The organism is Candidatus Uabimicrobium amorphum (assembly GCF_009002475.1).
Lineage (GTDB): Bacteria > Planctomycetota > Uabimicrobiia > Uabimicrobiales > Uabimicrobiaceae > Uabimicrobium > Uabimicrobium amorphum.
This window is the reverse complement of the sequence record NZ_AP019860.1, coordinates 5,163,014-5,217,500: the sequence shown is the minus strand read 5'-3', so window position 1 is coordinate 5,217,500 and position 54,487 is coordinate 5,163,014. Positions and strand designations below refer to the sequence as shown.

Annotated in this window: 48 protein-coding genes (2 of these 48 cut by a window edge); 14 read left to right on the top strand and 34 right to left on the bottom strand. The window is 39.1% G+C overall.

Going from position 1 to position 54,487, the window contains the following annotated elements:
* The 3 genes in view from UABAM_RS18905 to UABAM_RS18895 are tightly spaced (each overlapping or abutting the next) and all read right to left on the bottom strand, a layout consistent with a single transcriptional unit that may run on beyond the window.
* Positions 1-731: the 5' portion of an SAM-dependent methyltransferase gene (locus tag UABAM_RS18905; protein WP_173013418.1), read on the bottom strand. It extends 115 nt beyond the left edge of the window; the window shows 731 of its 846 coding nt (coding positions 1-731); the start codon lies at positions 729-731; the stop codon falls past the left edge of the window.
* Positions 721-1,569: a phosphatase PAP2 family protein gene (locus tag UABAM_RS18900; RefSeq protein ID WP_151969567.1), complete on the bottom strand. Its 849-nt coding sequence runs from the start codon at positions 1,567-1,569 to the stop codon at positions 721-723. The genes UABAM_RS18905 and UABAM_RS18900 overlap by 11 nt, the downstream gene beginning before the upstream one ends.
* A complete protein-coding gene (locus UABAM_RS18895; RefSeq protein ID WP_173013417.1) occupies positions 1,566-2,963 on the bottom strand; it encodes a DEAD/DEAH box helicase in 1,398 nt (465 codons plus the stop codon). Before UABAM_RS18895 ends, UABAM_RS18900 begins: the two co-directional genes overlap by 4 nt.
* Before the next feature lie 163 nt (positions 2,964-3,126).
* On the opposite strand from UABAM_RS18895, the gene metF reads away from it, so the two are divergent.
* Positions 3,127-4,086, top strand: coding sequence for a methylenetetrahydrofolate reductase [NAD(P)H] (gene metF / locus UABAM_RS18890; RefSeq protein ID WP_151969565.1), 960 nt, complete (start codon positions 3,127-3,129; stop codon positions 4,084-4,086).
* A 43-nt stretch (positions 4,087-4,129) separates the two neighbouring features.
* Here the strand turns inward: metF and msrB are convergent, their stop codons facing one another.
* The 9 genes from msrB to UABAM_RS18845 form a co-directional block, all read right to left on the bottom strand.
* Positions 4,130-4,720, bottom strand: coding sequence for a peptide-methionine (R)-S-oxide reductase MsrB (gene msrB / locus UABAM_RS18885; RefSeq protein ID WP_173013416.1), 591 nt, complete (start codon positions 4,718-4,720; stop codon positions 4,130-4,132).
* A gap of 129 nt (positions 4,721-4,849) precedes the next feature.
* Entirely contained in the window at positions 4,850-5,968 is a 1,119-nt protein-coding gene (locus tag UABAM_RS18880; protein ID WP_151969564.1) for a serine/threonine protein kinase, read from the bottom strand.
* A gap of 37 nt (positions 5,969-6,005) precedes the next feature.
* Positions 6,006-6,560, bottom strand: coding sequence for an FHA domain-containing protein (locus UABAM_RS18875; RefSeq protein ID WP_151969563.1), 555 nt, complete (start codon positions 6,558-6,560; stop codon positions 6,006-6,008).
* Positions 6,561-6,574: 14 nt separating this feature from the next.
* On the bottom strand, positions 6,575-8,311 hold the full coding sequence (menD, locus tag UABAM_RS18870) for a 2-succinyl-5-enolpyruvyl-6-hydroxy-3-cyclohexene-1-carboxylic-acid synthase (RefSeq protein ID WP_151969562.1): 1,737 nt from the start codon (positions 8,309-8,311) through the stop codon (positions 6,575-6,577).
* A complete protein-coding gene (locus tag UABAM_RS18865) occupies positions 8,311-9,684 on the bottom strand; it encodes an isochorismate synthase (RefSeq protein ID WP_173013415.1) in 1,374 nt (457 codons plus the stop codon). Before UABAM_RS18865 ends, menD begins: the two co-directional genes overlap by 1 nt.
* Positions 9,685-9,695: 11 nt before the next feature.
* Complete coding sequence (gene aroF / locus UABAM_RS18860) at positions 9,696-10,556, bottom strand: 3-deoxy-7-phosphoheptulonate synthase (protein WP_151969560.1); 861 nt, start codon at positions 10,554-10,556, stop codon at positions 9,696-9,698.
* Between the two features lies 1 nt (position 10,557).
* A complete protein-coding gene (locus tag UABAM_RS18855) occupies positions 10,558-11,103 on the bottom strand; it encodes a GbsR/MarR family transcriptional regulator (RefSeq protein WP_151969559.1) in 546 nt (181 codons plus the stop codon).
* Between the two features lie 31 nt (positions 11,104-11,134).
* Positions 11,135-12,163, bottom strand: coding sequence for a polyprenyl synthetase family protein (locus UABAM_RS18850; RefSeq protein ID WP_151969558.1), 1,029 nt, complete (start codon positions 12,161-12,163; stop codon positions 11,135-11,137).
* A gap of 159 nt (positions 12,164-12,322) precedes the next feature.
* Entirely contained in the window at positions 12,323-13,927 is a 1,605-nt protein-coding gene (locus UABAM_RS18845; protein WP_151969557.1) for a glycerol-3-phosphate dehydrogenase/oxidase, read from the bottom strand.
* Between the two features lie 125 nt (positions 13,928-14,052).
* Between UABAM_RS18845 and UABAM_RS18840 the strand changes: the two genes are divergently transcribed.
* The gene (locus UABAM_RS18840; RefSeq protein WP_151969556.1) at positions 14,053-14,355 is read left to right on the top strand and encodes an ATP-dependent Clp protease adaptor ClpS; all 303 of its coding nucleotides are present in this window, start codon (positions 14,053-14,055) and stop codon (positions 14,353-14,355) included.
* A gap of 26 nt (positions 14,356-14,381) precedes the next feature.
* On the opposite strand, the gene UABAM_RS18835 is transcribed toward UABAM_RS18840, so the two are convergent.
* Positions 14,382-14,657, bottom strand: a complete 276-nt coding sequence (locus UABAM_RS18835; protein WP_151969555.1) for a hypothetical protein — start codon at positions 14,655-14,657, stop codon at positions 14,382-14,384.
* A 402-nt stretch (positions 14,658-15,059) separates the two neighbouring features.
* Here UABAM_RS18835 and UABAM_RS18830 point away from each other — a divergent pair, with 402 nt between their 5' ends.
* Positions 15,060-15,704 carry a hypothetical protein gene (locus UABAM_RS18830; RefSeq protein ID WP_151969554.1) on the top strand — a complete coding sequence of 215 codons (645 nt, stop codon included), beginning with the start codon at positions 15,060-15,062 and terminating at the stop codon, positions 15,702-15,704.
* Between the two features lie 103 nt (positions 15,705-15,807).
* Here UABAM_RS18830 and UABAM_RS18825 read toward each other — a convergent pair whose 3' ends face one another.
* The 7 genes from UABAM_RS18825 to UABAM_RS18795 form a co-directional block, all read right to left on the bottom strand.
* Positions 15,808-16,200 carry a DUF2203 family protein gene (locus UABAM_RS18825; protein WP_151969553.1) on the bottom strand — a complete coding sequence of 131 codons (393 nt, stop codon included), beginning with the start codon at positions 16,198-16,200 and terminating at the stop codon, positions 15,808-15,810.
* 28 nt (positions 16,201-16,228) lie between these two features.
* Positions 16,229-17,080, bottom strand: coding sequence for a nucleoside phosphorylase (locus tag UABAM_RS18820; protein ID WP_151969552.1), 852 nt, complete (start codon positions 17,078-17,080; stop codon positions 16,229-16,231).
* 63 nt (positions 17,081-17,143) lie between these two features.
* The gene (deoC, locus tag UABAM_RS18815; RefSeq protein ID WP_229759433.1) at positions 17,144-17,830 is read right to left on the bottom strand and encodes a deoxyribose-phosphate aldolase; all 687 of its coding nucleotides are present in this window, start codon (positions 17,828-17,830) and stop codon (positions 17,144-17,146) included.
* A 205-nt stretch (positions 17,831-18,035) separates the two neighbouring features.
* Complete coding sequence (locus UABAM_RS18810; RefSeq protein WP_151969550.1) at positions 18,036-18,347, bottom strand: EutN/CcmL family microcompartment protein; 312 nt, start codon at positions 18,345-18,347, stop codon at positions 18,036-18,038.
* Positions 18,344-18,628, bottom strand: coding sequence for a EutN/CcmL family microcompartment protein (locus UABAM_RS18805; protein ID WP_229759275.1), 285 nt, complete (start codon positions 18,626-18,628; stop codon positions 18,344-18,346). Before UABAM_RS18805 ends, UABAM_RS18810 begins: the two co-directional genes overlap by 4 nt.
* A 2-nt stretch (positions 18,629-18,630) precedes the next feature.
* Positions 18,631-19,077, bottom strand: a complete 447-nt coding sequence (rpiB, locus tag UABAM_RS34230; protein WP_229759432.1) for a ribose 5-phosphate isomerase B — start codon at positions 19,075-19,077, stop codon at positions 18,631-18,633.
* 270 nt (positions 19,078-19,347) lie between these two features.
* Entirely contained in the window at positions 19,348-19,692 is a 345-nt protein-coding gene (locus tag UABAM_RS18795; RefSeq protein ID WP_151969549.1) for a EutN/CcmL family microcompartment protein, read from the bottom strand.
* A 236-nt stretch (positions 19,693-19,928) separates the two neighbouring features.
* On the opposite strand from UABAM_RS18795, the gene UABAM_RS18790 reads away from it, so the two are divergent.
* The 3 genes from UABAM_RS18790 (at position 19,929) to UABAM_RS18780 (ending at position 23,700) form a co-directional block, all read left to right on the top strand.
* On the top strand, positions 19,929-21,191 hold the full coding sequence (locus UABAM_RS18790) for a M14 family metallopeptidase (protein ID WP_151969548.1): 1,263 nt from the start codon (positions 19,929-19,931) through the stop codon (positions 21,189-21,191).
* 151 nt (positions 21,192-21,342) lie between these two features.
* Positions 21,343-22,305: an ABC transporter permease gene (locus UABAM_RS18785; RefSeq protein WP_151969547.1), complete on the top strand. Its 963-nt coding sequence runs from the start codon at positions 21,343-21,345 to the stop codon at positions 22,303-22,305.
* 30 nt (positions 22,306-22,335) lie between these two features.
* A complete protein-coding gene (locus tag UABAM_RS18780; RefSeq protein WP_151969546.1) occupies positions 22,336-23,700 on the top strand; it encodes a hypothetical protein in 1,365 nt (454 codons plus the stop codon).
* Positions 23,701-23,778: 78 nt separating this feature from the next.
* Here the strand turns inward: UABAM_RS18780 and UABAM_RS18775 are convergent, their stop codons facing one another.
* The 4 genes from UABAM_RS18775 to UABAM_RS18760 all read right to left on the bottom strand — a co-directional run bounded on the left by UABAM_RS18775 (position 23,779) and on the right by UABAM_RS18760 (position 29,360).
* Positions 23,779-25,872, bottom strand: coding sequence for a sodium-translocating pyrophosphatase (locus UABAM_RS18775; RefSeq protein WP_151969545.1), 2,094 nt, complete (start codon positions 25,870-25,872; stop codon positions 23,779-23,781).
* A 204-nt stretch (positions 25,873-26,076) separates the two neighbouring features.
* Positions 26,077-27,009: a CvpA family protein gene (locus UABAM_RS18770; protein WP_151969544.1), complete on the bottom strand. Its 933-nt coding sequence runs from the start codon at positions 27,007-27,009 to the stop codon at positions 26,077-26,079.
* Between the two features lie 13 nt (positions 27,010-27,022).
* Positions 27,023-28,315 (bottom strand): UvrB/UvrC motif-containing protein, encoded by a 1,293-nt coding sequence (locus UABAM_RS18765; RefSeq protein WP_151969543.1) that lies wholly within the window; start codon positions 28,313-28,315, stop codon positions 27,023-27,025.
* 4 nt (positions 28,316-28,319) lie between these two features.
* Positions 28,320-29,360, bottom strand: coding sequence for a branched-chain amino acid aminotransferase (locus UABAM_RS18760; RefSeq protein WP_151969542.1), 1,041 nt, complete (start codon positions 29,358-29,360; stop codon positions 28,320-28,322).
* A gap of 381 nt (positions 29,361-29,741) precedes the next feature.
* Between UABAM_RS18760 and UABAM_RS18755 the strand changes: the two genes are divergently transcribed.
* Together UABAM_RS18755 and UABAM_RS18750 are read left to right on the top strand one after the other, a co-directional pair.
* Positions 29,742-30,473, top strand: coding sequence for a hypothetical protein (locus UABAM_RS18755; protein ID WP_151969541.1), 732 nt, complete (start codon positions 29,742-29,744; stop codon positions 30,471-30,473).
* Complete coding sequence (locus tag UABAM_RS18750; protein ID WP_151969540.1) at positions 30,460-30,816, top strand: PilZ domain-containing protein; 357 nt, start codon at positions 30,460-30,462, stop codon at positions 30,814-30,816. Before UABAM_RS18755 ends, UABAM_RS18750 begins: the two co-directional genes overlap by 14 nt.
* Positions 30,817-30,865: 49 nt before the next feature.
* Here the strand turns inward: UABAM_RS18750 and UABAM_RS18745 are convergent, their stop codons facing one another.
* Entirely contained in the window at positions 30,866-31,675 is an 810-nt protein-coding gene (locus UABAM_RS18745) for a methylated-DNA--[protein]-cysteine S-methyltransferase (protein WP_151969539.1), read from the bottom strand.
* Between the two features lie 130 nt (positions 31,676-31,805).
* Here UABAM_RS18745 and UABAM_RS18740 point away from each other — a divergent pair, with 130 nt between their 5' ends.
* Positions 31,806-35,126: a hypothetical protein gene (locus UABAM_RS18740; RefSeq protein ID WP_151969538.1), complete on the top strand. Its 3,321-nt coding sequence runs from the start codon at positions 31,806-31,808 to the stop codon at positions 35,124-35,126.
* Between the two features lie 30 nt (positions 35,127-35,156).
* Here the strand turns inward: UABAM_RS18740 and UABAM_RS18735 are convergent, their stop codons facing one another.
* Positions 35,157-35,345 carry a hypothetical protein gene (locus tag UABAM_RS18735; protein ID WP_151969537.1) on the bottom strand — a complete coding sequence of 63 codons (189 nt, stop codon included), beginning with the start codon at positions 35,343-35,345 and terminating at the stop codon, positions 35,157-35,159.
* Between the two features lie 135 nt (positions 35,346-35,480).
* On the opposite strand from UABAM_RS18735, the gene UABAM_RS18730 reads away from it, so the two are divergent.
* Entirely contained in the window at positions 35,481-35,738 is a 258-nt protein-coding gene (locus UABAM_RS18730) for a hypothetical protein (RefSeq protein ID WP_151969536.1), read from the top strand.
* Between the two features lie 77 nt (positions 35,739-35,815).
* On the opposite strand, the gene UABAM_RS18725 is transcribed toward UABAM_RS18730, so the two are convergent.
* From UABAM_RS18725 to UABAM_RS18715, 3 genes are read right to left on the bottom strand one after another with little or no spacing between them, the layout of a single operon-like run.
* Entirely contained in the window at positions 35,816-38,035 is a 2,220-nt protein-coding gene (locus tag UABAM_RS18725) for a GumC family protein (RefSeq protein ID WP_173013414.1), read from the bottom strand.
* A 1-nt stretch (position 38,036) separates the two neighbouring features.
* Positions 38,037-42,026: a tetratricopeptide repeat protein gene (locus tag UABAM_RS18720; protein ID WP_151969534.1), complete on the bottom strand. Its 3,990-nt coding sequence runs from the start codon at positions 42,024-42,026 to the stop codon at positions 38,037-38,039.
* A gap of 12 nt (positions 42,027-42,038) precedes the next feature.
* Positions 42,039-42,374 carry a hypothetical protein gene (locus UABAM_RS18715; RefSeq protein WP_151969533.1) on the bottom strand — a complete coding sequence of 112 codons (336 nt, stop codon included), beginning with the start codon at positions 42,372-42,374 and terminating at the stop codon, positions 42,039-42,041.
* A gap of 226 nt (positions 42,375-42,600) precedes the next feature.
* Between UABAM_RS18715 and UABAM_RS18710 the strand changes: the two genes are divergently transcribed.
* Both UABAM_RS18710 and UABAM_RS18705 read left to right on the top strand, forming a co-directional pair.
* Entirely contained in the window at positions 42,601-43,590 is a 990-nt protein-coding gene (locus UABAM_RS18710) for a tRNA dihydrouridine synthase (RefSeq protein WP_151969532.1), read from the top strand.
* 117 nt (positions 43,591-43,707) lie between these two features.
* Positions 43,708-45,069, top strand: a complete 1,362-nt coding sequence (locus UABAM_RS18705; protein WP_151969531.1) for a hypothetical protein — start codon at positions 43,708-43,710, stop codon at positions 45,067-45,069.
* Between the two features lie 98 nt (positions 45,070-45,167).
* Here UABAM_RS18705 and UABAM_RS18700 read toward each other — a convergent pair whose 3' ends face one another.
* Positions 45,168-46,724 carry a leucine-rich repeat domain-containing protein gene (locus UABAM_RS18700; protein WP_173013413.1) on the bottom strand — a complete coding sequence of 519 codons (1,557 nt, stop codon included), beginning with the start codon at positions 46,722-46,724 and terminating at the stop codon, positions 45,168-45,170.
* Positions 46,725-46,919: 195 nt separating this feature from the next.
* On the opposite strand from UABAM_RS18700, the gene UABAM_RS18695 reads away from it, so the two are divergent.
* Positions 46,920-47,996, top strand: coding sequence for an SMP-30/gluconolactonase/LRE family protein (locus tag UABAM_RS18695; RefSeq protein ID WP_151969529.1), 1,077 nt, complete (start codon positions 46,920-46,922; stop codon positions 47,994-47,996).
* Positions 47,997-48,128: 132 nt separating this feature from the next.
* Here UABAM_RS18695 and UABAM_RS18690 read toward each other — a convergent pair whose 3' ends face one another.
* The 4 genes from UABAM_RS18690 to UABAM_RS18675 all read right to left on the bottom strand — a co-directional run bounded on the left by UABAM_RS18690 (position 48,129) and on the right by UABAM_RS18675 (position 54,166).
* The gene (locus UABAM_RS18690) at positions 48,129-49,922 is read right to left on the bottom strand and encodes an AMP-dependent synthetase/ligase (RefSeq protein WP_173013412.1); all 1,794 of its coding nucleotides are present in this window, start codon (positions 49,920-49,922) and stop codon (positions 48,129-48,131) included.
* A gap of 1 nt (position 49,923) precedes the next feature.
* Entirely contained in the window at positions 49,924-52,350 is a 2,427-nt protein-coding gene (gene fabG / locus UABAM_RS33990; RefSeq protein ID WP_173013411.1) for a 3-oxoacyl-ACP reductase FabG, read from the bottom strand.
* A gap of 141 nt (positions 52,351-52,491) precedes the next feature.
* Positions 52,492-53,490, bottom strand: a complete 999-nt coding sequence (gene phaC, locus UABAM_RS18680) for a class III poly(R)-hydroxyalkanoic acid synthase subunit PhaC (protein ID WP_151969526.1) — start codon at positions 53,488-53,490, stop codon at positions 52,492-52,494.
* Positions 53,491-53,677: 187 nt separating this feature from the next.
* Positions 53,678-54,166 carry a poly(R)-hydroxyalkanoic acid synthase subunit PhaE gene (locus tag UABAM_RS18675; protein WP_151969525.1) on the bottom strand — a complete coding sequence of 163 codons (489 nt, stop codon included), beginning with the start codon at positions 54,164-54,166 and terminating at the stop codon, positions 53,678-53,680.
* A 212-nt stretch (positions 54,167-54,378) separates the two neighbouring features.
* On the opposite strand from UABAM_RS18675, the gene UABAM_RS18670 reads away from it, so the two are divergent.
* Positions 54,379-54,487, top strand: the 5' portion of a protein-coding gene (locus UABAM_RS18670; protein ID WP_151969524.1) for a polyhydroxyalkanoate synthesis regulator DNA-binding domain-containing protein. 365 nt of this gene lie beyond the right edge of the window; the window shows 109 of its 474 coding nt (coding positions 1-109); its start codon is at positions 54,379-54,381; its stop codon lies off the right edge, out of view.

The following is a 54,487-nucleotide window of genomic DNA, read 5'->3' as shown; positions in this document are numbered from 1 at the left end:
AAATAATAACCGGGTACATACTTTAACAATGGACTCACACATGCGATCGCGTAATCGCGTACACGGCGCAGCTCTAAAAAAGAGGTCAAGTCCACTTTCTTTTCCATACGAAACCCTTCTGACTGTTTGCATAGATCATCTACTGTCATAATTCCCGGGGCAAACCAACCACGGCGAAAAGTATCCACACAGCGATGACTTTCCGCGGCGGCACTTACCAGAAAGTCATCTATAACGATACATACTCCATCCTCGCTCAGTTTCGAAAATACCTGTTGCATTAATTTTGGTGGGGAGTGGCTATGAACAAACGACTCAATGGCAAATATGACATCGACTTGGGGAATCTCTGAAGGGATGTCGTGGAAATCACCGCATAGGATTTCCACATTGGTCGTGGCAAACCGTTCTTGTAACTTTGTGGCTATTTGTTGTTGTTCACGGCTATTTGTTAAACCATAGAAATGTATTTGTGGTAGTAAATCCGCGAGAAAAAACAAAGAACCGCCAACGCCACACCCTAAATCTAATACACGCATCGTATTTTTTTTATGCGCTGCAATATAATCATATATATATTGATTGTGAAACAAAATTGCTTGCTCGCGGTTTTCAATTCCCGGAAACCACACCGCACGGTGAATGGCAAAATTATGTTTACCATGTCCAAAACGTAAAAACTTCGAGGTATTGTTATCGTAATAGCCCGCCACATCTTCTTTAACACTCATAACTATCCCAACCATATTGTTTTTCGAACCACTTTTTGATGGCGAAAAATACAACAACTCCTGCGATCACATCAATGGCATAGTGATAACGCAAATACATTGTGGAAAATATAATTCCTACGGCACAAGGTAACATAATATAATAACGCAAACGACATATATAATAGTCACAGTTCAACATCACCAATAAAATCATGGTATGTAAACTGGGAAAAACATCATAACCCGGCGAAGCGCTTTCGATGAACAGATGAATTGTTTTGGAAACAGCCCCCCCATTGATCGGCAAATTATACAAACTTGCATATGCATACCTAGGTCCAACAGCCGGTATCATTATATAAAGGATAAAACCACAGAAAAATGCATTGAACAGGTAATTGGCTATCCATTGCATTTTGTCCACGGCTAAAAAGAACAAACAGTACACAAGAAAGACCGTTAGGTATATGTCATACAATATATATAGTACACTGTTTATGTCTGTAAACCATGCTGTCTGCCAAACTTGCATGTACACAGAAAGCGTTTCCCCAAACAAAAACTCATCGCAAAGTAGTAGGAATTCATCTTTCAGCGTGATTCCAAAACCATCGACAATTTTTTTTACCGATTGGTATATATAAAATATGAAGATAAAAGCGATGGCTACGCGCAACTTCGCGCAAATTGGTTTTTCTTTACTGCTGGGCAAAGCGAACGGAAAAGCGCTATAAAAGGCCGTAACCAACAACAACTCGATCGCAAACGTTGAGTCTACTGCCCACAAAGCCCCACATACACTGCACGATAACCCCAGTAAAATAAAAGTAATCTCATAGACAAACAACTTTTTCATATTTCAATTTCCAGTGCATCTCCCAATTCAACCCCCATCGTTTTATACGCGCCCAGCCTACTTTTAAAAGAGCTGCGCAAAACCCCTGGTTCGTCGATGTAATCAAAAATCTTCGGCTGTACTTTGTCTTCGCAGGTGCGTAGAATTCTTCCGAGATACTGGATGACGCGTCCCGAAAACTTCACGGGTGTTGCCAAAAACAACGAGCTCAATTTCTTGCAATCAAAACCTTCTCCCACCAAGCGCCCACTCGCCACTAAAATATCGATTTGCTGTTGCTGCAAGTCGTTCACTATTTTTTTGCGCAACGATGCCTTGGTATCTCCCGTTAAAAGCTCTACCGACATGCCACTTTTGGATAAGAGAAGTTGATATAGTTTCTCACAGTGGCTTTTGCGGTCGGAAAGAACTAGACAAATTCCACGGCGTTGTTTGGCTTCGGCAATCACATCATCTACGATCAGTTCATTGCGTGCGCGGTTACTCACCAATTCCTCAAGGAGCGTCTGGTATTCGCTAGAACCGTCTACATGCGAATAAAATTTTGTTTCGCGCGCGACCAATGACGCCACCATTATCTTATTGTATTTTTGTAATTCTTGTGGGGAGATGCTATAAACGCTATCTCCCATATAAAAATAGATCACCTTAGTGAGTTTATCACGACGGTAAGCCGTTGCGCTAAGTCCCAGCATGTAACGACTATCAAAATGTTTGATTGCTTCGGTAAATGTACGACTTGGCACGCGATGGCATTCGTCGACAACTAAATAACCAATTTTATCCGCAAGTTCATCCACGCACTTATACAACGAATTCACAATGGCAATAGTAAGTGGTTTGCCAAATTCGCGCTTGCCATCCCCCACGAGACCAATGTCTTCTTTTTTCATCCCCAAAAACTCCATGGCACGCTCTTGCCATTGGTATAAAAGTTCTTTGGTGTGACAAATCACAAGAGTTGGTTGTTTACGTGCGGCAATTGTCGCCAGCGCCATCACTGTTTTTCCACTTCCTGTAGGACTATTCAATACGCCGAATCTTCGTGCCACGACACTTTCCACAGCTTTTTCTTGAAAGGGATACAGCTCGCGACAAAACGAAAACTCCACCTCTTCCAACACGCGTGTCTCTTCTTTGACCTTATATTCTACTTGATGCTTACGTAAAATAGCCAGCGTTTGTGCTGCAAAACCACGTGGAAGATAAATCGTGTTTCTCTTTTTCTTAAAAAAACTCAAAGTAGGTGAAATATTATATGTAGAACGATGCTGTCTCTCTGCAAGAACATACTCAGGGTTAGCAAAGGTAAGTCTTTTCTTTAAATAGCTTTCCGCATCTTCGGGCAATTTCCCCTTCATTACCAGTTCGTTTTTTACAACAATATCTATCATAATGCCTTCCATCCTATGTTGACAACAAATGTACATTTTCATATGATAGGATACGAAACAAAACGTGTCCACATTTAAAGTTTGTTTACTTTTGTAGCACGATATAAAAGTGCCACAAAAATCAACCAAGTTCAATCCTCATAATTCAGACTAGATATTGCAAATGAAAATAACAGATCACATAAAAAACGCTAAAAATCTTCCTCTTTTTTCTTTTGAGTTATTACCTCCTGTAAAAGGAGATGGAATAGGAAGTATCTTCAAGCTCATAGATGAGTTAATGCCTTTTAACCCTGCCTTTATTGATGTAACCTATCATAGACAAGACTATACCTATGTAGAATCTTCGGATGGAAAAATAGAAAAACGTCCATATCGTAAACGTCCTGGTACAGTAGGAATTTCCGCAGCGGTAATCAATCGCTATGGTGTTGACGTTGTACCCCATATGGTGTGCGGGGGCTTTAGCAAGCAAGTCACAGAAGACGCCCTTATTGACTTACACTTTTTGGGAATTCACAACATACTTGCTTTACAAGGAGACAAACTGAGCCACGACAAACAGTTCATCGCCGAAAAAGACGGACATCAATATGCGTCTGACTTACTGGGACAAATTAACGATATGAATAATGAAAAATATATCGATCCAGATCTCGTCGTCAAGGATGCGACAAATTTCTGCGTTGGAGTGGCAGGTTACCCTGAAAAGCACTATCAGGCAGCCAACATGGAAACAGATATGTTCTATCTGAAGAAAAAAATCGACATGGGGGCTGAGTTTGTCATAACACAAATGTTTTTCGACAATCAAAAGTATTTTAGCTTTGTAGATAAATGCCGCGAAATGGGTATTAATGTCCCCATCATACCTGGATTAAAACCGATAACTTCTAGGCGACAGTTACAAATATTGCCGAGTACTTTTTTCATCGATATTCCTGTGGAATTGACGCAAAAGATTGAAGAAGCGCGCACAGGAAAAGAAGTACGCGATGCAGGAAGAGAGTGGTGTACGAAACAGTGCCAAGAATTGATTGAATATGGAGTGCCTTCACTACACTTTTATACAATGGGAAAAATAAATCCTGTCAAGCAAATCGCTGCGGATATTTTTAGCTAAAATAACATTTTATCCCAGGCTCAAAAAAGCCTGGGATAAAAGCTTACTTATTTTTTTCTTCCGCATTTTCCGGTGATTGTTTTTGCTCTTTTGATGTTTTTTTATCTACATCTTCTTTTTTGGGTTTCTTTGCTAGTTTCGTGGCACCCTTTCTCAATTCTAGAGAAATAGAGTTAATACAATACCTCATACCTGTTGGTTGTGGACCATCGTCAAAAACGTGCCCCAAATGCGAATCACAAACATTGCAAACAACCTCAACACGTACCATACCATAAGAGCGATCTTCTACTTCGCCAACATTCTCTTCCACAATCGGCTGCCAAAAACTAGGCCACCCAGTACCCGATTTATACTTCGTCTCGGAAGAAAACAGAGGCGCGTCGCACGCTGCACAGTGATAAATTCCCTTTTCTTTCGAATTCCAATATCCCTTATAGCGGCTTTCTGTTCCTTTTTTGCGCATAACATAGTAGCGCTCTTTACTCATCATTTTTTGCCACTCTTGCTCTGTCTTTACCACCTTTTTCACATTAGCGTTGTTCTTCTTTGCCGGTTTATTGTCGTTCACCTGACTATTACTTTGACTACACGCTACTAAAAATATAAGTATTAACGCAAAAAACTTAGGCATTTCTCTTCTCCTAATTTTTATTTATTATCGTTTGTCGCAAGAAGCCATCTTGCTAATATTCATGGCATGAGTTATATGACAACCACTTAGTCGTAAACTTTGCCAAAAACATACAAGAATTAAGATAGTTTACAGAAATTCTTCTAAATCCATTGCTAAATCTGCGGCGCTTGCGTAGCGATCTTCTTTATCTTTGGCGATTGCTTTCATGCATATCAAAGAAATTTTTTGTGGTATTTTTGGATTTAAATGATGAGGTTCGATGGCATCTTCGCTAACGATTTGTCGTAGCAATTCATACGCTGTTTTTCCTTGAAAAGGTATGGTATCTGTTAACAGTGTATATAGAATTACACCTAAGGCATATATATCTACGCGGTGATCTATTTCATCGATTCTCCCCAACGCTTGTTCTGGTGGCATATGAGTGATCGTACCCATGATCATCCCCGTCGCAGTCAGTCGCTGCGAATCCCCCACCATCTTGCTCAGACCAAAATCCATAATTTTTGGTTCACCATCTTGCTGGACCATAATGTTGTCTGGCTTTAGATCTCGATGTATAATGTTTTTTTCGTGAGCATAATCAATGGCATAACAAAGCTTCACAAACATTCGTAGTATCTCACGTCGTTTATATTTGCTGCTCTGTAGCACATTGGTAAAGAGTATTCCGAAAACATACTCCATCGTAAAATAATATTGTTCGTCGATAACGCCCAAGTCATAAATTTCGACTATATTCGGATGAATTAATCTTGCAGTAAGTTTTGCTTCGCGTAAAAACCTTTTTTCGCTTTCCTCCGTGTGCTTGGTAATAAGAGTTTTTAAAGCTACTTTTTTTTGTAGATGGTTATCAAAAACTGCGTATACCTTCCCCATAGCTCCTTTACCTACCATGGATATTTTTCGATATCTATTATTTATTATGGTAGGCAACTCTTGTTTTTCGAAAAAATTTGACTCGTCTTTACGCTTCTCTGTTAGACTGAAATTATGATGGCATTTTTGACATGTTACTTGCCGGCCATAAATTCCCTCTTTTTCAATTACTTTGATTTCTTCTCCGCACTTAGGACAATGAAATGTCAACACTTTTGGTGCTTCACACAAATTGTCATTACTTAAAAGAAATATTTGTTGGCACTTACTACATTTTAAAGACTTGCCTATTGGCTCTATATTTTTTCGAACATTTGATAATCGCGAACAATGGGTACATCGAAAAGTTAACCATTCGATCGTCATGCTTTTCCTATACTTTTGTAGATTATAAAGTATTTCCCTATTCAATCATCAATTGATAGACAATTTCAATTGATGACGTTCGTATCCCAATAAAACTTTCGCTTTTAAGTTTAACAGCTCCCTCTTTGATACAATGTTCAAAATATTCCACTTGTTGCAATTCGTCAAGAACAGGCAAAATATCTCTAATTTTCTTAAACCCTCCCACGCGAAAAAATCCTAAGTTTTCCATATTTTCAGCATCAATTAACTGATCGCCTTTTTCATTTTTTGTCGGCACCTCGCTAACAGGTACACCCGTTTGCATACTCAATAATGCATCTAAGGAGCTTGCGACAATCGACTCCTTAGAACTAAAATCGCAAACATTGGCATTGTAGAGAATATTGCGATTGCGCGATGTCGAAAACAGATATAAATCTTTACTTTGTGGATGAACAGCAATAAAACAATTAAAACGTGATACCTCACTAACCCCTATTACCAGGTCGTTCTCTTTCTTGCGACCGATAAGAAAATAGTTTTTGTCACTACAAACACTATAAGATTTACCGGATGCATCACTTTTTATTTCTTTTAAATATGCTGCCATATTTCATATCCATGCTAAGAAGTAACAATAAGTTGATTCAATTTTTCTTGTATCTGCGTATTATAATGCCGCGATGTTTTAATTTCAATGAAGCATGATTTTTTTTGTTGCAAACAGCTCTGGTACATCTGGCAAAAGTCCTGAGTCGTTTTAGGAAAAAAGTAGTCAATAGAAAACATCTCTGCCGCTTTTTCAAATGTAAGGTTGTGCGGAGTGATAAAGTACTCCTCAAAAACATCTACAAATTCCGCAATGGGCAGTTTTTCAAAAATGCTTCCCCCCTGATTGTTCAAAACAACGAGATAGATAGGAAAGTCACTATTTTTAAGTAACAATAGGGAATTTAAGTCATGAAGAAGAGAAATATCTCCCAACACAACGGTTATTCCTCCCTGTAGTCCCTGTGCCATTCCCACAGCAGTTGCTAAGTTGCCATCGATTCCACTCGCCCCACGATTGCTTGACACAAAAATATTTTCTTTACCTTGCGCATACATATCAAAGTAGCGAATAGCTAAACTATTTCCCACAAAAAGTCCCTGATTACCGCAATGGAGGAGCTCGGTAATAAACATTACCACACTAAGTTCATTTAGCAAAGGAACTGTCTCTAAATATTTTTGTTGTACATTCTCAATAACTTGTTGTTTTTCCTGTAGGCTCTTCTTGAAATTTTCATCAATATTCCATGGAGTGTGCTCATACATTGCACGACAAAACACACTACAGTCACTTTGAATGTGATGTGTCACAATATGTTGCGGATCGAAGCGTCTACTACTCCTTTTAACAACAATATATGTTTGAGGTTGGCAATAATCGATAAATTGCAACAATCGCTTTGAAATAAATTGTTCACCAATGTGAATGATACAATCTGCTTTGTAATCCTTCCATTTAGGTTTATCTAGCAATATACTGTCAAAATGTCGCATAAAATTTTCATGTGTTTTCAACCGTAGATTACTACACATATCGACAAAAACCGGCCAGCCACATTCCATCAGAAATTTTTCAATGGAATGCATATCCTCATTGTTGTTCAACCTTCCCACAACAATAATTCCACGCCGTGCTCTCTCAACCTCACTTACAATATAGGAAAAATCTTGAGGTTGCACAATAGTTGACTCATAAAAAGTATATGGTTTGGTGCTATTTACCCACCGCGGACATATGTCGATATACTGATCACTTAACTCTCCCTTAGAAGGAGCCAGTGGTTCACGAAACATACAATTAATGTGAACGACACCGCGAAAGTTTGTTGCTTGGTAAATTGCTTGGTCTATTGTGGTAAGAACAAATGTCGCAGGAATTTCTTCCGTCGCACATGGTAAATTTGTTTGCCATGTACAGTAGTGTCCATATATATTGGGTTGGGTGATGGTTTGATTTGCTCCTGTGCTAAGCAACTCAGGAGGGCGGTCCGCTGATAAAATAATAAGAGGTATGTGGTCTACCGCAGCTTCAACAACTGCTGGTAAGTAATTTGCTACGGCGGTTCCAGAGGTACAAACTAGAACAGCAGGTTTCCCGGTGGCGCGTGCGTACCCGACAGCATAAAATGCCGCTGCGCGTTCGTCGTAAAATATTTTTTTATGTGCTTTCGTTGCACGGGCAATTGCACAGGTAAGAGGTGAAGAGCGTGAACCGGGGGAAATGCAAAAGTGTGTTATCTTATTGCGCAGGCATTCTTCTACGATCAGGCTCGACCAAAACGCATTGATATTTTGATGTTGTAAATTCATTACTCAGTTACTTTACGAAAAATGCAATCAAAATTTTTCATCTTATCTTCTATTTCATTCCATTCTTTTTTTACACAAGAGCTTTTGACAATCCCCGCTCCGGCAAAAAGATATAGAGTATTTTTCTGTACGACACAAGAGCGTATTGCCACAGCAAATTCAGCACAGTCTTTCTCCAGCCATCCAATAGGTCCTGCAAACCACCCGCGGTCGAAACTTTCTAATTTTTCGATTTCATCCATATTTTTTTGCTTTGGTAAGCCACAAACAGCCGCGGTAGGGTGTAATAACTGCAAGATATCTCCATCAATCGTTTTTTCGTTAAGTACACCTTCAAACGACGTGTATAAATGCTGTAAGTTTTTCAATCGCATTAAAACGGGTGATGATGGACAACTGTAATTTTTACAAATCTTGTCAAAAACTTGCTTTATGTTTTCAACGACAAGCTGATGTTCACGAATGTCTTTTGTACTCGACAGCAAGTCGTCACCCAATTCTTTATCTTTTATCGCATCTTGCCCACGTCTTCGTGTACCAGCAACGGCTTCGCTAAATATACGGTTATCTTTGCGATAATAAAGTCTTTCGGGAGTTGCACCTACGAAAGCACAGTCTTTATGCCATTGCAAATAAAAATTATATGTATTCGCTTGGGTATTGGTTAGATGCTGCAGTAGACAAAATCCATCTACATATTTCGGAAATTTTAAAGTACTACGTCTCGATAGGACAATTTTTTGAATTTCTTTTGTCGAGAACTGCCTTTGGATTTCGGCAAACTGTTCCTGCCATTCTTCGAAATTTGGAACGTTGACACGTTCGCGATAGAAGTCTTCGAAACGCGGCGTAGGAGGCAGTGAAAAATCGAGACTGTTCAACTCTTCCACAATTGACTCGTACAAACGCGCATGGTTCATTTCCTCTTTTACAATGATGTTCACTGCAAAGAAAGTTTTCGCGTTTTTCTTGCATATTTCGAATTGCGGAATAAAAAATGCAATTTCACCAAACTTTTCCCACGGAGTTCCCACCACAGAATTTACATTAAAGCGCATGCCACCGTAGAAACGCATATTTGCGGGTAACGAATTGACATTTGCAAAATGACAATCAGATAAACGTTTTGCTTTTAAAAAATCTGCAACTCCCACTCCTGCGGCAATAAGTGTTCTGTCGCGATTCTGCCAGTACACTTTTTCATTGTAATTTTGAATTCGTAACCAAGAAATAATATCGATATCTTCTATTTCTATTTCTAAACGACGGTCTTCAATGTTTTTCTGATTAAAAAAACATTGTAACTGATGTAACATCGTTTTTTTGATATAAGATATGTCACTGAATTCATTGAGATTTTCTGCAGCTCTCACGTCTAACATTCCTAAATGGTACGATTAACGGCATGTGCGATACTATTAATTTGCTCCACCAATAAACGAAATTCTTGTGGTTGAATACTTTGGTCTCCATCTGACAAAGCATCATCGGGAGAAAAGTGAACTTCAACCAATAGCCCGTCGGCCCCCGCAGCGACTGCTCCGCGCGACACAGCTAAAACATATTTTGCATTTCCTGTTCCATGGCTGGGGTCGGCAATAATCGGCAGATGAGTCTTTTCGCGTAATACGGGAATGGCATTTATGTCAAAGGTATTACGCGTCGCATTTTCAAAGGTTCGTATGCCACGCTCACATAAAATTACATTTGGGTTACCTTGAGACAAAACATATTCTGCCGCTAGCAAAAACTCATGAATAGTGCTACTCATACCTCTTTTTAACAACACGGGTAATTTACTTTTCCCCACCGCTTTTAACAATACGAAGTTTTGCATATTGCGCGAACCAATTTGCAAAATATCTACATATTGCTCAAAAACAGGGACTAATTGTGGGTCCATGATTTCGGTGACAATAGCAAGCCCTGTTTTTTCCCGTACTTCACAAAGCCACTCTAAAGCTTTCTCTTCGTGCCCTTGAAAACTATAAGGCGATGTACGTGGTTTAAAGGCGCCACCTCGAAGAGCAGTGGCACCTGCCTCTTTGAGTTCGTAAGCAATATCCATAATTTGCTGTCTGCTCTCGACAGAGCAAGGGCCGGCGAAAAACAGAACCTTATCTCCGCCAACGACAGTGTTGCCAATAGGTATTGTCGTTTGGTGGTTTTCGTCTTTACGGCTAAATAAATAAGGAGACTGTGCCGTGGTTTTCGCGACATTATCTCGTGTTTCATAATTGTTCATTTTAATCTCGTTTAGCTTGCTCTTCTAGTGAATGTTTGAACTCTTCTACTTTTTCCAAAAAGGAAAACATATCAAAATTTTCTGATTTTAGAAACATATTTAATATTTCTCTAAACAAAAAAGATAGGCGGTTAAGATGCTGTAAACGCTGCACTGTATCAGTGTCTTCTGGAAAATCACAATTCTCTTTTGCCTGTTTTAGCTGTTCACAAATGCGTGAAACAACACCTGTTTCTCTCTGATTAACCACATGGATAATCATTTGCATGAGATCGGTTTCCGCAACAAAATGCCAAGCAGGATTATCGTCTACGCGCAGGCGATGGACGACCTTCCATGTTTCTAACTCGCGTACAATCATGGAAACAGCCCCCTTAGAAAGCCCCAAGTTTTCCTGAATTTCTGTTGCGGCAAAAGGACGATTGTGAAGATATAATAAACTCCATACACGTCCGTGGTTGCGCTTAAAACCCCAAAACTCTATGGCGTCTCCAATAGCATCTGTTGCTATTTTTTCCCAAGGAGCTATTTTTTTTGCAGAGGTCATGTTACTTTCCTGCTGTGTGTTATTTGCCATGTTATCTTACACTACCTAGCAATAGTTTTGTCCAATTGACAATCTCAATAGTACCGGGTACGTTTTGGTACGGACCTAGGGCGTCAATCGCCTGCTCAATTTCCCGTTCTAAGGCTTGAATTGTTAGTTCCGTAACACCAGTACTGAGAACAGCCTCTCCTAGTTTATTTACTTGCTCTTGGTCTAGCTCTGGATTTTTCCAATTTTCGCAAATCTCGCGGTATAGACTTTCATCCATACTTGCTGCCTTTAGGATTGGGAAGCTAGGATTGAAGTTACGAATATCTGAGAAACGCTCTTTCCCGGGGTCGCTTCCTTGTAAATCCCTTAGATCGTCTGCCATTTGGAAGGCAATTCCCAAATGTTTCCCGCATTTTTCAAAGCGTGCCGCCACTTCTTCATTCCCGACGTAAAATCCCACGGCTTGTCCACACCACGAAAATAGTTTAGCGGTTTTTCCTTCGGCAATAAAAAACCAGCCATCTAACTTGAAGTCCAGACGACCTCGGGCTTGAACCTCTAACATCGCGGCTCGTGTCATCGAATCGACAACTCTAACAGCTGTACGATGAATGTCGGGAACATATTTGTTCAAAAGGATAAACCCCAAAGACAAAACTAAGTCTCCCGCCAACACCGCGACTTTATTCCCCCACTTACAATTTACCGTTTCTAATCCACGGCGCAAATTACTTTCGTCTACAACATCGTCGTGTAGAAGACTAGCGGCATGAATCATTTCAGCGGCAACAGATATATCGAGTAATTCAAGTGGAGAAATTTCCATTGCTTCTCCATAGAGAGAAACAAGGCGAGGGCGTATTCTTTTTGCACCTTTTGCAAGGCACAAGTGACGTGCGGCTTCTATCAATATTTCTGGTTTTTCACATTCCGCAGGCAGTTCTTCTCCCAAAACGCGTGCAATCTTCTCTTCAACAGCATTCATAAACATACCTTGCGAAAAATTTGTTTGGTATGCCGCTGTCGGCGCTTCATTTTTTATTGCGTCTTTATCTATATGAGTAGACATATTTGTTCCTGAAAGCAATTGTGTCTTTTGATTCTGTACTATATATTAATTCACATAGAATCACTTTACCTACCACACAAGTTCAAGGTGTTCAAAACCTCTTGAACTCACACTATAAGATTAATCTATATTTTTGAAAAATTCAATGAAAAAATACGATTATTTGCTTGCGCGTAGATTGTCGTTCGCTGTTACAGAAAAATACTCTTGCCATTGTTGCTCAAAAGTTTTAGGAAACAACAGCTTTGTAACTTCTTTTATACCAAGATGATTACGTAGAGTTTCCTCATTCATTATCATTGCCAAGTTCGTACGTCGGCGTAAAAAATCGCTCAACTTGGTGACAATTTCACGCTTTCTCATGAATTCTGCTTCGCAGCGATAATAGCCAATTTCAGGTATTAATAACTCCTGCAAATGACAATCTCTACGGATATTCGCCAACAATTCAAAGGCGTCTATGTCATAAAATCTCCACCAACGTTTCGCATGCTTTCCCGGAATTTTTAGAACTTGCGCTTGATAAAAAAAAGTATCGCGGCACTGCTTTGAAGACTCTCCATACCAACGCCTTGCACTATGTGATAAATTTACACCACACTGCTCGGCGAAACGCACAACCTCGTTCCCCACGTTTAGGCAATCCGTCAATTTTCCCCCGAAAATACTGATGAAGTTATCTCCCACTTCGATAATGTGTTTACGAGACAGCTTCAACCAATCCGCAGCTTGGTCAGCTTCACGCTTTTCAACAACTAGGGGACGCACTCCACAACGTTCCGAAATGATATCATTGTGCGTCAGAGGTTTTTCCAAACACAACAGAGCGTTGATGTTTTGCAGAATAAAATCGCGATCTTCTTGGGTGACATGAGTCTTAGGTTCAGCGACCTTGGTATCCGTGGTTCCAATACATGATTTATCTCCCATAGGCACCACAAAAAACATACGTCCATCATTGGCAAAAAAAGTCAACACTTTTTGCGCTGGTGTGATTTGATCGACAATGATGTGAACTCCTTTGGAGAAAATGTGCTGATGTTTTGTCTTTTGTCCGCTATTTTGATTGTAAAAATCTACATGTGGGCCGCAAGCATTGACAATCAATTTAGAGCGTATGCGAAATGAGCGACCTCCCTGCAAGTCTTTAACAACAGTAGACCAACCATTTTCCTCTTGGGAAGACCCTTCGGCCTCAACATAATTTGCACAAATAGCCCCCTGGCGCATGGCACTGCTGATAAAATTAAATACAAAGCGCGAATCGTTATCCATCAAGTATGCGTCGGAATACTCTATTGCTCCGCTACAATTTTGCGTATTGATGACCGTGTGTTTTTTCTCGACAAATTTTTTGCTGAAAATACTCGGTTTCTTGGTAAATCCATTGCCAATCAACCAGTACAACCATGTTCCGAGATATAGAAAAAATCGCGGATGGCGCGTATTGCGGTTATGGGCGGTAAAAAAACGAATCTCGCGAACAGAAGAAGGAAAACTACGGCACAGTTTGTTGCGCGACAAGCACAGTTTACGTACAAGTGAGAATTCCAATCCTTCTAGATACTTTATTCCGCCCCAAACCAAATTAGAACTCGCCTGACTTGTCTCACTAGCAAAATCCGCACGGTCAATAACCGCCACTTTGGCTCCTTTTCCTGCAAGCGCTGCGGCACAAGAGGCACCATTAATGCCTCCTCCAATTACAAGTACATCAAAATTTTCCTGTTGCAGTTTATCAATATTTGTATTTCGTAAAGACATGTGAAAAATTTTCTATTATGTAGTAAAATGTTATTGTAGATTAGGGTATGTCATGATACGCCCTAAGAAGCACATTTTGTGCTCAGCAAGTTACACAACAATCGCTATTTTATAGTAAGGATGATATGGAGAAAAACGTTTTACAAACAAAAACTAAAAAACAATTGCAAAAGCCATCCATGTATATGGTGTTATTTCACAACGACGATTACACAACGGTAGAATTCGTCGCTTCGGTATTGATGACAGTATTTCAAAAATCATACTTAGATGCCATGCACATCACCATGGAGGTTCACAACAAAGGAATTGCACTTGTGGGGATATACACCTATGAAGTCGCACAAACTTCTGTCAGGCAAGTCGAAATTCTTGCAGAACAGTGCGATTACCCCTTTTTGGCAACTATGGAAGAAACAACTTTGTAAACAGGTGCATAGTGCACCTGCTTACTTTAGGCACTCAAGTTTTTAAAACGTTTGCTAAAAAACAATGTAAAACTTCCGAGGATAGGAAGCAAATAGCCAAGAGCGTAGTAATCTTTGTGCAGATAGACAAGATGGACAAGGGCTGCTAACAAACACATGTTATTTGCCAACAACGAGTAGCGAATAAAATCATACTTTGCTTCGCGTAGAACCCGAGTTCCCCAAAAAGAAAAACCCACAACTAAAATGAGAAGCGCTCCGCCCGCTACTGCTAGAATAATCATTGTTTGCGTGGTCATCATTTTGCTCCTAAAAAAATGCGTAATCGTTTCATAACGAAGATACTACCAAATTTTACAAAGTGAAAACATAAAAAAGAAAATTTCCACAATGTGGCCACCAAACGCAATTCCCTTTGCTGCTTACCCGACAAATTTATGTCTATGTTTATGTCTTTTTACTAACAAAACTAAAAACTATCGACAAAATAAACTTATAAGCTTCAAGCATTTATTCAAAATTCCCGCATTTGAAAACCCATTTCTATACAAAATTCAGTAAAGAATATATATTTTTTTATCTTTTTGAGACACGGAATAATATAGAATAGGAAATAAAAATATCCTGAATGAATTACAACTCAAAGACAACAACTCCAAAGGATAAAACAAACATTGGTAATTTAGTTATACTTGGAGTAATAAATGGCGAACAACAATAATTCTTTTACTGAAAATGTGGTGTGGCAACTGCTTCTTGCACAAATCTACTTTTCCATTGCAATGATATGTTTTATGTCTACGGATTATAATCCAGACCCGGTGTCTGATGGTGGGCTGATCCAGGCAGCAACGGGAATCATTCTGTCTTTTGTATTTCTTTATGCTTTGGTTCATACATTACATAAAAATAATTCGCATCGCGGACGCTGGTTCGTATGTACATACGTGATATGCGCATATCTCCTACGCGAGCTAGACTTTCATCGCAGATTTACCGATGATAACGTCACACGACTGACACTGTACACAGAATCCAATCCAATGATACAAAAAATAATTGGTGGCATTATCATGCTTCTTGTTTTTGCATCATTTGCCTACATCCTTTTTATTGGCTACCGATTTTTCCTACAGCAACTAATGGAGAAAACATATTGGATTATCATGATGTGCTTGTGGGCGGTTCTTCTAATCGGAGCCCAAGTTGTCGAACGTGCAGGACGGGAACGTATGTCGACAGTTATTGAGGAGAATATGGAGCTTCTCGCCTCCGGTGTAGCATTACTATGTATACTGTTTCGTCCATCGCAACTTCGCTTTGAAAATACAGAGAACAGCGAAGAATAGTTACAAGAGTCCGCCCTAACAACATTCAATAAAAAAAGCACACAATTAAACTTGTGTGCTTTTTTTGTTAGATTTTATACAAACCCTAAAAAATCAACATTTCTTACATAGAAGGAGTTTTTAGCTTATGTAGACTAAACTCTATTTTTTTGATGGCATTTGGCAAAAGATTGAGATTCTTTTTACCTATTTCTTTCCAATAGTAAATATCTTCTTCTCCCAACTGCCAATACAATTCGGCAATACCCGACTTACCTTTCCAATAAAAAGCCACCAAACCACCTTTTTCACTTTTAATGTGGCACCCAACACTGTGCAGTTCTTTGCGACATAACTCCATTTGACGCCTGATGTGGAGATAGTTATCGGTCTTCTTATCATTCATACCAGAAAGTTGTTGGTGAAGACTGACTAAGTCACTTACGACGCTTTTTACGTATGGTAAAGCGCTTTTTACTTCTTGCAAAGTAAATATTTTGGGAGTCTTTATATTCATAGTTTTGCCGAGTTTTTCTCGCTCCTACTTAAGTCAACCATGGATACCATTGTTCATTATTTTTTTCTTTGCGTATTTGATCTGTCTTATGTAGCTCTAACAAAGCTCCTAAACCTGCCAAAATACAATTCATTTCAGCAGAGTCTTTGTCTTCAGGAGAAATAAAGGTATTTTTCGTGCGATTTGCGTATGCAGCACAAACAGTACCAGCACGCGCTCCTCCGAGGTGAGACATTGTCAGTAAGACGCTTGTCTCCATTTCAAAATTCTTTACCTTCAATTTTCCTAATTCATCTAATAAATGAGGCTTACGCGGTGGAAAACCTGGAACATGACGCCCTTGGCCACCATAGAAACCAGGTGAGCAAGCGGTTAAACCACTATGATGGCGAAAATTTTGTTCTGCACAAGCTTTTTGCAACGCCCAAATAGTGTCAATATGCGCTAGGGCGGGATAGCCTTCCGGAACAAAATAAGTGGATACGTTTTCTAGGCGTACGGAACCTGTTGTGATGATTAAGTCGCCTAACTCAATATCTTCTTGAAGAGTTCCACAACTCCCCACTCTTATAATGACAGGATTATCAACACATTGTAACAGTTCAATAACAGCAATTTCCATATTGCCACATCCAATACCTGTTCCCATAACAGTTACTGGCATATTCTTGTATTTTCCTGTAAAAGAAATATACTCTCTGTTTTGTCGCGTTAGTTCTACTTCATCAAATAATTGCGATACGCGTTTTGCCCGAGCAGGGTCTCCACATAACATTATGTATGGAGCAACTTCTCCTGGAGCTAAATTCACATGATATTGGCGTCCGGTTTCTGTCTTTACAATTTCCGCCGATTGGATTTGCCCTTTTTCGTTTTCCACCTTCTATCTCTTTCTAGTACATATTTGCAACTTGTTAACTTCAAACAAAATAAGCTATGTATTTTAATAACCGCTTGTTGATCCTGAAGTACTATCATCTACAATTTTGACACTTGCAGAAGCCCCTATGCGGCTCGCTCCCATACGAATCATTAACTGGGCTGCTTGTTGATTGCGTACTCCTCCAGAAGCTTTTACTCCCATAGAGTTTCCGACAACACGGCGCATCAGAGCGATGTCAGACGCAGTAGCTCCCCCTTTAGAAAATCCGGTGGAGGTCTTCACAAAATCAGCTCCTGCTTTCTTAGCTAATTCACATGCTTTTATTTTTTGGTTATCATCTAAAAGTGCCGTCTCGAGAATTACTTTCACAATAGTGCCTTGTGATACGGATTTGACAACACTTCTTATATCTTCTTCCACATAGTCATACCCACCAGATTTTAAAGCTCCTACGTGTATCACCATATCAATCTCGTGAGCACCCTCTTTTTCAGCAAGCTGCGCTTCGTAAGCTTTTACCGCGCTTGATGTAGAACCAAGAGGAAAGCCAATAACCGTACACACCTTTACGCTGGAACCACGAAGTAAATCAGCGGCTAAACCTACATAGGAAGGCTGAATACAAACACTTGCGAAATTATATTGAAGCGCCTCATCGCATATTTTTTTAATCTCTTGGGGTGTAGCTTCAGGTTTGAGTAGTGTATGGTCAATGTATTTCGCCAAACTTCTCCCAACATCGGGTATTCCCAACCCAGCTCCTACTCTTGAAGCCCCTACGTTTATTAAATTCTGTACATCATCTGGTCTTTGTGAGGCACAGTGAAATTCCCCAGCACATCCACCACATTTTTCGCCTATGGGGCATTTGGTGTTTAGAGACTGAACAACTTCTTCGGTAATAACTTTAATTAACTCTTGCGTATCCAATTGAGAGACATCCTAACTAATACTATGACCGGGAAACAACTGGCCATGGACTTTGTAAAATAGTTTCATCAACATCAATATCGTCAACAACACCAACGATAAAAGATTGCAATGGAATTTTTTTATTATTAAAAGCGATTCGCGCCGAACCACCTTCTTTTACAACAAGAACAATGTCACCTTCACCAGCATCAACACGATCAAATGCAACCAAACTACTACCTTTTGGATTTCTATTTAAATCGATTGGTTGAACAAGTAACAAACGATTGTTTTCCAATTCTTTGTTTTTATGAGTGGCAACAACATTGCCCATAACTTTACATAAAATCACGATGTAGTATCCTTGACATAAGTACTTTCTACAATTCCCACAACAGCCGCGTCGATGGGAACCATATCGCGATGATAGGGGATGACAGCTTCATATGCTGTGATGTATAGTACAGTTTCTCCCGGTCCGGCCCCCACTGTATCCACAACCGTAATTGGTTGCCCAAGGTGTTGTCTGGTCACTCCACAAATAGGTTGCATAATTTGCATTTTAGCATCTTCCAGGCCAGGGTATTTTTGAGTTCCCCATATTGTTCCTATGATAATTCCCATTTGTGGCATGTTTAACCTCTCAAATATTTTCTTTCTGTCGCCATTATTTTATCTACGCGACGTTGATGACGTCCACCGGCAAAAGGTGTATCCAGCCAAGTCTTGACCATTTCAATCGCCAGACCTTCTCCAATCACTCGGGCTCCGAGGCTCAATACATTGGCGTTGTTGTGTTCTTTTGAGTTTTTCACTTCAAACAAGTTATGACAATGCGCCGCTCTGACACCCGGTACTTTGTTTGCCGTCATAGCGCTACCAATTCCCGCCCCATCAATGACAATACCAAAAATGCAATTTTTTTGGGACACCATTTCGGCGACTGCGTGCGCAAAGTCTGGATAATCTACCGAGTCAGTGGAGTGCGTTCCCATGTCGCACACATCGTAACCCCATTTGTGTAGTTCACTAATCAATACTTTTTTTAGGGGAAATCCACCATGATCGCAACCAATAGCAATACTTCGAGGATTCTGAGGAACAGAGGAAACACTTTGGTTTCCACTTACTACGCGAAATTCAATGTTGTGCGTTTCTGCTAAGTCACGTGCAAGCGTCGTAATTACGGCATTACTTGTTATGGAAATATACTTCGCCGATTTATCTAGAGAACGAACATGCTCTTCGTTAACAAAGTCCAAAGGCTTTGTTGTACTGCTGTTCTCTCCCATGCGAGCTAGAAGTTTTTCTTTAACTAACTGCTCTATTTTTACACGATCTACCATAGTTTATTATGTCTCCGCCACACGATTTATTCTTTCAGAGACATCCTGTTCACGACCTTGGTACTCTCTCATTAGATTTTCAATTGTATCATAGTTAAGGTTTTCAACTATCGCCATAATGACTGCGTCAACAGGTTTGTTATGTGTTTCCTGTGTTTGACGTGCAGAACTCCCCTGGGCAACAAGTACAAGCTCTCCTACTCCTGCCGATACCGTATCAACGGCAATTACGAAATTGGATAGTGGCTTTAATTCCAGGTCCACCGCGCGAACAATTAGTAAGCGTAAACCTTCTAACTTTTCATCTTTTTGGGTTGCCCATACTGTACCGATAACTCTTCCTAAGAGCATATTATTTATACCTTTTTTGAAATAAAAATATCATTAAAATTCCTAAGGGGATTTATAGTAGACCCCAAAAAATGCTAACATTTTTTACCATTTATTGCAAGACTTTTATCAGCGAATAACAGCATCTGAAAAAGTATTTCACAAAAAAAAAATTTTGTGTATAATTTATAGCATGTAAAAATTTAAATTTAGAAAATTTTACTCCGATACGTCGGAAACCCGATGGAGGTCAATAGATGTTTCGTAATACATGCATCGTATTAATTGCTCTTCTTGTTGTTTGTGCTTCTGTAAACGCAGAAGAAACAAAGTACTCTTTAGTAGAAATCAAGATGGATACTAACAATGCTCAAAGCATTCATCAATTGGGTTTAGCTATAGATTGCTGTGGACGTACAGAAACACGCGATGGTGAAGTCACCTTCCAAGTTCCTGTGTCTCAAGAAGAACTAAAAATGCTCAAACAACAACGCTCTTCTTTCAAAGTAATCGTTGAAGATATGAGCAAGCACTACCAAGAAAAATTCAAGTCGTTAACTCGCGAAGACATTGCAGCATCTCAGCCACGCAACACCAAGTGGAAGTTAGGTTCAATGGCTGGTGCATACACCCCTCAAGAATACCTAGATACACTTGATTTCATCTATAATGAATTCAAGAGCACAGGTCTTGTTGCACAAAAAAAATCTATTGGTAAGACCCACCAAGGTCGCGACATTTACATGATCAAAATTTCTGATAATGTCAACCAAGATGAAGGCGAACCAGCAGTTCTTATCACAGGCGCTCACCACGCTCGTGAATCTGCAAGCCCAATGTCTGTAACACGTTTTATGTTCTACCTACTTGAGAACTACAAAACAAGTACTCGCGTACAAAACGTCGTTAACAATCGCGAAATGTACTTTATTCCTATCATCAACTTCGATAGTTACGTAGCAAATCACCGTAGTTATCCAAACGGTGGTGGTATGATTCGCAAAAACCAAAATGGCGTTGACCTAAACCGTAACTATGGCCCAATGAAATACTGGAACTACCCAAATAGTGGTTCAAGTACATCTCCTTGGAGCCAAACTTACAGAGGTTCTGCACCTTTTTCTGAAAAAGAAACACAAGTAGTACGTGACTTCGTTCTTAGCAAGAAGAATATCCGCACTTGCTTGAACTATCACACCTACAGCAACCTTCTTATCTACCCTCTTGGTATTCGCGATCAAATAGCACACAATTACTATCGTGGTATGGCGTCGAGAATGACCAAAAAGAACGGTTATCGTATCGGTACAGCAGAATATCTACTATACGCTGTTCGCGGTGTATCTGATGACTGGTTTCACGATGTAGGTGTATTTGCGATGACACCTGAAGTTGGTACTAGCGCAGATGGTTTCTGGCCTGGTCCAAGCCGTATGGTTAAACTAGTAGAAGAAAACATCGAAATGTGCTTACAAATTGCTGAAGAATCAGGTAAAGTACCTCCTCTAAGAGAAGAGTAATCTTTATCTCTCTATCAATTTGAAGTCTACAAAGCATTGGTTGTAAAAAACCAATGCTTTTTTATTTGATTGACAACAAAACAGCGATTCATATAATATCGATTCTTTAAGCAATAATAAATTCATACTCTTTTACAAAGGATTTACAAAGGTGTTTCGCATTTTAGCCATTACAAAAAATACCCTTTCCGAAGCGGTGCGACAGCCTATATATCTTATTATCTTACTTTGTGGCATTTTCGCCATACTCGCCTCCCCTTACTATACACTATTTGCACTACTCGAAAATGATAAGTTATTAAAAGATATGGGAATGGCCACCTTAATGGTAATAGGAGTTCTAGTCGCCGCATTTACCGCTTCAAGTGTTATACACCGCGAAATAGAAAATAACACTTTAATGACCGTGATTTCAAAACCTATTTCGCGTCCGGAGTTTCTCGTGGGTAAATTCTTAGGAGTACTGCTTTGTGTATTTATAATGGAGTACCTCTTGGGTTCGATGCTTTTAAACGTCACGCGTACGAAGATTACAGAGGCAGCTTACTCACTGACAGACTATCCCGTTCTAGTAGGATATGCATTCGCCACACTATTTTCCATGCTCCTAGCGGCCTATGGCAATTTTTTCTACAACAAACCATTCACCTCGTCTGTCGTAAATAATTTAATCGTGTCATTTACGATGGTATTCATAGCGCTCTGCCTTATCAACAATCGTTGGCAAATGCAACCGTTTGCCAAAGGTTTAGATGTACAGCTCTTAATAGCTATTCTACTTGTCATTATGGCCACTGCTTTAATTTGTGCTGTTGCTGTTGCCGCTTCAACAAGACTTTCTACTGGCTTTACTTTCGCCACTTGCATCTCTTTTTTCTTGATAGGTTTATTCTCCGACTATATCTTTGGTCAGCACATGGCGACATCACAAATCAGCAAAATCTTATACAATATTATTCCCAATTTACAAATGTACTGGGTAATTGATATTATTCTCGATGAGAAAACGATACCGATTAGTTATGTCTACCAAATACTTGGTTACACTGTATTGTTTCTGATGGCCATACTAAGCCTAGCTATGGTTCTATTTGAAAATCGCGAAACCAACTAATTCGTCCGCAAAATAGAACAGGAAAAACTCATGAATGAAATTAATGCTATCGCGCACAAAGTATTGCAGGAAGCAATGCGTTTAAAAACTCCTCTTCTTTCGTTTGTAGCAGTGGTTGCTTTATTGATCTATTTTCCATTCTCTTTGCGCGGAGACGGAACAGCATTAGGGCAAAGTAAGCTAATTTTGTTGTATAGCACCATGCTACTATTTACACTACTTTCCATCCAAACAGTGTATCTAGGGATATTGTCTTTCACACAAGAAATAAAACACAAGCAATTTTTTCTAGTAGATGCCAAACCAGTTGCACGATGGAAATTCCTCTTGGGAAAGTTATGGGGTTTGGCAGTCCTCAACTTCATCCTTCTTCTTATTCTTGGAACGATTATTTACGTGTCAATATATCTGTTCGGATATATGAACACAAGTGACAAACAACAAAGGCAATTTGAAAACCAATTCTTTACCGCATCCGACTATATTAAGCCATATTTTCCAGAAGAGGCTTTTGAAAAAGATGTTGACAATCGCTATCGGCGCCTAGCTGCGGAAAACAATTTACAAGAAGGTCTTGGAGAACAACAAATAAAAGAACAAATTCGCGGCAGGCTTCGTCAATCTTTACAACATGTTCCTCCTGGGCAAGGAAAAATCTTTATATTTACGGATTTTCCCGATTGGTTACGCAAAAGCAAACAACAAATACGCATTCGTTATAAAATATACAGCCCGAATTCCATGTATGGTTTTCGTATCAAAACCAATTGGATTATTGGTAGTTATACAAAATACTCTTTTTCTAGTGAAACGAAGGTGGGAGAATTTGCAGAAATAAGCGCTCCCTCAGATGCGATTGATCCCCAGGGCAATTTACAAATATCATACGTCAATAAACACCAACAAGCTGGTAGTGTGTTTTTTCCGATTGAAGATGGTATTGAAGCATTGTATCCACAGAGTATTTTTCTTGTGAACTACGCCAAATTCTTGTTGTTGATGTTTTTTGTTTTAAACTTTTTAGCAGCTCTATCTTTGTTTTTCGCCACATTTCTATCTTTCCCTGTTGCCACGTTAAGTACCTTCTTCGTCTTTATACTGGGGATACTGATGGATTTCTTGCGACAATTGTCGGTAAGAGGCGCAAACTTAATCGCAGAAGAACGAGACAGCTTTCTGAGTTTTCTCTACCAAAAATACTATAACTTGCTAGACATTCTCGTCCCTAACTTCTCTGACTTTTTGGCTTTTGATCACATCACCACAGGTAGGTATATCGATTGGATCATTATGTCCCAAGGATTTGTTTTTCTCATTCTGATAGATTGTGGGCTGTTGTTCGCTTTTGGTTCTTATATTTTCTTTAGGCGTGAAGTGGCAAAACCACTATTGTAATTCTGCGACGACAAAAAAAAATTGTAGGACATTTCTGTCCTACAATTTTCAATACTATATCACTCTTTGGCTAAAAGATTACGAAAATAACTTCGCTAAGTACTCTTTAACCACAGGGTTCAATGCAGCGATAAGTGGGATAAAAACCAAACTTACTGTACACATCAATTTAATCAAAATGTTCATTGATGGCCCAGATGTGTCTTTAAATGGGTCACCAACGGTGTCCCCTACAACAGCCGCTTTGTGAGGCTCACTGTTTTTTCCACCTAAAGCTCCACCTTCGATGTACTTTTTGGCATTGTCCCATGCACCACCGGCGTTTGCCATGAATATAGCAAGTAAAACACCTGAAAGTAATGCACCTGACAACATCCCGCCAAGAGCTTCAAAACCAAGTAAAGATCCGACAGCTAGAGGAAATAACACAGCAAGAAGCCCAGGTGCTACCATTTCAACAAGTGCACCATTTGTGGCAATTTTTACGCAACTTGCGTAATCCGCTTCGTTTTTACCTTCCAAAATACCATCGATCTCTTTGAACTGTCTGCGCACTTCGTTTACCATAGTATTTGCAGAACGTCCAACCGCCTTCATTGTCATCGCACCAAACAGGTAAGTGATCGCGCCACCGAGAAGTAGACCAATCATTACTGTTGGGTTTAAAATATCCAATGTAAAACTTCCAACTCCTTGACCACTTAGGCCTTCCACTTCTTTTGCGTAAGTAGAAAAAAGAGCCAGAGCTGTAAGAGCTGCAGAACCAATCGCGAAACCTTTACCGATAGCTGCTGTGGTATTTCCAGCGGCATCAAGTTTGTCTGTACGTTGACGAACTTCAGGTTCACATTCACTCATCTCTGCGATTCCACCAGCGTTGTCAGCAACAGGTCCGTAAGCATCTACACCAAGAGAAATACCTAGAGTAGCTAGCATACCTACCGCACTGATAGCGATTCCGTAAAGTCCGGCGAAGTGGTAAGCGATAAATGTGGCGATGGCAACACAAAAGATAGGAAGAGCGGTAGATTGTAAACCAACAGAAAGACCAGCAATGATGTTGGTTGCAGATCCAGTCTTTGACTGTTCCGCGATCCATTTTGCGTGTTTCTTTTGTTCGGAAGTGTAATGCTCTGTTAGTAAACCAATGATTACACCCAAAAACGATCCACCAACAATCGCAATAAATACTCCCCATTCGTGCTTACCTTCTACACGAACACCGGTGTAGTTGATGAGGAAAGCGGCAGCACCTGCTAGTAGAATACTTGCGATAAGTAAACCTTTAGACAATGCCCAGTTTAATTTAGATTCATCGTTGGTACGTACGAAAAAAGTACCTGCGATAGAACATAAAATACCTACTGCAGCGATGACAAGAGGTAACAATGCTGCTGCTGCTTGCATTTCACCGGAAAAAGTTGTCGCTGCCAGAGCAATAGTTGCCACAATAGAGCCAACATAACTTTCGTATAAGTCCGCCCCCATTCCCGCAACATCCCCTACGTTGTCCCCTACGTTATCCGCAATTGTAGCTGGGTTACGCGGGTCATCTTCAGGTATTCCCTGCTCTACTTTACCAACTAAGTCTGCTCCAACGTCCGCGGCTTTGGTAAAAATACCACCACCAACCCTAGCAAACAAAGCGATTGCAGAGGCTCCGAATGAAAATCCAAAAACAGGCTTGGGGTCACCAAATACATAGTACAGACTCGCAACACCCAATAGACCCAATCCTACTACAGTCAATCCCATTACGGTACCAGAAGAGAAGGATACTCTTAAAGCAGAAGATAAACTTTCTTTCGCAGCCTCTGTTGTTCTAACAGCACTACGAGTAGCGATCCACATGCCGATCCATCCAGCAAGAGCTGACGTAAAAGCACCAATAACAAATGATAGTGCTGTTCCACCAGTACCTAACTCTTTGCTAAACATTACATTTTGTTTATCAATAAAAATAAAAATGGCCGCTGTTACTAAAATGGAAAATACAGTTAGAATTGTGTATTCTGTTTTCAAAAACGCCTTAGCTCCTTGTTGGATAGCTTCGGCAATTTTTTGCATTTTTTCTGTACCCGGAGATTGCTTTAAAATATTTAAAGTTAAAAATACAGCAACTCCTAAGGCCGCAACAGGGGAAACAAAAATTAGAATATCTAGAATATTCATATATTAAAACTTTCTTGTACTAAAACTTTTATAAAAGTTGTTGAAAAACGTCTATATAACTCGAAATGTACAGAAAAATAGTTACACATAGTGTAAAAACTTTACTTTTTTGTACATCCTATAGAGGATTATGATTCCACTTAATCATTACGATGTTGAATTATCCTAATTACTATTTTTTTATCAAGAAAATTTTAAATTTTCCTAAGGCATCTCTCGTAAAAACTTTTTAACCTCTTCTGACTTTAAAAGTTCTTGAAGGCGCTTTTGATATAAGAATATAAGAATTTTGCGCGGCGTATGTGTAGGAGCCTTAAGAGTTCGAATGCCATTTATATTTTTTTTCCAAATTTTTTTGGCATTTTTCAATTTACTCACCACTTGGACAAAATTCTTACCATCCTTGCTATCGCGAAACTCGCTAATTGCTTTGTTGTTATAAACCACGGGGATCAGAATATTTAAGGCTTTTCGTTGTACATCGTATTCTCCAGGATAAAAATCCCCCATGAGACCGTGCAACTTCCATCTACTTTCCATGTCCATGATACGGTAACGTCCACCTAATAAATCGGCGGTTTCGGCTATGTGGTATTTTTCTTCTACAGAAACAAACGTTGGCAAAATTAACGAACTTTTTACCTGCTCGGGAAAGTTTGTCATGAGAAAACTGCTAAAGTAGACAATCCCCAAATACAGATAGCAAAGAACAAAACCTTTGATGATGCCTGTCGCAACTCCGAGGCGAAAAGAAATATCGCGTAACCACACCTTGCTATGAAACTTACGCATCACCGCAAAAAGTAATTTCTTGCTTAGGTACAAAAATCCCAAAGCAAATATCACAAACCACACAATATATGCATAATGAAGACCTGAGAAGAAAAAACCAAAATTAGTGGTATGGGCAACCCATACCGCCAATACCCACGCCACAAGTATTGCGGAAATTCCAAATATCAAGTTAAGAACTTCGCGTAAGCCACCCTGAAGATAACCAGCAACGGTGGCAAAAACGAGAAGAATACCAATAGGTGCGTCAAACCACGACAATAATCCCATTGCCGCAGCCCAACAACACAAAAACGCAAATATATTTATTGCTAAATAAATAGCAGTGGTATCTTTTTTCGCCATCTATTTTCCTTCACTAAAATCTTTGCTTTTTTAAAAAATGATGATAACTCTGGGCAAATCGATGCGCTTCATCGCGTACATGGCACAATAAATGATGAGCCAAAGAGTTCTTTGGTAATGGCAACGGTTTTTTTGCTCCAGGAAGAAAGATTTCTTCGTTTTTCTTCGCCAGAGAAATCACCATGGGCAACGGAACATCTAATTTCTGCATTTTATCAATAATTGCAGATAGTTGTCCTTTGCCGCCATCAACTAAAAATACATCGGGAGCATCGCGTTTTTTGTCTTGTCCCGTAAAACGCCTTGTAAATACTTCTTGTAACATACGATAGTCATTGCAATGGGCATCCACCTTGATACGGTAACGTCTGTATCCTTCCTTGTAGGGAAATCCACCGACAAAAGTCACTAGGCTTCCTACAGCTTCTTTGCCTCCATGATGAGCGATATCAATTCCTTCAATAACATTGGGTAAAGTATCTAACTCAAGAACCTCTTGCAACATTTTTAGTGCGGAAACGGGATTTACATCAAAATGTTCCCCAGGAAGATAATCCCCCTGGGTACCCTTCTTATCCAAACTTTTTATCGCAGCTATCTGATCGCGTATTTTTGCAGCGGTTTCATAGTCCCACTGACGAGAAGCCTCATCCATGTCCTTGTGCAGATTTTTTAACAACCGTTTGCTTTTTCCTTGGAGAAAACGCGAAAACCCCTGCATGTCTTTTTTGTAAGATGCACTGGTAATACGTCCCACACAAGGAGCAGAACAATACTTAATTGCTGCAAGCAAACATGGACGATAGTATTTGTTTTTAGGGTCCCCTTCTTTGATATCCAAATCACATGTCCGAAATTTAAATATCTTTTGCAACAGTTTAAAACTCACTTTTAAACCGTAACCATCAATAAATGGTCCAAATAATTTATATTGCTTCGCCGATAATTCATGTTCTCGGCCGATCACAACTTTCGGGAAATCTTCTCGTTTGGAAATACCAATAAAGGGATACGATTTACTGTCTTTTTGTCGTGTATTGTACTTAGGTTGTAAATCCTTGATGAGTTTTGATTCAAGAATGAGGGCATCGACTTCCGAATCTGTTTCCAAGACTTCGATGTCACAAACTTTTTTCACCATAAGAGCTATTTTTGGTGCATGTTCTGCGGATTTTTGAAAATAACTGGAGACGCGATTTCTCAAACATTTCGCTTTGCCGATGTAGAGAATCTTTGCTTCTTCGTCTTTCATTAAATATACGCCAGGGGTTTGTGGCAACTCCCTGGCAATTTCTAACATATCCATACCGTTACTCGATTACATAACGCCAATTATATTTATCTTCTGCGATACCGTGTTGGATATCCAATAGCTTTTGGTATATTTTTTTACTAATCGGTCCAGGTTCGTTGTTATTCATCACAATTTCTTTATCTTGATAACTAATAGAACCAATAGGCGTAATCACCGCTGCTGTTCCACTCGCAAACGCCTCATCACAATCAAAAATATCGTCGACGGAAATACTACCTTCATGCACATCCATCGCAAACTCGTTTTTGGCCAAATGCAAAATAGAATTTCGTGTAACTCCAGGTAAAATACAACCATCTAATGCCGGAGTGTAAAGTTTATTGCCCTTTATACAAAAAAAGTTTGCCGCCCCTACCTCTTCAATATGTTTATTGTCTTTTGCATCTAGGTAAAGGATTTCTTGAAAACCTTCGCTTTTTGCCATTTTAGCAGGCATCATACCAATACAATAATTCCCGATTGCTTTTACTCCACCTGTCCCACCTGATGCTGCGCGGTGGTAGTTTTCGGTAATTTTCAACTTAATGCTTTCAAATCCAGAGCGAAAGTATGGTCCCACAGGACAAGCATAGGTAACAAATGTGTATGATGGTGCAGGTGCTACCCCTAATACAGGTCCTGTTCCCCAGACAACAGGGCGTAAGTATAGGGCCCCTTGAGCAACGGAATCCTCTTGGTAAGGAGGTATGAACTCTTTGTTTGCCTTGGTAACTTCGGTGACTGCTTCCATAAATAAATCTTGTGGTAAAGGTGGTATACATAACCGCTTACAACCATTGTGTATTCTATCTGCATTTTTTTGGGGGCGAAACAAATATACATGTCCATCGCGGCCGCTATAGGCTTTTAGACCTTCAAAAAGTCCTTGTCCGTAATTTAAAACTCCAGCAGCAGGAGAAATTTCTATATTGCCAAATGGTACACATCCTGTTGTTTTCCATTCGCCATCAGAACAAGTCGCAACAAACATATATTTTGTAGGGAAAAACTTAAATCCTAGTTTTTTCCATTCGATGTGTTTATTTATTTCATTCATTTTATTTCCCCTTTCCCCAGGAAATCAGGAACATATCCCTGTTTTAAGAGATGAAACGGTCTTTGTATTGTTTTGTGTTTAATCTCGGTTGTTACCAAAAAGTATTTCGTGAACATTGCAACACCTTATTAATATGTTAAAATGTGCTATACAATGAGGTCTCAAGTCATAGATCATAACCTTTACCAATTGCGATGTCACAGCCACAAATTAGTTGTGAGTGACACGCCAAGACTCTTTTGTCATTATCAAAGAACAAATAGCATCTCTGTGGGATAAAATATCATGGTATGTTTTCGAATTTTTAAATATTATATCATAAATTTGTTATTTGTGTTTGTGTGTTTTTGTATTTCTTGTAGCAATAGACCGCAAACACAAGTGATGAAACTCACCGTGCGCCATTTTGTTCCACAAGTCACGTTACCCAAAGAAATAAAGAATTTTCATTTACAAATACAAAACAAAAGTAAACTTCCTACGCAAAAAGTCACCAGCGACGTCATTGCTTCCGTGCGAAAAAACTTGCCCCAGTTACAAAATGTAGAAGAAGACGAAGCACAACTGCTCATTACCCTTTACGTAGAACCGGCCAAAAAAAATGTTATCCAAAAAACGCGCACAAAATTAAAATTTCGCAATGGTTTTGCCAGTATGCCCATCGAAGAGAAATTTACCTACGATGCTTTTGTCGAAACGTACCCGGTGAGATTCACTTTCGAAGATCGCGAGATCAATTATATTTTTTACCAAAAACAGTTATCTATACCACAGAGTAACATTTCGCAATTACGTCATTTTCTCGATCCTAAAAAGCACACATCGCAAATGAAGTGGATGCTCAATGACTTAGATGCGCAAGCGAAACAAGCAACAAAAAAAAGTGAATTTAAAAAAGCAATATCCATATTAAGTGAACTCATCAATGATGTTCAACGCATCATCGACAAAAAAAAACAAATTTCATTGCAACGCATGCATGTTCTTGGTACTTTATATCATAATAGATCAATTATCTTAAAAGTCTTAAAACAAAACGACGCCGTGGCTAGAGACAAGCAAAAAGCAAAAACCATTTTTTCTTTTATAGGTAATTATTATGACAGGAAATGATCCAAAAGACAGAAGATCAGTATCCAGAATAGATTCGATCAATTTTGTGTCGTATCAATATATGGATGAAGAGCAAAATGCTAAAGTAGAAGGATTAGGCAGAACTTTAGATATCTCACTTAAAGGGATTAAGTTAGAAGTACCAAATGATAAAATTCCAAAAGATGAACTTTATCTGTACATTGCCTTGGAAGAAGCCGTTATTGAAGTACCTGCAGCCATTGCACATATCGCTGCGAGTAAAGAAGGTTTTTCGGAGGTAGGCATTCGTTTTGAAAATATATCACGCGGTAACGAATTAGTCTTGGAAAAATTCTTACGTGAAACAACTTCCCTAGATTAGGGTGAATCCCCCCTAATAAAAGCAATACCAATGTATTGCTTTTGCATTTTTAGCTCTGCGCTATTTCCCAACCCAAAATAGCTTTCTTTCGGACCTTACCCCAACGGTAATTATTAAAATAACCCATTTTACGGATAACACGATGGCAAGGGACTAAGAAAGCTATTGGATTTTTTGCAATCGCGCTTGCCACAGCTCTCACAGATTTTTCGTTCCCCAAATAACGGGCTATATCAGAATAACAAACCACTGTTCCCTGGGGGATTTGCAGTAGCGCTTCCCAAACTTTAATCTGAAATTTAGTCCCGCATAATAAAAGATGTGTAGAATTTTTATTATAAAAAATTTTCTGTACAACACACGCGACTCGCTTGTTATCTTCCACAAGATTTGCGGACTTCCATTTGCGACAAAGATATGTATAAAACTCCTCAAACGCAAAATGCATCTCGCATATTCCGCGATCTGTCATTGCCACAGAGCACTCCCCAAAAATTGTAGGATAAACGCCATAATAAATGGTAACATTTTTTCCAAAAGACTTGTATTCCCCAGGTGTAACCCCTTCATATGTCACAAATAAATCGTGAAGTCTGCTAGATCCTGATAATCCTGTATCGTAAGCCGTAGACAAAATACTACGCGACTCTTCTAATAATTTTTTTGCATGTTCTTTGGATATAAATTGCATAAACCTTTTGGGGGTTACCCCTGCCCAACGACGAAATAGGCGTTGAAAATGATATTCACTTAGATGAACGTGTTTCGCCACCTCCCCCAAATTTGGCTGCGAGCGAAAATTATCTTCGATAAATAGCAACGCTTTTTCAATAACCTGATAATCTGTTTTTTTCTCCATGAGATTTTAACTCCTCAAACATTTTATGTTGTTAGACGTATTCTAATTTATGTTAAAGTATAAAATCGACCCGATTCTTGCGGTTTTTCCAAGATGAAAAAAATAATTTTGATTTAAGGATGTAAATTTTATGAGAAATGCTTTTTTGTTATTTCTGATCTTCACAACGATGATCACAGCGGAGGATTTAAACTCTTCACAAAAAAGTCAATTAAAAACAGCCAATGGCTATCTTGAAAAAGCAGAAAAAGCAACACACGTATCAATTATGAAAAATTACGTGCGCTATGCAAAAAGTATCGTAGAGTCACTTGTAAATAGCAAGCCAGACAACGAACAGGTAAAAAATCTGCAACAACGTTTCCAAAATATACAGCAAAAAATTACTGTCGCCGATGTTGAAAGCAAGTTAAAATTTTCACTACGCGGTGTACAAAGTAGAATAAGCAAGTATAAAAGCCCAACACAAGTTCCCGATTGGCAAAAAAGTTATTTGACTTCTTCATTACAAACAATTCAACAACAAGTGCAAACGCTCAAAGACGCCAACGGCAATGCTTCTTTGATACAAGAAGGTGAAAAAGCCATTTCCAGCATAAAATATCTTCTTGGCCAGCAGCAACCTCAGCAACAAAAACAACCACAACAGCAGCAACCAATTAAAGTAACCGCAGCGCAAAAATACAATATTCAAAAAGCCGCTTATTACTTAAACCGCGCAGGTAGATCTACAAATGTATCCGCGCGCAAGCAGCAACTAAAAAATGCCTTGGGATATTTACAGCAGTTACAACAACAAATCCCTCAAGAACAAAATGTCAAAAAATTAACCGAATTTTATGATAAGCTCTTGGCAACGGTTACTCCAAAGCAAAACACCGCACAGAACAATACACAAAACCAAAATCAAAATAATAGCCAGAATACTCCTAAAGGTTTAAATCCTCAACAAAAAAGTGATCTACGCCAGGCCAATTACTACATTGATCGTGCGCGAAGTTTCTCAAGCCCCGCATCGCGAAAACGTCAACTCGCATACGCCGACGGGTTCATAAAAAGACTACAGAGTGTTCGTGAAAACGCCGAAGTACAAGAAATGCTTAATAAATACAACGAATTGGCCAAGGCCAACACCACACCACCACAAAATACAGTACAAAACAATACACAAAATCAGAATCAAAACAATAATCCCAATACTCCAAAAGAACTAAACCCTCAGCAGAAAAACGATTTACGCCAGGCATACTACTATATCAACCGCGCACGAGGCTACTCAGACGTGGCTTCACGAAAAAGTCAACTTCGTTATGTTGACGGCTTTATCAAGAGATTACAAAGTGTTCGCGACAACGTAGAGGTCAAAAAAATGCTTGCCGCATATAACGAACTGGCAAATGCAGCACCACAAAATACAAACACGCAAACCACACAGCAAAATCAACAAACGCAACAACCAAGTGCAGCAGAAAAAAATGCTGTTTCGCGTCTGCGCAGTACATTTAGTTTTGCCAAAAGACATATCAACCAAGGTTTGCAAATCCAAAAGGAAATTCAAAGCGGACAAAAAGTGTCTTCTCAGCGTTTTTCGTATCTTCTACAACAACTTGAGCAAAAAATGAAAGAAGCCACACCTCATATCGAAGTGTTGAGCAAAAATGCGAAAAATTACCCAGAGCAAATCGCAAAATTTACACAACTTGTTGATGTGACAGAATTTTTACAAAAAAGTCTCAAAGAAATAAAGGCCAAAGAATTAAACAGAAGTGTAGAAAATTCGTTGGCGTGGTCTAGAGGTTACATGAAAGAAGTAGAAACGACACTAAAGAACTACGCTACGCAAATTACCTCTAGCCGTAGTCCCGAAGACACCTTGCGTTCCATTATGCGACAAATTGATTTTCGTCTAAATAAAATTGCGGAAACCTTACAACAAGAAAAGCGTTCTTACGCCGACCATCCCATATTTCAAAAAGCTGAACAGCGCTACGTTTCTTTGGTGCAACAGTATAAAAAAACCATTCCCGAGATGAAAGTTGTTGTGATTATTCAGCAGTCACTTCTTTTGGGTAAAAGTGCCGATGAGTCGCGAGAATCGGCAAAACAATTCTCCCATTTTAGCGAAAACACTTCATTCAAAGATGCTTTAAAAAAATATCAACAAGCTATCGATATCATTCAACCTTTCGCAGAAGCTCCCTACTTTAAAAAGCTCATTGCACAGCACCAAAGTAGTGCGCAAAAAACACGAAAGCTCGCCGTGGAAAAATCAATACAAGCGGCATTACAAGCCACAGAAAAAGACTACTTGAATTGGATTTTACCCAATGTAAAGTGGGCCGAAGAATACGCTGGTAATTCTCCGGAATTAAAGAAGTATGTAGAAGAACAGCAAATTAAAGTCGTAGAAAAAGCTTGCCAGGCAGCGTTCAAGGACACCAAGTCGATGGACAAAAACTTCTCTTATTGGAATTCCAAAAAATGGGAGCACATCGTCGCACTTGCAAAACGTAATGAAAAAAATCGCGCCGCGGTTGTGAAATACAGTAGTCCCTTAGGCAAACAAAAATTAGAAATGCTCTTTAGTGTGTTGCAAGCAAAAGAAATGGACCCAGAAGAGCAACAAAAGACCGCACAAAACACTTACGAAGCGGTAAAAAGTTTTGCCGAAATGGACAACAACTTTGCTGCGGAATTCAAGCAAAAACAAGCTCAAATCGACGCTCTAATACAACAAAACATCCAAGCGATTGAGCAAAAAAAATTAGAGGCGGAAAAACAAGCGCGTATTGCCAAAGAAAATTTTGAAAATAGCCTAAGTGGTGAACAAAGCGTTGTGTACAAAGAATGGAAAGAAGAGTATCCCACAGAGCGAGAAGAAAAACCCAAGTACACACGTTGGCTATATGTTAAGAAAAAAAGTAAATACGTAAATGAACACCATACTTATTTATTTGATGCCGCAGGAAAATTGACCAAAAAGTTGGTCGAAGAACGTGGCGGAGGAGAAGTTCACGACTGGCTTTTCCACAAGTTTCACAATTCAACGACATATACTTCCATTGCCTCTGTATATAGCAGCGGCAAGGTCTATGGTTATCACAAAGGTTCATGGACGCAAATCGCTGAATTTAAAGACAACGGAAAAGTCTACGGCTACCGCGATGATTCCTGGATGCACATCGGTGAATTTCGTGAAGACGGACGCATATGGGGTTACAGGGGTTCCTCATGGTCACATGTCGCTACCATAGAAGAGAAAGCCGTGAGAGGCTATCATGGTAGCAGTTCATGGGGAGTTATTGCCGAATTTAGAGACAACGGTAAGGTTTATGGTTACAATCTAAAAGGCGATTGGGGTCAAATCAGCATGAAAATTGCTTCTCGAAAGTATGCGATCGCAACAATTGTATTTATTATTAATCGTCGTAACCCTTATATGTATAAGTAACTCTCAAACCAAATCCCCAGGAAACAGTTGTCAGGGGTAGGTTTTTTGTAATTCTTTTAAAATAAAGCTTTTACATTCAAGTGTTGCACCGAATTTTCGTGACCTTGACCGTAATCCGTAGTCGTGATCGTTACCGTAGTTGTAACCGATTTTTTCGGTCAAGGTCACGGTCACGGCGACGATTACGGCTACGGTGACGGTCACGATTACGATTTTCATAATTCACATCAACGTAAATCTTTTTTTTTAAAGCTGGTTTCCCGCTTACGCGCATGGCTGTCAGGCTCGATTTCATCTGTAATTGTCAGTAACTTATAAAAACCTACTGACACATTCAATATTAAAAGGACTTTTATGTTACATTTATTACAAAAGTATATTAGCTACTACTGCATTTTCATTGGGCTATATGGATTTGCAATAACCTGTTGCTGCGTTTTAGGAGCAAAAGACTACTCGCTATACCTACAAATGTTTACGAATGCAATGAATAATGGTTTTCAATTTGTGGCTGTTTTGACTTTTGGAATAGTTTTCAAAGAAAAACTAATGGAAAAAAACCCAAAAGTAGATAAGGTGGATACCAAAGGGGAAGATAGCTCCGCGAGTTAAATTCTAAGTCTATCGAAATTTCCATTATTACAGTGTCGTGAATTTACAAAAATTCATGACACTGCAACTTCACTCCATTAACTCTTTTTTGTATTGTCAACAAGCGGGTTTATTTTGGAATTTCGGCCTAGTGGATTTTTATTCAGTCCACGCGTATAATAAGATTTACTGTAGTAGAGTCCATAGTAATTGTAGTAACTTAGTTGTGAAGAATATGACCCCTTCACATCGTTTAGAATCAAACCACTCAATTCAATGTCCAAAGTCTGCATGCGATGTATCAATTGCTTTACCATGCGCTTAGGTGTTCGATGCACGGTAATCGCGAACAGTAGGCCTCCTAATTTTTTTCCTAAAAGAAGAGCATCTGTTGTGATCCCAATAGGAGGTGCATCAATCAAAATGTAGTCATACTCATGTTCCAGCTCACGGATCAACTCTTTTATGTGACTATTATGGATTGTTTCGTAAGGATCTGCCGGTATCTTTCCTGAGGTAATACACGATAGGTTTTCATTGATTTTGTGTACGACCTCTTCCGAGCTAACATCTCTCCTTAGAAGCTCGGTAAAACCCTCTCCCTGTGGAAGTTCAAAAAGCCTTCGTAAACGCGGCCTACGCAAATCACCATCTATCAACAATACTTTGTGCCCGGCTTTTGCCATCATCAGTGCCAAATTGCAAAAAATAGTTGTTTTTCCGTCTTGGGCTAATGCGCTTGTAATCACAAAGGTCTTGTTTTTGGTTTGCTCTTCGGCAAAGAAAATAGAAGTACTAATGGCACGGAAAGCTTCTGCAACATTGGTATTTTCTTTCTCTTCGACAACATGTGTTGTCTTTCCCATGAAAATTTTTGGTGAAATAAACGGAATAAATCCCATGATGCGCGCAGGTGTAAGTTGTTGGACTTCCTCCACGGTTTTGATGCTTTGATCGAGAAATTCAATTAAAAATACAAAAATAACCCCCAACATAACACCGAGGAAAGTCCCCACCAAATAATTCTGCGTTCGATTAGGACTGAAAGGACGGCCGGGGATCCCGGCGCTATCAATGGGGTTCAAAATATCGAACTGGTAAGAACGTTGACTATCATATTCTTTCATTTTTTCGCGGTAGTCGTTATAGCGGTCGCGAAGTGCCGCCACCTCAGCGTTGATGTCTTCGTACATCAAAATTTTTTGATGAAAAGCTAAATTTTGCTCTTCTAATTCTTTGAGTTTTTTTTGATAGTACGCTCTTCTGGATTTAAAGTTCTCATATTTTTCTTCCTCTTGCATAATGATGCGTTTTGCATAGTGGAATATTTGTTTTTTGACTTGTGCAATATTGTTGATTGTCTTCTTGATACTAGGATGTGCCGGCTTGTAGCGCGTTTTTAAATCACGTAATTGATTTTCATATAAAAATTTTTTCTTTTGCAAGTCGTCAATCATCGCATTTTGAACAAACAAATCAGAAGACAAAATTGCCTCAAGACTCTTTTTTTTCTTTACTTCCTGACATTTACCGTAGCGCAGTTTTACATCGTACATCGATCTTTCCAGCTCGTATAAATCGCTTTTCGCAGCCTCAACCCTTGAAATCGCTCGCCCTTCTTTCTCTAAGTTGTATGTGCGAATTTCGGGATACTCTTGCTGTAGTTTGATGAGTATATCGCGTTTTTCGCGTATTTTCTTTTCTAAATTAGGAACTACCTGTTTCAACCAATTTAGTAGTTTATCTTGGGCATTTTTTATTTCTCGCTCATTTTCGTCGACAAAAACATCCACGTATAAATTTGCAATATACGCAACATTTTCTGCATTTTTACCGCGACAAGTGATATATAGAATATCGGTACCATCCCCTACAGCAACGGAAATTGTTCTCAAAAGTTGCCCTGCGGTCACATCGGTGCGTTCTCGACCAAAAAATGATAGACAAATTGCCTCAGGCAAACGTTCGATTACTTTTTTCGCCATCGCGCGGCTTTGCAAAATGGCAACTTGAGTGGATAAACGTTTGGAATAATACGTCTGATTCACTGGCAAACCTTGCGTATTTTTAGTAGGTTTGATTACCGCAACAGAGGCTCCTGCACGATACATATTCGGTAATCGCGAAGTATAAAAAACTGCGGTAATCGCACCAACTACTCCACAAAATGCCACAAGAATTAAGTGTTTGCGTAAAATCGCCCAATAACTGAGTAGACTCATCTCAGAGTCTACTTCGGGGCGAAACTCCTCAGTAACAGACGATAACATTGGATTAGAAGTTGCAAAAGCTGGTAGGTTCATTTCTGATTTGTTCATGTTATCCATCCGAAGAGATCATTAATTTTTCAATTTCGTTCTTCAAATCACTGTCTTCTATATTGCTGTCGTCAATGATGCTCATCGCCTCTCCACCATACTCGCGAACTTTCGAAAAATTTTCTAATTTAAAGTACGCCTTGGCGGCTTCAAACAACAAACATACTCTTTCTTCCGCGCTACAAATATCTTGCGACTGGCCAATTGCGTTGTCAAAAACCCCCACCGCATTTTCGAAATCTTCGCTCTTTTCATATGCCGCGGCTAATTTTAAAAATACATCTATTTTTTCACGTGAATTTCCCAGTGTCTCTTGCAACTCTGCGTCTTCTTCGTAATACGCAATGGCCCGTTCATAGTTGTCAAAATTCATATGATAATCACCTAGAGCTTGTACAGTCTCACTTAGGGCTGTAAAACACTGATTTTTTTCTTCCGCTACTTCGGACATTTTATCACCGCAAAATTCTGAAATTTTATTGTATAAGTGACACGCTTCGCGCAAACTCGCTACCGATTCATCGTAAGAAATATCTTCTGTTTTGCCTTCTTGCCATTTGTTTTCTGCAAGAAAATTTAGAACATCAAATATATTCTTCAAGAACGGTTCCTTGTCTTTCGCCGTCAAAAAACTCTGATAGTAATCCCAACAAGTGCTATATAATTCTTGTTTACATATATTCAGGGTATCTTGCAATTTCATTTGTTCGCAAACAACAAACAGTTTTTGATATGTGGTAATAATAGCCGCATAGTTGCCATTGTCTTTGTAGAGGTCGATTAGACGCTGCAAACAAAACAGATGATCAATGTGCTCATTTTTCTCTTCCGCCGCCTCATAAAGTTGCAAGGCCTTGTTGTAATGTTCTATTGCTTGCAATGTTTGCCCATCTTTTTCCAACAAGTTTGCTAAAAAATATGTTTCTAAAGCAAAAAACTCTTCGTGATCTTTGTCTGTTTTCAACATTTGTTCAAAAAGTACAATTCCTTCTGAAAAAAGCTCTGATTTCGCATAAAGTTCATGATATTTGATGATTGATTTACGCAAGACACTTTCATCGGGAACGGAACGTGCGATGGCAACCCCTTCCTTTAAAGACTCTATTGCTTCTCCGTAGTGCTCTTGGGCCTCGTGAACTCCGGCAATGCGCAACAGCGTATTTGCCACTTTAGGCGCATCTTCTGCTTCTTCATACAAAGACAACAAGGCATTTAAATTCAATAACGCGTCTTCGTATCTCTTTAAACTCATGTACGTTTCGCCCATTTTCTGTAAGGTATTGGGATTGTCTGCTACAGAGTCTTCTTCGTTTTTTGCCGGTAAATCCAAAGGAAGGTATGTATCGGAAAATACGTCTTCTTCCTGCTTTTCTTTTTCTATTTTTGCGCGTAAATCACAAACAGTTACTTGTGTGGCAATCACTTTTTCATCCTTGCCTTGGATGCGATAGCAATCACTCAAAAGTTCAAGAAAATCAATTTGTCGTTCAACATCCCCCATGGCAACACACATTTCACAACTTTTCACTAGATGTATTTCTGCCATATCTTCTAGTTCATATCGAGAATATGTATTCCACACGTGCTCCACTAACTGGAGATATAGAGATTTCTCTGCTAAACCATAGGCAGTTTTTACCACCTCTTCGATGTAATCACAACTGTTGAAATCAAAATCTTGAGGGTCTTCTAAAAACATTTTCCATGAAGCATTGAGTTTATCGAGAGTGAAGAGAAACAATTCCCCCGCGTGAGAAGAAATATATACACTACATGAACAAGCGTAGTAAAATATAGACTTCGCAAAGTTTTTGAGCTGCTTAAAACGCAATCCCATTTGCGATAGAAAATGCGCCTGATTTGTTCGCGAAATATACGGCTCTGCGGTTAAAAGTAACTGCTCGCAAAACTCAATGCCGTACAAACTATCGTTTGCGTTAAACAATTGAGAAATCGCCGACCTTATCGCGGGAATATCTTGTCGACTTTTTTGTAAAATCGCAACAAAAAGTTCCTGTAATCTTTGTATTTGTTGTTCAAACCTTTGGTGACGGTCAAACAAGGGCTCAATACTAAATTCATGTAAGTTCTGATTGTACTTCTCTTGGTATATTCCCTTCGCGTCAACAGCAATAATATCTTTCAGCAAGTTCAAGGCAAATAGTGCATAGTCTATGGCAATCGAGTATTTTTCTGATTGCCAATAAAACTCGCATACAGAACACAAAGTAAAAATTTCGAGGTAATAACTTTGAACTTCTTCATGTTCACGCACCGCATTTTGCCATTTTGTCACCGATATGAGTAAAGCATTCTGCGTTTGGCGGTTGGCTTGGCAAAACTGAGTAATAGAGTTAAAGCACTTCTTCGCATCTTTGTATTTCTCACTTTTTATATAAACATTCGCAATCTTCAGCAAATGAATATTTTTACGGTACCAATGCGAAGAAGTGTTATACGCATGATACAAACAATCTAAGGCATCTGACCACTTTTTAAGTTCGGCAAAGTTTTCGCCGAGGAAAAAATACACCTCATCTTGTGGAATGTCTGAATCGTCGTCTAACACTGCGGCGGCTTTTTGCAGATATTCGATGGACTTTTTGCGTTGATTTGCCTTTATATACCATAAACCTATGGTTAAAAAATCGCGATAACGCAATTCGGGTGTATAGGTTTCTTTTTCAAGTTCTGTCGCTTTTATGTAGTAGCCAATCGCTTCTTTGTAATCTTGCAATTCATAGTACACTTGGGCCACCTTTTTCAGGTGCGATTCTACTAATTTGACATTGCCTAAATTTTCCTGAATAGCAATGTTTTGCCGAATGCACTTGATCGCTTGTTCGTAATTCTGTTCTTCTTCATGAAGCCTTGCCAAGATATGCAAAACCTCTGCAGCACGTACTTTTTTGTTGACTAGGTAGTACGTTGAAAATGATTTTTCCAAATACTGAATCGCCATATCGCGCTGACCAAATTTTTCATACAAATCCCCTAAAGAAGAGCTATAGCGTGCCACCTCTTCTTTGTTACTTAGCTGTGACATCATATTCACAGCGTTTTCGATACGTGCAATCGCAGCCTTGTATTTTTTCGTCGCCGAATACACCATTCCCAAGTTGTACATCTCTTGAGCAATATCCTTACGCTTTCCCAAACGCGTTTTCAATTCAATAGCATGCGCAAAATTTTTAAGCGCCTTATCGTAGTTTTCACTCTTTAAATATATCTGTCCCAAGTTACTGATATTTACAGCTTTTTGCTCGCGATTTTGTAATCTTTCATTAATCGCCAAGGCTTTTTGACAATAATGTAGTGCCTCTTGAAAGTCACCGAGTTGTGTGTAAATAAAACTGATGTTGTTGTAATTAACCGCGATGTGCTCTTCATTGTCCAAACGCGTGTTAATTTTCATGGCTTCCTGATAAAAAAATAATGCTTGGCGATATGATTTAATCAGGTTTAAGTAATGGCCCGCTTTTTCCAAACTTTCACAAAGGCTCTTGTAATCTATTGGATGAATTCTCTTGTGCAACTCACCAATGCGCGCATAACGCGCTGCTGCAATACGAAAGTTTTTTTCGCTTTCTGCTTCCCGTGCTTTGGTTTGCAAAGTTTTCAGAAAAGAAATCAATTGCATATCGCTTTTATTGACAAAATCTCTGTCAAAACCACATATTAACTCATAATGTTCCGTATTATATAGTGTCTGCCCTATGCTGACATTACCGTCGGCATTGTGCTGGTTGCGCAATTTTTCCATGCGGTCCACAAATGTGTTTACGCGTTCCACCTGGTTACTTTTTTGAAAACAATAAATGGCATGCATTAGTAACGCGATAATCAAATTCCACTGTGGATCTTTCTTTAGCCTTGCAGTGGTCGCCAAATGGCTATATAACTCTGCGGCGCTTTTGTAGTCACCGCTATACTCTAGTTCTTCTGCATGCAGGAGATTTTCTTTGTATTCTCCATCAAAACTATCGATCATGTATAGCTCCAATTACGCTTCGTCATTACCTCTGTTATTGCTCTCACCCTTATCGCTGTCTTCACCTTCTTCTTCCATTCCCATTGTAGAAAAACTGTTATACACAGTAATAGCAATAAACATAGAAATAATGAATAAAAACAAATAACGGCGCGCTAGTTCAGGTGTAATTACATAGTTATTCACCGCGTTACACACAAAGTATGTCAAAAAACCAAATGCTAGGCACCATATCCCCCACTTAGCTCCAGAGCGATTATTGCCAAAGATAAAACGATAACCGTTATACAGCAATGGAAGCATAGCCAAAGTAATACAGAAATATAATAGGCATGCTACAAATATCATGTCTTCTTCAATTCTAGGGTTTTGTAATCCATAAACCTGTTAAAATAATTTCAAGAGAGATTAAGACTTCTCCCTCAATTCCGTTAAAATCGGCTTCAAACAAAAAATAGGGTTTGTCAATGATACCAAAATTTTAAAAAAAACTACAAATTTTTCTTTTTTATTGTTTATTACAATCTAAAATAGAAGGTAAATCTACAAATGCCTAAGTTTCTGGAAAAAAATCATGAAAATTTATTTAGCTCCGATGGAAGGTGTCGTTGACTCAATTCTCAGAGATTTGCTTACGGCGATAGGTGGCTTTGACTACTGTGTCACCGAGTTTTTACGCATCACCAATACACTATACCCGAACCATGTATTCTTCCGCCATTGTCCTGAACTACACCAACAAAGCAAAACTAAAGCAGGAACTCCCGTATGGTTTCAGCTATTGGGAAGTGATATTAGCTGTATTAGCGACAACGCTATGCGTGCAGTAAAATTAGGTGCGTTTGGTATAGATTTAAACTTTGGTTGTCCTGCAAAAACAGTAAATCGCCACGACGGAGGAGCAACTTTACTAAAAGATCCTCATCGTGTTTATGATATCGTACATGGGGTAAGAAAAACACTACCCACACACATAGACCTCACTGCAAAAATTCGTCTTGGCTTTGAAGATAAAACTCTGGCTTTAGAAAATGCCATAGCGGCAGACGAAGGCGGTGCAGCGGTTTTAATTGTTCATGCCAGAACAAAAAAAGAGGGGTATAAACCCCCTGCCCATTGGGAGTGGATACGCAAAATAAAAGATGTGGTGAATATCCCCGTAGTAGCGAATGGAGATATTTGGACAGTACAAGACTATCTTCGTTGTTTGGAAGTGACAGGGTGTTCCGATGTCATGATTGGACGCGGTGCTGTCTCAATGCCCGATTTAGCTCTACAAATAAAATCCACTGTAGAAAATAGTGATATTTCACCCTATTCCTGGGAACAAATTCGCAAAATACTCAGCAAAATGTTTTACAATTGTTGGCAACACGATGATAGAGGAAAATACCCTGTAAGCCGTACCAAACAATGGCTAAAAATGCTTTCGCGTACATACTCAGAAGCACAACAACTATTCGAAAATATAAAAATTATACGAGATGCACACTTAGTCTATGATATAATACGAGAAAACGTTATCAACGAAACCTCGGATAACAAACCTCAGGAAAAAGTCTAGCATGTAGTGGATAGGCTACAAAAAGCGTTAAAACCTTACAAATATAGACTAGGGCGTATCGTCACTTAAACGTCTGTGACCGCAAGGTTCGCCCTAAAAAATTACGAGGATGTTTTTATGGATCAGAATACTGTTTTAAAACTTGTAAAAAGCAATAAAGTACACTCAATAATAGACTCTAATTTACAAGAACTTCTAACTGTTTTGTCGCAAGTAAATATCGAAGATATTGAACAAGAAAACGCACAGCAAACTCTTGACATAGTTATTGGCACATTAACAGAAAAAAATAATGATTACCTAAAACTTATTATTGCCGCGATTAAAAACATGGGAAAAACCTTGGACTATATGATTCCCGTTCCAAGTATTTTACTTGTTACACAACACCTAAAAACGCAAGACAAAGATGCACAGTTAGCTATGTTGGAAGTTCTAAACAAAGCAGACAACTTAATTGCCGAAGCCAACGCAATCGCCGACAAAATAACTCCTGTACTTCTAGAAGTCATCGACAGCGAAAATTACTACACTGATGCTGTTAGTTCCGAAGCAATAGAGATATTAGGCAGTTTAACAGCATATTCTCTTCCTCCATCCTTCATGAACGCACTTGAAGATGCAGAGATCATGGACAATGCCGCCATTACCGCGGCGTGTAATGCCCCCTCTTATTCATCTGAAGATCGCAATAAGTTATTGCAAAAAATTACCGACAACCTCGACATAACAACGGGCAAAACACACGCCCATTTACTCATGGCCACTCTTCTGCTTGTAGAAGAAGGACAACCGCAATTATTCGAGAGCTTCCGAAAAATTTCAGGAGACAATAAAGCGCGTGTCTTACAGCAATTAAAAGATGCTTCGCCATTTCTTCCTATTCATGAATCTATCTTGTTGTATTCGATTAACGACTCCCACGAAAAGGTTCTCAAGTACGCCGATGAAATCCTAGACAGTCAAGGGAAAAACCCCCATAAACAGCATGTAGACAAAGTCGAAACATGGGGCGACTTTTATGATTTTGTACAACTCATGTTAAAAGATCGTCGCGAAATATACAAAAAACCTCTTAGCGATTATCTAAAATCCGCGTTGTACACACTGGAAAGCTACAAAGACAAAGATTTACAAATCAGTGATGTGGCGCGCATACTCCAGGATGCTTTTTCTAAACCACCCGTGAAGTATAACAAGGATTGGGAAGACTTACCCGAAGCCGAAGAGGACACCTATCAAGAAGTCGAACATCTTCTCCAACAACAAATCGTAGATTTACATCATCTGCAAAAAGACGGGCTTCTAGAGAATATAGATGAAGATGGCGTGGAAGCTCCGAGTGGAAATCATTGGCAAAATACCGATTTATTCACCTATTTGGAATTGGGAACCAACGGTCACGAACAAAGTAGTTTAAAAGAATGCCGCTGGGATGAATTGAGTAATATCTTCCTAATGGGAAGTATTTCTGAGTAAAAAAAATCAACCTATAGCAAAACGCGATGTAGGGGCGGACCTTGTGTCCGCCCGTTCTTGTAAATCTTTATCGATAAACGTTTTCGCATGTCAACGCTTTATTTCCATATCACGCTAACACCTTGCCAATTTTTGAACTCCTCCGGTAATTCTTTGATTAAATTACCAGAAACATTCAAATAACCTATGCGTTGTAGCCCTCTAAATTCCACAGGTATTGTTTTGAGCTTGTTATTGCAAATGTCGAAACTACGTAAATTGACCATTTTAACTATATCCGAGCTAATATTTGCAATCTGATTGTCGCCCACATGTAAAACTTCCAAAGACGTCGATTTATACATACCACTAGGTAAATCTAGCAATTGATTTCCCTGTAAATACAGCAACCTAAGTGTAGGTATTTGACCAATTTCATTGGACAATTCAGATATTTTATTCTCAGACATATCTAAAAAACTTAACCTTCTAAATTTACCCAATTCATTTGGCACAACTTTGATCTTGTTCTTCTTAAGAAACAAGGTGTCTAAATATTGTAACTCCACCGTTTGCAAAGGAAATTTATCCAATTGATTTCCCTCCAAACTCAATTCGTTCAGACCTTGCAACTTTGAAAAACCTTCAGGTAATTTTTCAATTAAGTTAAATCCCAAATACAAATAACGCAACTGCTGCAATTGCAAGATTTCAACAGGTAGACTTTTAATTTTGTTATTCTTCAAAACTAAGGTCTCCAACTGTTTACAGTCACAAATACTTACTGGAAACTCACGAAAAGTATTGGATCCCAAGTTTAAAAAAATTAGATTCTTTAACAAAAACATCTTTTCGGGAAGAACTTGAATGGCATTATTTTCCAAACTAAGTCGCTGTAAATTTTCTAACTTAACAACGGATTCAGGCAACTTCTTTAATGAATTTCGCGTAAGAACTAGGTACTTAAGATTTTTGAGATTTCCTATTTCTCGTGGTAACTTATCGATTTTACAATTCAAAAGTTCTAGTTTTTCTAAACTTGTCAGTTGGGTAATACTATTCGGAAGTGTTATATTTCCGCCATTGATAAAAAGTCTGCGTAATTTTTTTAATTGACCGATGGTATTTGGCAACATGGAAAAACCAGTACTATTATATAAAGATATTATTTCAAGATTTTGTAGCTGTGCAATTTCATCGGGCAAATCCTCAATTGTGCTATTGGAAATATACAGTTCTTTCAAATTCGCCAATCGTAAGATTTCTAAAGGAAAATGAGTAAACTCTCTTATACGAACAGATGTAATATATGGAATACTAGATTCTAAAATAGATAACGGTTCATTTTTACGAAAGCGTAAGCTTTGATTTTTCTTTATGCGCTGTACATAAGGCAGGTCTTTTACATAACCACAGTCCTCCGCCGTAAAACTCTGGAAGCGCTGTAAACGCCAGAAAAAAATTCGCGGATATTTACTGCTTTTGTCCACAACTCCGTAAAAACTGACAATACAGTTAAAAGAAAACGTTTCAATCGTCGCGTTAGAATCAATGCGTTTAATATCGATAAGTGCTTTGACGTAACACCCCGCGAAAATCACTGCCGCTAAAAATACCATGGCAAAAAAGGAAAGTACGAACCTTATTAGCCACTTTTTCAAGCCAGAAATTGTCATATTTTTTGTTTCTCCTAAAAAGTTTCCAACAACGTCTAAGGTGCATCGTATATGTAAGAATATATACGTAATTATGAACTCTAAAATAAATGAAAAAAGAAAAATATGCAAAAAATTTGCCGTGGGGACATTTGGTGCTAGAATAGCCAATCTACATTTATTCATCCAAACGACTTCCACATATAGAGGCGAAAAATGAAAATACTTTGGCTATTTTTAGTACTGTGTACCGCATGCTCCACCGCGCGCTTGATTAATCATACCGCAAGTAAATACCACATCAATGTAGGACCTGGTCCTGAAGATATACAGTATGTGTCGATAGATGATCGACCTCATCTTCTTGTATCGTGTTTAGAGCGACGCGAAAAGTACCAACAAGGTGACTTTTGGCTTATTAATCTCACAACCGATGAGGCAAAACGCGTAGAGAGATGCAACGAACCGATGGGGCTTATTTTTCGACCTCATGGTATATATATTTACCAAAGCAAAACCCAAAAAAAATCTTTTGATGTGTATGTGGTGCATCATGGTTTTCATGGTGATAATACGCGTGGGAAGGGTATTTATGGGCACGCCATATTAAAATATGAATGGCGCGATGGTTTACTTCACTACCAACGTTCTTTTAACCATCCATTCTTGATAAATCCCAACGACATATTCGTTGTAGGTGATGACTGTTTTTACGTTACCAACGGCTATCTCGAACCACCGCAAGGTTTCGGACAACTTTTTGGTTTTTGCGAACGCTCGACGGTAGTACATTACAACAAAGGAAAATGGGTTGTGGCCGCTAAGGATTTAGAGTACGCCAATGGAGTACACTATGTCTCGCAGCAAAAAAAATTCCTGGTGAGTGCTTCGGCAAGTGGTAAACTATGGTCGTATAAGCGTCATCCCCAAACGGGTATACTACAAGACAAGCAGTTACTCGCGGAGAATCTAGGCGGAGGGGATAACTTTACGCAAAATAGTGACACAACGCTACTGGCGTCGCATGTCGACACAACCAAATTTTTTCTACACTCCTTGTCACCTCGTGTTTCTTCGCCAACAATGGTGTGGAGAATTGACTGGAAAACACACACGATAGATTGCATTTATCGCAATAATGGTGGGGAATCAATTAATGGCGGATCTACAGCGGTTTTGTACAATAAAAAACTGTATATTTGTCAAGTTTTTGAACCGTTTATTGAAGTTGTGGATTTGCGCCATCGCGATTTTAGTACTTCCTATGGAGAAGTAAAACAACTGGCGCATTAGGTTGAGTGTGAAAATACTCGTAGCCGTCACCGTAACCGTAATCGTAGCCGTAATCGTCACTGTGACCTTGACCGAGTAAATCGGCTACGGCTACGGTCACGATTACGGTCAGGGTCACGGTCATGAAGAATGCTACACGTACATACTTTCAATCACGTCATGATATTTTTTATTGACGATACGACGTTTGACTTTACCCGTAGGAGTAATTTCGTCTCCTTCTATAGAAAAGTCTTTTTCGAGCACGGTATATTTTTTTATTTGCTCCGTTCGCGATACCTGAGCATTGACTTCCGCGATTACTTCCGCAACAATCTCCTGAATTTTAGGATGCTTTGTTAAATCGGCATAGCTATCAAACTCCAGGTTATGCACTTTAGCGTAGCTGCGAAGTTCAACTTCATTTAGGGTAATGAGCGCTGTTAAGTACTTCTTGTTGTCGCCGTATACCATGATATTGGAGAGTAAGTGATTTCGTTTACATAAGTTCTCGATATATAACGGCGCAATTTTTTTCCCTGTAGAAGTTTTGATAAACTCTTTCTTACGACCGGTAATGTATAGAAAATTGTCTTCGTCAAGTTTACCGATATCTCCGGTGTGTAGCCATCCGTCGTCATCAATGACTTCCTTTGTGGCTTTCTCATCGTTGTAATACCCGGTAAACATCTGTGGCCCTTTGAGTAAAATTTCACCATCTTCGGCAATCTTTACTTCACAACCATGCATCGGTTTTCCGACAGAATTTGCCCGATGAGCTCGTGGGGTGCTAAACGCACAACACACATATTCCGTTAACCCATATGCTTCAAGAATCGTTAAATTTCCCGCATACAAAAATAAATCTAGAACTTCTTTGGGAATCGGCGCAGCCCCGGAACTACAAGAGACAATTCGCGAACCAAAACTACTGCGCACTTTACTGTAAACGTGCTCTTCTGCCCACTTCCACTCTTCGTACAATTCCGCGGTTAGAGTTTGATTATCGTCGCGCTGTGCAATTACACGTTTATTGATGTCCATCGCTTTGTCGAAATCTTGTTTGTTGATTTTGCCATTTTCGACATCATCGAGTATTTTGGCGTATATCTTCTCGTAAAAACGTGGTAGCCCTCCAAACATGTGAGGGCTTAGTTCTTGCATGTAACTAAATAGTTTTGCAATATTATCTATCAAGTACGCGGAAAATCCCGAATACATACGCGCATACATACCACTTATTCTCTCTGCGACGTGGCAAAAGGGAAGAAAAGACAATGTGACAAACTGGTCATCGGCATTTTCAATAAATGTGTCACTACGCACCGCCTCAAAAACTTTATCAAGAGCCACACAACTCGCTATCACATAACGATTACTCAAGCAAGCACCTTTAGGATGTCCAGTGGTTCCTGATGTATATACGATAACCACTGTATCATCATAACCGCGACTCATCGCTGTTTCTTGGTATGCCTCCCAAGCTCCGCGATCCCCTTGCTGCAAAAATTCCTCCCAAGAAATAGCATTTTCATTCGCTATCTTAGAAATGATTGTCAATCCGGGGATTTGCTCGCGAATTTGTAAAATCTTTTGCAATTGCGGCTCGGTATCGACAACCACAAATTTGGAATTAGAGTGCTTTAAAATATAGGCACATTGTTCCGGTGAACTACTCGGATAAATACCAACTCCAATTCCCCCTGCTGCAATTGTTCCCACATCAGCAACGGGCCATACTAAGTCGTTTCCCGCGAGAATACTGACAGTATCTCCTGGCTGAAGACCTTGCTTTAAAAGCGCCAGGGCAAAATTGTCTGCCAAATCTTTAAATTCTTTCCATGTAACTGTTTGCCAATCATCATCTACCTTGTGAAAATAAGAAGCGGTTTCAGCACACCGTTCTACTGTAGCGCACAGCATTTGATAGATATTTTGATATTGCATCCTATGTTCCCCATACAAGTCCACCATCAACGGAAATATTTGCTCCGGAAACAAAACTCGCTTCGTCCGAAGCCAACCATAAATAAACATTCGCCAATTCGCGTGGCTCTCCCAGGCGATTCATCGGGGTTTTTCCCGCGATACCAGCGATGATTTTTTCAGGTATCTTTTTTACCATTTCTGTGGCGATAAAACCAGGAGAAACTGCATTCACTCGAATATTGTAACGGCCTAGCTCACGTGCCCATACTTGTGTCATTCCAATAACACCCGCCTTGGTAGCTACGTAGTTTGTTTGACCAATATTTCCATACAATCCCACAACAGAAGAAGCACTGAGTATCACACCAGATTCTTGTTTAATCATCACAGGGGCTACCGCTTGCGTACAGTTGAATACACCTTTTAGATTAATGTCAATTACTTGATCAAATTCTTCCTCAGGCATTTCTTTCACCAGTTCACCGTTTTTTACCTTCACTAAGAAGTTGTCGCGTGTAATACCAGCATTATTTACAAGAACGTCAATGCGACCATGCTTATCTACAATTTGTTGAACCCATTCTCTAACGGCATTGCGGTCTGTCACATTTACATGGTGATAGCTGTGATTCTCACTACCTAACTCCTCATGTAGAGCTTTATTCGCATCACCATCAAGGTCACACCAACACACCTTGGCACCTTCTGAAGCAAACTTTAAAACCGTAGCACGTCCAATCCCACGTGCTCCACCAGTAATCATTACAACTCTGTCTTGCATACGCATAAGATTTATCTCCTTTTGTTGTGTATCTAGTTTTTTACTCACCGTTGCATTTTTTTTTTGTTGTTGCGACTTGTGATCACTTGTCGCTTTTTTTTCCTGTGGCACATCCCCACAAAAAAAATCGAGCATTTCTTTCCAAACAGGACGATTCTTCGGATGAAAAATAATGCTCAAATGTTGCCCGGGTATAATTTTCTGGATATTCACCTCACTAGCAACATTGTCATTGAGAACTTTTGCTGATGGCGGGGTAACAATCCAGTCATCTTCGGCAATTACGTTATATAATGGACAGGTAATATTCGCTAGCGATACGTTTTTACCATTGATATTCGTCTGCCCTTTGCTCAAACGATTTTCCTGATAAATTTCCAAAATAAATTTACGGAAAACTTCACCTGGAACATCAATATTATCGTTAATCCACTTGTCGACGGCGCAAAAAGCGGTCATCGCTTGCTCATTCATTTTGTCTAAATTTTCGTAGAACTTTTTCCAACGAATCACTTCATAATATGGCTTCAAACCAATAAACGTGTAACGAATTAGTTTTGCAGGCATATTCCCAAATGTCTGTAGTATTTGCTCTGTAGGCAACAAATGCGCCCACAAACCAACAATACCACCATCTGTACCACTAATGGGTGTTGTCAATGTAACTAAACGTTCTACTTTTTCGGGATAGCGCGCCGCATAAAGCGTTGCCAGTATACCGCCAATACAATGACCTAGAATAGAAACCTTTTCACTCTTGCTATACTCAACAACAAAGTCAACCGCTCCTGAAATCACGGGAGAAATAAGGTGATCAAGTGTTATTTTGCGATCATCGTAATCAGGTTCACCCCAATCAATCAAATAGACGTCAAGACCTTCTTTTGTCAAATATTCAATGAAACTACATCCAGGAAGTAGGTCTAAAATGTAGGGTTTATTGATAAGAGAGTAGACAATTAGAACTGGAGTGGTATTTTTTTTGGGATTCACAGCGGGATAGTGAAATAGTTGATATTTGTCTTTTTTCCACACTAAATTGCGTGGAGAAAAACCCACTTTTGTCTTTTCAGGATCGGCATAATATTCCATACCGTATTTGAGTTTTACCGCAAGACTTTCTTGTAGTCTTTTGCTGTAGGTTTTCATTTCTTCATCGTTGGGATTTGCCAGCATTTTCGTCCAGATTTCCCAAAGATGCTCTACATTAATTTTCTTGGCATTTTCAGGGATAGCCTCAATATCTCGTAAGTACTCAGTCGTGATTGTTTGCAGGTAATCCATCATCGTTTGCATATCAAACTGTTTACTGGCATTTCCCATTTTGTCAAGGGTCTTTTGATAGCTGTCCGCCATGTTTTCTGCCGTCATTTTTGACAAAACATCAAACATCTTTTGATCAATGTTCTCCATGAGACCGAACATTTGCTGGTTTTTATGGCGTAAATACTCTTCAGAACCTTGGTTCATATGCAACTTGCTCATCTCTTGATACCATTTTTGCATCATATCCAAAAATGGTTGGCCAGCTTGCATAAAGCTACTCATCATAGTTTCGGGCGTGGCATTTTGCATAGATTGTGGCGAAAAATTTTTATACGACTCGAAAGCTTTTTGATAATTTTTGGCAGCATTTTCCCAAAATTTAAAAAATTCATCGTGCATGATTTCTCCTCGAATAAAACAACAACGAGCTTTGCTGATCATTCACAAAAACAGGGACGGTCTGGCCGTCCCTTAAGTAAAATAAACACATTCTTGGAAAAGAATAAGTTACAAAAAACGCTGTAGTCGGCGAAATGTGTTTCAATCTCTTTTTTGTAACCATTCTCCAATAGTTGGAGCAACTTTTTTGGCAACTATTCTACCAACTAAAATTCCAATATGACCAGTGGAAAAACTTTCATATGTATAATCGGTAGAAGATATGACATTTTTAAGAGGTGTGCTGCATTCATTGGGAACGAGATGATCTTTTGCTGCTGTTAAATTAAGAACGGGGCATTTGATATTGCTCAAAGAGACTTTGTTACCGCCTAAGACAAACGTGTCATTTACCAAGGCATTTTTTTGATAACATTTTTCGATAAATTCACTCCAAGTATTTCCCGCTTGGGCTGGACTATCAAAAATCCACTTTTCCATACGCAAGAAAAACTCTCGCTTATGTTCGTCATTTAAAAATTGTACAGCACCTACATACTTATTGATAAGTAGCTCACAAGGCTTCAACTGTAGAAATCCCATATTCATGAAGTCCCCAGTGAGTAGTGGAAATCCACCAGCAATTTTTTTCGTGTCCCAAGTTTTTGCCATGTGCGTAAAAAGATTCTCACTGCTGTGAAAGTCTACAGGTGTTACCATTAAAATGAGATTTTTTATTTTTTCACCAAAAAGAGAGGTGTACATAAGGGAGAAAGTTCCACCTTGGCAAATCCCTAACAAGTTGATTTGAGGAATGTCGTGTAGTTGTCTGACTTTATCCACACATATGTTTAAGTTGCGGCAAACATAATCTTCTAAGGTAACATTGCACATTGTTTTCGCAGGATCATGCCACACAATAAGATATACGATAAGTCCTTCTTTTAACAGCGAGCGAATAAAACTATTTTTCGGACTTAGATCCAATACGTAGGTTTTGTTAACTAGGGCGTAGGATATACAAACCGGAGTATCACATTTAACGGTTTGAGGGGTGTATTTAAATAGTGTAATATGAGTATTTTGAAAAACCATTTCCTTTTGTGCATGATCCGCAAAAGGATGTAAGGTGTTATCATGAGTAACGGCCGATGTTTGCATTGTTTTCTCCTAAACATAAGCGGGGTGTTAAACCGTGGTTATCAATAGTCTCAGAAATCAAAAGCCCTGTTTTCCAATTGTCATGCCCGAGAAAACAAAAAACTAGCAATTAGAATCCTCTTACGAGTTTTCCACTCTCTCGGGAATGACATTTTCTTTACAAAACGGCAGCTTTCGTTTCTGCCAGTTATGATTTTTGCGCTTCCAAATTCTCGATGCGTTTACGAAGTTCGTCCATTTGTTTTGTTAATTCGTAAATTTGTTGTTGAGATGCGATATTAGAATCATTGAGAACAGGGGTGAAAAGATCCATCAACTGCTTGCGAAATTCACCAAGATTGTTTAATACTTCACCGCTTTTTTGTGCGTATTCTTCTGACTGCATTGTCTTTTCCCAGCACTCATCGAAGAATTTTAAACCTTCTTGCATTTTTTTTGTCGGATCAAACTCTTTAAAGTCAAAGTTTTCATAACTCTTTTTTGCGTACTCTGGAAAATCTTTTGCAAAATTTTCCCAAAAAATTTGTGATAATTTGTTATACTCCATGTTGCTTTGCAAAAAATTTGTCCATGAAGAGTGAATGTTCTGTAATTTTTCTAAGTATTCGCGATTAGGTCCCATAAGAGGTAATTTTTTCCAAAAATCCATTGGGCTTTGTGGTAAAGTTGAAAACATAGCGTGCTCCTTTTTTTTGCAGTGCAAAATATTAACATTGAAATTAGTTTTATAAACTGCACCCTTTGTAATTTAAGCGATATCAAAGAGTGCAAAATTAACACACAATTAACTCTGAACATATAAAACCATTTTCCATGTTGCACTGCAACATAAAAATGTATTTTAGCAAAAGAAAATCCGTAAGTGTTTTCTTTTCAGGCACTTAAATTATGAAAAAAATTACAATTAAGAAGTACACTAATCGACGTCTATATCACACAGTGGATAAAAAGTACATCACTTTAGATGAGCTATCCCTCATTATTCGTGAAGGGAACT

Excerpts from the sequence above, each read along its gene's own strand:
- UABAM_RS18900 (WP_151969567.1), bottom strand. The coding sequence starts at position 1,569 with ATGAAAAAGTTGTTTGTCTATGAGATTACTTTTATTTTACTGGGGTTA.
- UABAM_RS18895 (WP_173013417.1), bottom strand. The coding sequence starts at position 2,963 with ATGATAGATATTGTTGTAAAAAACGAACTGGTAATGAAGGGGAAATTG.
- metF (WP_151969565.1), top strand. The coding sequence starts at position 3,127 with ATGAAAATAACAGATCACATAAAAAACGCTAAAAATCTTCCTCTTTTT.
- msrB (WP_173013416.1), bottom strand. The coding sequence starts at position 4,720 with ATGCCTAAGTTTTTTGCGTTAATACTTATATTTTTAGTAGCGTGTAGT.
- UABAM_RS18880 (WP_151969564.1), bottom strand. The coding sequence starts at position 5,968 with ATGACGATCGAATGGTTAACTTTTCGATGTACCCATTGTTCGCGATTA.
- UABAM_RS18875 (WP_151969563.1), bottom strand. The coding sequence starts at position 6,560 with ATGGCAGCATATTTAAAAGAAATAAAAAGTGATGCATCCGGTAAATCT.
- menD (WP_151969562.1), bottom strand. The coding sequence starts at position 8,311 with ATGAATTTACAACATCAAAATATCAATGCGTTTTGGTCGAGCCTGATC.
- aroF (WP_151969560.1), bottom strand. The coding sequence starts at position 10,556 with ATGAACAATTATGAAACACGAGATAATGTCGCGAAAACCACGGCACAG.
- UABAM_RS18855 (WP_151969559.1), bottom strand. The coding sequence starts at position 11,103 with ATGACCTCTGCAAAAAAAATAGCTCCTTGGGAAAAAATAGCAACAGAT.
- UABAM_RS18850 (WP_151969558.1), bottom strand. The coding sequence starts at position 12,163 with ATGTCTACTCATATAGATAAAGACGCAATAAAAAATGAAGCGCCGACA.
- UABAM_RS18845 (WP_151969557.1), bottom strand. The coding sequence starts at position 13,927 with ATGTCTTTACGAAATACAAATATTGATAAACTGCAACAGGAAAATTTT.
- UABAM_RS18840 (WP_151969556.1), top strand. The coding sequence starts at position 14,053 with ATGGAGAAAAACGTTTTACAAACAAAAACTAAAAAACAATTGCAAAAG.
- UABAM_RS18835 (WP_151969555.1), bottom strand. The coding sequence starts at position 14,657 with ATGATGACCACGCAAACAATGATTATTCTAGCAGTAGCGGGCGGAGCG.
- UABAM_RS18830 (WP_151969554.1), top strand. The coding sequence starts at position 15,060 with ATGGCGAACAACAATAATTCTTTTACTGAAAATGTGGTGTGGCAACTG.
- UABAM_RS18825 (WP_151969553.1), bottom strand. The coding sequence starts at position 16,200 with ATGAATATAAAGACTCCCAAAATATTTACTTTGCAAGAAGTAAAAAGC.
- UABAM_RS18805 (WP_229759275.1), bottom strand. The coding sequence starts at position 18,628 with ATGCCACAAATGGGAATTATCATAGGAACAATATGGGGAACTCAAAAA.
- UABAM_RS18795 (WP_151969549.1), bottom strand. The coding sequence starts at position 19,692 with ATGCTCTTAGGAAGAGTTATCGGTACAGTATGGGCAACCCAAAAAGAT.
- UABAM_RS18790 (WP_151969548.1), top strand. The coding sequence starts at position 19,929 with ATGTTTCGTAATACATGCATCGTATTAATTGCTCTTCTTGTTGTTTGT.
- UABAM_RS18780 (WP_151969546.1), top strand. The coding sequence starts at position 22,336 with ATGAATGAAATTAATGCTATCGCGCACAAAGTATTGCAGGAAGCAATG.
- UABAM_RS18775 (WP_151969545.1), bottom strand. The coding sequence starts at position 25,872 with ATGAATATTCTAGATATTCTAATTTTTGTTTCCCCTGTTGCGGCCTTA.
- UABAM_RS18770 (WP_151969544.1), bottom strand. The coding sequence starts at position 27,009 with ATGGCGAAAAAAGATACCACTGCTATTTATTTAGCAATAAATATATTT.
- UABAM_RS18765 (WP_151969543.1), bottom strand. The coding sequence starts at position 28,315 with ATGGATATGTTAGAAATTGCCAGGGAGTTGCCACAAACCCCTGGCGTA.
- UABAM_RS18760 (WP_151969542.1), bottom strand. The coding sequence starts at position 29,360 with ATGAATGAAATAAATAAACACATCGAATGGAAAAAACTAGGATTTAAG.
- UABAM_RS18750 (WP_151969540.1), top strand. The coding sequence starts at position 30,460 with ATGACAGGAAATGATCCAAAAGACAGAAGATCAGTATCCAGAATAGAT.
- UABAM_RS18745 (WP_151969539.1), bottom strand. The coding sequence starts at position 31,675 with ATGGAGAAAAAAACAGATTATCAGGTTATTGAAAAAGCGTTGCTATTT.
- UABAM_RS18740 (WP_151969538.1), top strand. The coding sequence starts at position 31,806 with ATGAGAAATGCTTTTTTGTTATTTCTGATCTTCACAACGATGATCACA.
- UABAM_RS18735 (WP_151969537.1), bottom strand. The coding sequence starts at position 35,345 with ATGAAAATCGTAATCGTGACCGTCACCGTAGCCGTAATCGTCGCCGTG.
- UABAM_RS18730 (WP_151969536.1), top strand. The coding sequence starts at position 35,481 with ATGTTACATTTATTACAAAAGTATATTAGCTACTACTGCATTTTCATT.
- UABAM_RS18725 (WP_173013414.1), bottom strand. The coding sequence starts at position 38,035 with ATGAACAAATCAGAAATGAACCTACCAGCTTTTGCAACTTCTAATCCA.
- UABAM_RS18720 (WP_151969534.1), bottom strand. The coding sequence starts at position 42,026 with ATGATCGATAGTTTTGATGGAGAATACAAAGAAAATCTCCTGCATGCA.
- UABAM_RS18715 (WP_151969533.1), bottom strand. The coding sequence starts at position 42,374 with ATGATATTTGTAGCATGCCTATTATATTTCTGTATTACTTTGGCTATG.
- UABAM_RS18710 (WP_151969532.1), top strand. The coding sequence starts at position 42,601 with ATGAAAATTTATTTAGCTCCGATGGAAGGTGTCGTTGACTCAATTCTC.
- UABAM_RS18705 (WP_151969531.1), top strand. The coding sequence starts at position 43,708 with ATGGATCAGAATACTGTTTTAAAACTTGTAAAAAGCAATAAAGTACAC.
- UABAM_RS18700 (WP_173013413.1), bottom strand. The coding sequence starts at position 46,724 with ATGACAATTTCTGGCTTGAAAAAGTGGCTAATAAGGTTCGTACTTTCC.
- UABAM_RS18695 (WP_151969529.1), top strand. The coding sequence starts at position 46,920 with ATGAAAATACTTTGGCTATTTTTAGTACTGTGTACCGCATGCTCCACC.
- UABAM_RS18690 (WP_173013412.1), bottom strand. The coding sequence starts at position 49,922 with ATGCAATATCAAAATATCTATCAAATGCTGTGCGCTACAGTAGAACGG.
- fabG (WP_173013411.1), bottom strand. The coding sequence starts at position 52,350 with ATGCACGATGAATTTTTTAAATTTTGGGAAAATGCTGCCAAAAATTAT.
- phaC (WP_151969526.1), bottom strand. The coding sequence starts at position 53,490 with ATGCAAACATCGGCCGTTACTCATGATAACACCTTACATCCTTTTGCG.
- UABAM_RS18675 (WP_151969525.1), bottom strand. The coding sequence starts at position 54,166 with ATGTTTTCAACTTTACCACAAAGCCCAATGGATTTTTGGAAAAAATTA.